The sequence below is a fragment of the Pseudomonas sp. TWR1-1-4 genome, from assembly GCF_049897165.1.
Lineage (GTDB): Bacteria > Pseudomonadota > Gammaproteobacteria > Pseudomonadales > Pseudomonadaceae > Aquipseudomonas > Aquipseudomonas canadensis.
The window spans coordinates 352,009-408,352 of record NZ_JAFCVS010000006.1 but is presented as its reverse complement, the minus strand read 5'-3'; the positions used below and the strand labels follow the sequence as shown (position 1 = coordinate 408,352).

Below are 56,344 nucleotides of genomic sequence, written 5' to 3'. Positions count from 1 at the left end.
GATGGCGTCCTAACGGCCCCCATCGCCGGCAAGCCGGCTCCTACAGGTTCAAGGTTGTGACAATTCTTTTGAGGCCGCCACGTAATCCGCCTGGAATTGCGGAGACTCGATCCACGCCAGTGCTGCGGCTTCATCATCGGTATCTGTAGCCCACTGCCGATACTCGATCAGCGCTGCAAGGATAAAGTCGGTGGCTTCTTCTTCGCCTTCCTGTTCCAGCACCAGTGCCAGCAACGGGTGGGCCAAGAATACGGCGCACAGGGCTTGTTGGCTGGTCTCGCCCGCGGTGCGCATCTCTACGAACAGCTCGGTCAAATCCACTGACTCAAGGTCAATGCGGCTGTCGTCGCCGGCAAACGCATCCGGTTTGGTCGCTACGGCGCGCTGGGTACGGTTCTGCTTGGCCTTGGCCTTTGCCCGGTGGGCACGTTTTTGCTGCTTGTTCGGCGAGGCCATGGGCTCAGCGTCCTAGGTTTCGGCTCGGGATGGGGTATTGAAGCGCAGGTTGAGGGAAATCCCAAGGGTATCTGCAGCCAATTGGCCGTTTTGAAGCCACGCCAATGCAATCGGCCACAGCCGATCCTGATACTCGCTGCGAAAAAATGCGAAATGGCCGACCGTCTTTTCACCAATGTCCTCAGGCGCGATCCGCAGATGAGTGAGCTCACTGCCGTCGAAGTAACCCAATAATCGCTCGATGGCGGCCACGGTCCCGAACGGGTCGTCAGTGATGCTGATGGCCAGTATCTGCGCTTTTACACGACTGAATGGCAGCTCGCCCAAGGCCCGCCCGCTGGGACGTGTTTCGTAGCTGGGCGTCGGTGTACTCCAGTCCCTCACCACGCCCGCAGGTGTGTCTTCCAGCCAGCCCAGGCGCTTGCCGGGGAAGTACCCGTACAGTGCCGTCAGCAACGGCATTGTCACATGCCACTTGGCAAACATCCGCCAGCGCACACTCGCTGCGTAGTCGCGCCAGTACGCAAACTGCGCGCCTACGGTCACGATCCGCCGAATGACCGCGCCCGACGCCCCGAGCCCTGCCGCGCAGCCACCGAAGCTATGGCCGACGACATCAATCGGCTGCCCCGGAAACTCCCGTTGCGCGCGCTTCAGCATTGCCTCGAAATCCAGCGCGCCCCAATCCGACCATGAGGCCTTGAAGCCACGCAACGAGCCGCTGCGGGATTCGCCGATGCCACGGTAGTCGTAGGTGATGACGTCAACGCCGTTGGCGAACAGGTAGTCGGCAAAGCGGGCGTAGTGGCGGCAGCGGACGGAGGTGGCGGCGTTGATGATCACCACGGGCCGCGTTGGATCGGTTCTGATGTGTCGCCAGGTGAAGCCGCTGATGAGGTGACCGTCGGCGGCGGCCTCCTTGAAGGATTCGCGGTGTTCGCGCGCAGGTGAGGCCGAGGGCAATCGCAAAGAGGCGTCGTTCAAATTCATTGGGTTCTCGGCCTTAATAGGTTTCTTATTTTTTTAGTAACAGTTCACCAGTTTGCCAGCAGTTGCACCGCGTCTGGCAGGCATCCATTAAGGAGGTCTCTATGAGCATCCCACTATCTCCCATCGTTTCAGAGTTTGAAACTGAAGAGCAGGCTGCCAGCTATGACCGTTGGTTCCGCTCCACTCGACCTTGCGCCAATAGATACATAGGCTTACACCTTTGCGATCTACCAAGGCGTTTTCATGACCCGCGATACCCTCGAACGCAACCAGATCCCTTTGTACTTCGTAGTCGTGCTGCTGGCTGCCGGTTTCGGTCTGCTCGCCCCCTCATTCGCCCACCACCTCGGCACACTGATCACACCCGCCATCGCAGTGCTGATGTATGCAATGTTCCTGCAAATCCCCTTTCTGGACCTACGTCAAAGCCTGACCAACAAGCGCTTCCTGTCAGCGTTACTGTTCGCCAACTTCATCCTCATTCCGTTACTGGTGTGGGCATTGACCCAAGGCCTCGCAGGACGCCCGGCACTGCTGGTAGGAGCGTTGCTGGTATTGCTGACCCCGTGCATCGACTACGTGGTGGTGTTTACTCATATCGGCAAGGGTGATTCGCGGTTGATGCTGGCGGCGACGCCGGTGCTGTTGTTGCTGCAGTTGGCGCTCTTGCCGATCTACCTGGGCGTGATGCTAGGGGCGCAGTCCGGAGTGGTTGTTGAGGTGCAGCCATTTATCGAGGCATTCCTCTGGTTGATCGTGCTGCCCATGGTTGTGGCAGTTCTCACGGCTTCAGTGGCGCGGCGATCATCACTCGTCAGTGCTTGGAACGGCGGCTGGGCGTGGATACCGGTGCCGGCGATGGCATTGGTGCTGTTTGTGGTGATCGGTTCGCAGATCACGTCGGTGGTGCGGGATATCAACCTGTTGCTGCCGGTGATCCCGGTGTACGTCGGTTTCCTGTTGCTGGCGCCGTTGATGGGCGCGCTGGCGTCGCGGCTGTTTGCACTGCCTGCGGTTACGGCCAGGGCGGTGACGTTCAGCGCATCGACGCGCAATTCGCTGGTGGTACTGCCCTTGGCGCTGGCGCTACCCGAAGATGTGCGTGGCTTGGCGGCGACTGCGGTGATCCTGCAAACCCTGGTCGAGCTCGTTGGTGAGCTGATTTACGTTCGGTTGATCCCGAAATGGGTGTGGCCCGCAGGTCGGTAAACGCGGGAATGTTCAGGTCTGTTCAGGCGCTATTCAGCAGGGCATTCGGCACCATAAGTCGGCGCCCCTAACTGACAGGTCAACCGATGGATCACCGCAACCGTTTTCGCCTGGAATCCCTGGGCATTTTCCTGTTTGCCCTGCTGCTGTTCACCCTGGGGATCTGGGATCAGCAGCCCCAAGGATTTGACGGACGCTGGGCGCTGTTCCTGCAAGAAATGTTTCGCCATGGCGCGAGTCTTTTCCCGACCACCTATGGTCAGCCCTACGCGGATTACCCTGGAACCGCGACCTTTTTCAGCTTTGTGTTTGCCCGACTGTTTGGCGCGCCCAATCATCTGGCCAATGTGCTGCCCACCGCTCTGGCTTCGGCTGGCGTAGTTGCCTTGATCTACCGCTTGCTGGCCCCGTCGAATCGTCAGTGGGCGCTGCTCACTGTGCTGTTGACCTTGCTTACCACCCAGCTGCTCGAAAAATCCCGCTCTGTCTGCCTGGATCAGATGGTGGCGTTGTTGTGTGTAGGAAGTTTTTACCTGTTGCACAGTGGCGGGCGCTGGAGGCGGCTTGCGGTGTTTGCGTTGTTCATCCTGGGCTTTGCGATACGCGGGCCGCTGGGGTTGATCGAAGTCTGTGGTGTGGTCTGTGTGTACTGGGCGTTGGGCAGTCCAGGGGAGCGAGTGAAGCAGGTGCTGATTCACGGCACTGTTGGCCTGGTGCTGCTGGCAATCTGTTGGTGGTTGCTGATGAAGTTGGCGCGCATCAGTGGGGGCGACGCCTTTGCAGACGAGGTGTTCAGGATGCAGGTGGGCGGTCGTCTCGATGAAACTGGAGAACCGTTTTATTTCTACTTCCAGTTGAGCCTCTACCGCTACTTCCCGGTGGTGCCGTTGGCGCTGGCCACCCTGATTGCGCTGCGTCATCGCTGGTCCGAGCGGTTCGAAGGCGACATGCAACTGGTGGTGCGACTCGGCGCCTGCGGCTTGATGATCTTGCTCGGGCTGTCGGTGCCGCACTTCAAGCGCGCCTATTACATCCTGCCGATGGTACCCATGTTTGCGGCTGTCGCGGCCTATGGGCTGCTCCAGGCGCCGAGTTGGCTCTCGGGCGTGCGCCGATGCTACGAAGGGCTGGTCGTGGCGCTACCGGCGTTGTGCGTGGTTGTAGTCTTCGTCTGTCGACATGCGTGGCAAAAGCATGGTTACTGGCCTGACGTTTCGCTGCCGTTGCTGATTGGCGTGTTAGGGGTGTTGCAAGTGGCGGCGCTGATCGCCTGGCGGCGAGCGGGGCGGTTGGTGTGGCTCAGCCTGATCGCATTGCTGGCGCAATGGTTGTTGTTGGTGACGGTGGTGGAGCCGTCCAAGGATATGCAGTTCGATACCCGCAAGTTTGTCGGTCAGGTAGAAGCTCTGCGTGCAGAGACGCCTGGACCGCTGGTGTTTATCAATTTGGGGCGAGACACTTGGGCGGTGCGCTACATGATGAACCTGGACCATGATGAGCAACCGCTGTTTGTCGGCGGTCAACAGCTCGAGGGGCTAGAGGGCTTGCCTCGGCCCGCCTGGGTAATTGTGTCGCGCAAGGAGACCGCACTGCTGCAAGGGACGCCGCTTGAGCGTCAGGCGCCGACCTTTGAGGGGCGGCTGAACGACAATCCACTGATGGTGTTTTTGCTGAAATGACTCAGCAAGTTGCTGTATGTTCGCCAGCTGGGTGACCGATCAGTCATTCAATTGAGCTGTTTTTTGGAATTGCCGTACTGGAAGCCTCATGGATATGACGAAAAAGGACTTTAAGCGGCCTGACTGTGGCCACGTGATCGGCCGTTCGCGAATTGGCTGGTTGAGCATCTGCTTCGACGGCGGCTGCAGCTACCCTGCGATGATCAATGTGCTGAGAGCTGTCTTCAAGCGCTATGGGCGCCTGGTGCGGTTTGGCGAGAAGCTGTCGGCGCAGGGTTGGATTGATCGAGTCGAGGAGCGGGGCTTTCAGATCTCCGATCAGGAGCGGGTGGCGGTGTTTACGTTGATGTGGGATGGAAAGTGAAAGATCTACTGGGGTGATGCTGAATCGCCTCAGGCTAGGCCGATAAATGCCAGGCAACAAAAAACCCGCACTAGGCGGGTTTCTTGTGTGTTTCAGATGACGTTTGCACCACCTGAAACTGAATAGTGGTGCCCAGAGACGGAATCGAACCGCCGACACGGGGATTTTCAATCCCCTGCTCTACCGACTGAGCTATCTGGGCAACGGGGCGCATTAAACGGGTTTTTCAGGGGGTCGTCAAGCAAGTTTTCAAAAAATATTTAATTATTACCGTCGCTTACGTGCAGACCCCGGTTTTTGATCAATTATTGAGCAGGCGGCACGTAGCCGTCAGCCTTGGCGTATTCCTCGCCGGAAAAGAACTTGTCCATCTCGCCTGCCAGGTATTTACGGTCTTCGGCGTTCATCATGTTCAGGCGTTTTTCGTTGATCAGCAGGGTCTGGTGTTTCAGCCAGTCGCCCCAGGCTTTGGCGGAGACGTGCTCGAAAATGTCCTGGCCCTTGGCGCCTGGGTACGGAGGGCGCTCGAGGCCTGGCAATTCTTCTTTGTACTTGCGGCACATGATGGTGCGGGTCATGACGGAACTCCTGCATTCAATACGTCGGCCGCGCGCTTCAGCAGTTTTTTTACCGGGGCGGCAAGGCCCAGGCGCGGCGGGGTGGCGAGGTTATACCAGAGCCAGTCTGCCTCGGCCACGTGATGGGCGGATTCCTCGACCTGGACCAGCCAGGGTTCGATGGCGAGTTGGAAGTGGCTGAAGGTGTGGATCAGCCCTGGCAGCGCCTGTTGCTTGCCCAGCTCCAGCGCGTGCTGGTGGGCCAGGTGTTCCAGGTCTTGCAGGTCGTCCAGCTCCGGCAAACTCCACAGGCCGCCCCACAGGCCTGTAGAGGGACGGCGATAAAGCAGGATCGCGCCCTCTGCATTGGCCAGCAACGGCATCAGCGTGCGCTTCTGCGGGATAGCCTTGCGCGGCTTGGGGATTGGGTAGCGCGTCTCCAGGCCGAGCATGTGGGCTTCACAGCCTTTTTCCAGTGGGCACAGCAGGCAGCTGGGTTTGCTGCGGGTGCAGAGCGTGGCGCCCATGTCCATCATCGCCTGGGTGTAGGCGTCGACCCGATCATGAGGCGTGAAGCGTTCTGCGGTGGCCCATAGCTGCTTGGCCACCTTGGGCTCGCCTGGGTAGCCCTCTTGCGCGGTAAAGCGTGCCAGCACGCGTTTGACGTTGCCGTCGAGGATCGGTGCACGCAGGCCCATGCTCAGGCTGGCGATCGCACCAGCCGTGGACAAACCGATGCCGGGCAGCTCGGTGAGCTTCTCGACATCCTTGGGAAACTCGCCGCCGTACTCGGCCACGACAATCTTCGCGGTCTTTTGCAGATTGCGCGCCCGGGTGTAGTAACCCAGGCCGGTCCACAAGTGCAGCACTTCATCTTCCGGCGCGGCCGCCAAGGCCTCGACCGTTGGCAGCGAAGCCATGAAACGATCGAAATAGTTGAGCACGGTGCTCACCTGGGTCTGCTGCAGCATGATCTCCGAGACCCACACCCGATAAGGCGTGATGCCCTGTTGCCAGGGCAGGTCGTGGCGACCGTGGCGGTCGTACCAGTCCAACACCGCCGCTGAAAACTGCTCGTTTCTCATCGTTTGAACAGGCCTTTCAAAGCGTCTTTGAGTTGTGGATTAACCTTGTCGAGCTTCTCTTCCAGCTTTTCGTTCAGGCGGTTGCCGGCCGCCTTGATGGCGACCTGGCCCAGGCCGTCCTTGTCCAGGCGGCAGGCCTTGGCTCCCAGCTCCAGTGGGCCACGGCAGCGCAGCGGTACTTCGATACCCTGGAAGTTCGAGCCCACCTGACAGGCCGGGTCCGGCGTTGCACGCTGGTCGCCTTCGACAATGATGCCTACGCGGTAATCCATGCCCAGCACACGCAGGTCGATGTCGCCGTTGCCATTGACGGTCAGGCCGGGGATGCGCACTTTCAGGTCAGGGTTGCTGGCTACGCCGTTACGGAAGGTCAGGTTGCCCTTCAACTCCTGGAACGGCGTGTCCTTGCCTTGCGGTGTGCTGCTCAAGGTCTTGCGGTTGAGCAGGGCAATACCGGTGCACAGTTGCTGTTCAAGGTTGGCGTTGAGCAACACGCCGTTGTTGATCACAAAGCTGGCGGTGCCGTTGAGGCTGTCGATCAGGGCTTTCTGGCTATTGCCACGGCCCGTGAGGTTGCTGTCGAAGGTGATCTGGCCCTTCACCGGTGGGTTTTGCCCTTGGGCTTGCAGGATGCGTTCGACCGGCACTTGCTTGATATGGCTTTGCAGCGCCAGCACCGGAATATCCTGGCGCACATCGAGGCTGCCGTTGGCCTGGAAAGTACCGTTGTAGAGGCCACCGCTCAGGGTATCGAGCTTGAGTTGACCATCGACGCCCGACGCCTTGAGCGCCGCATTCTGGATTGGCAGCTTGCTCAAGGTCAGTTGGCCGAAGGCCAGGTCGGCGTTCACATCCAGCGTGCGCAGACGCGCCAGCGGCAGCAGTTTGTCGGTACTCCAGGCACCTTTGGTCGGTGCGTCGGGCAGCGGTGTGGTGCCGCCGGCGGCCATGGCACCGGCTTCGCTGTTCTGTACTTCGGCCTGGCGGGCTGCGGCTGCACCCTTGGCGGATTCAGACTTGGCCGGCAGGTAGTTGTCGGCGTTGAAGGTATCGCCCTTGAGCTGGACGCGCAGGGATTGCTTGGCAAAATCCTCCACGGCGAGGCGGCCGGTGAAGGTGCTGCCGTCGAGTTTCAGGTTCAGGTCTTCCAGGGCCACGCTGCTCGGCGTGCCCTTGAGGCGGCTGACCAGTTCGACCTTGCTCAGGCTGCCCTCGGCCATGGGCGGCAGCGGGTGGCCAACACCGTCGAGAAACTTGGCCAGGTCAAACTGGGCAATGGACAGCGCGCCGCTGAGCTGCGGAGTCTTGTCCAGATCGTTGACCTTCAGCTCGCCCAGTGCGCGCAGTTGATTGGCCGACAACTTCATATTGGTCCATTCGGCGATATTGGCCGCCTGGTCCACCAGCAATTGGCCCTGGGTGGAGAACGTCACGGTCTTGCCTTGCAGCGGCTCGCCCGTGGCTTCACCGCTGATCTTCATGTCTTCAAGCTGATAGCGCTTGAGCGCACGCTGGATGCGCAGGTTGCCGTTGAGTTCGGTCTTGACGCGCATCACCGGCTGGTTGCTGCCGAAGAACGCAGTGAGCTTCACCGGAATGCTGGCGCCTTCGTGCACGGCACCGGCGCTCAGTTGGATGCTTTCAGCGCTGAACTGCTTGCCGGTCTGCTCGTCGTTGTATTCGACGCGAGCGTTGTTGACCGTCAGGCTGTCGATGTCCAGGCGAATGGGCTTCGAGGGTTTTTCCGGTTCGGGTTCGGAGGGTTTCTCGGTCGAGCCTGGGCTGCCGACGGTCGCCTCGGTCACGTTCTTGCCGATGTCTTCCCAGTTGCCGTGGCCTTGCTTGTCACGGTTGAGGCGCAGGTTGAGGCCTTCGACGCGCACATCGCTCATCTGTACTTCGCGGCGCAGCAGCGGCAGCACGCGGACAGAGAGACCGAGCATCTGCAGGTCGGCGAATGGCTGGGTCGGCGCGGTCAGGGTCGCCACGCTGGCTTCGTGCAGTTCCAGGCCTAGCCAGGGGAACAGGCTCCAGCCGATATCGCCATTGAGCGTCAGCTCGATGTGGGCCTTGTCGCGGGCAATCTGGCGAATCTCGTCTTTATAGTCGTTGGGATCGAAGAGATGGGTCAGGGCAAAGCCTAGAGCCACAATGATCAGCAACAGCCCGAGAAGTACCAGACCCAGGATTTTGCCGAACGCTTTCATGGGCGAGTCCTTGTATGTCGATTTCAAAATTTAGCCGCAGAGTATAACGCCCGACGGCCTGCGTCAGTGCCCCGATCGTTACATTGTATCCAGGGACGGGAAACGGGTTTTTGGCGTCAAACAAAACAGATTTCCTTAAAAAGGTGATATCAGTTTGGTTTTTCTGTCATCCACAGGTGCTAATCTGCGCAGGTTCGTCTGCCTTCTGCGACATAGCGTCGCGCTCAAATGGAGCTTTACTCAACAACAACGGCCAACGCTTTGCGTGCAAGGCCGAGGGAGAGAGCGCCTGACGGACACATACTAACAACTGGGGGAAACACCAATGAGCACTAGCACTGTGGCAGGTTCAACTGCCGCACAGCCTGCGTTCCTGTCCAAGGAACGTATCATCGCCAAGCCCGGCTTCAACCGCTGGCTGGTTCCACCGGCCGCCCTGGCCATCCACCTGTGCATCGGCATGGCCTACGGGTTCTCGGTGTTCTGGCTGCCATTGTCCAAGGCACTGGGCATCACCAAGCCGGTCGCCTGCGCGCCGGACATGAGCTTCATCACCCAAGTCTTCTCGTCCCAATGCGACTGGCCCATCTCCATGCTGGGCTGGATCTACACCCTGTTCTTCATCTTCCTGGGCTGCTCGGCAGCGATCTGGGGCGGCTGGCTTGAACACGCCGGGCCACGTAAGGCCGGTGTTGTATCGGCATTGTGCTGGTGCGGTGGTCTGCTGATCTCGGCGTTGGGTATCTATACGCACCAGATCTGGCTGATGTGGATCGGCTCCGGGGTCATTGGCGGTATCGGTCTGGGCCTGGGCTATATCTCGCCCGTGTCGACCCTGATCAAGTGGTTCCCGGACAAGCGCGGCATGGCGACCGGCATGGCGATCATGGGCTTCGGCGGCGGTGCGATGGTCGGCGCTCCGTTGGCAGCAGCCTTGATGGGCCACTTTGCCACGCCCGACAGCGTGGGCGTGTGGCAGAGCTTCCTGGTAATGGCTGCGATCTACTTCGTGTTCATGATCGGCGGCGCCTTGTCCTACCGCGTGCCGCCTACCGGCTGGAAGCCTGAGGGTTGGACCGCGCCGGCGAAAAAGGCCAGCAACGCGATGATCACTCACCGTCACGTGCACGTGAACGTGGCGTGGAAAACCCCGCAATTCCGCTTGGTCTGGCTGGTGCTGTGCCTGAACGTATCCGCCGGTATCGGCATCCTCGGCATGGCTTCGCCACTGCTGCAAGAAGTGTTCGGCGGCAAGCTGCTGGGTGTGGATGTGCCGTTTGGCCAACTGGATGCGGGCCAATTGGCTTCCATCGCAGCCATCGCTGCGGGTTTCACCGGTCTGTTGAGCCTGTTCAACATCGGTGGCCGGTTCTTCTGGGCGTCGTTCTCCGACTACCTGGGCCGTAAAAACACCTACTTCGTGTTCTTCGCGTTGGGCTTTGCCCTGTACGCGCTGATCCCGAACCTGGGTCACCTGGGCAATGTGGCGCTGTTCGTGGCGGCGTTCTGCATCATCCTGTCGATGTACGGCGGTGGTTTTGCGACCGTTCCGGCCTACCTGGCCGACCTGTTCGGCACCCAGATGGTTGGCGCGATCCATGGTCGCCTGCTGACCGCCTGGGCTGCAGCTGGCGTGCTGGGCCCGGTACTGGTGAACTACCTTCGCGAATACCAGCTGAGCATCGGCGTTGAACGCGCCGCGGCCTACGACATCACGTTGTACATCCTCGCCGGCCTGCTGGTGTTGGGTTTCATCTGCAACCTGCTGGTTCGTCCGGTGGCCGACAAGTACTTCATGACCGACGCTGAACTGGCCGCCGAACAGGCGCTGGGCCACGACAAAGGCGCGGACGCGACTACTTCCCTGGAGTGGAAAGCTGCCCCTGGCACCGTGCCTTTGGCGATTGCCGCCTGGCTGGTGGTGGGTATTCCGTTGGCGTGGGGTGTGTGGGTGACCCTGCAGAAGACCGCAGTCCTGTTCCACTGATGCAAACCCTGTAGGGCCTGGCTTTGTGTGGTGAGCGGGCTTGCCCCGCGTTGGGTCGCGAAGCGACCCCAATGAGACCAGCGCGTTTTTTCAGTTAAAACGCGTAGGTAGGTTTTGGGGCTGCTTCGCAGCCCAACGCGGGGCAAGCCCGCTCGCCACATAAGCTGGTGCCCACATGTATGCACATGTCTATCCCCGACATTCCTCGCTTCAACTCGTCAGTCTTATCCCCTTCGATGTTTCTGTTTAGCGCCCGCGCCCCTATAATGGCTGCCTTTTTCGCCCAATGATTTTGCGGAGCTGGTGATGGCCGAACGTAAGGCGTCCGTCGAGCGCGACACTCTGGAAACCCAGATCAAAGCCTCGATCAACCTGGATGGCACCGGAAAGGCCCGATTTGATATCGGTGTACCTTTTCTTGAGCACATGCTGGACCAGATCGCCCGTCACGGGCTGATCGACCTGGATATCGAAGGCAAGGGCGACCTGCACATCGACGACCACCACATGGTGGAAGACGTGGGCATCACCCTCGGCCAGGCATTTGCCAAGGCCATCGGCGACAAAAAAGGCATCCGTCGCTACGGCCACGCCTATGTCCCGCTGGACGAAGCGCTGTCGCGCGTGGTCATCGACTTCTCCGGCCGCCCAGGCTTGCAGATGCATGTGCCGTACACCCGTGCCAATGTGGGCCGCGGCTTTGACGTCGACCTGTTCCAGGAATTCTTCCAGGGTTTCGTCAACCACGCACTCGTCAGCCTGCACATCGACAACCTGCGCGGTACCAACACCCACCACCAGATCGAAACCGTGTTCAAGGCTTTTGGCCGCGCGCTGCGCATGGCCGTTGAGCTGGACGACCGCATGGCCGGGCAAATGCCCTCGACCAAGGGCGTCCTGTAATGCAGACGGTCGCGGTTATCGATTACGGCATGGGTAACCTGCACTCGGTGGCCAAGGCCCTCGAACACGTAGGGGCCGGCAAGGTGCTGATCACCAGCGATGCCAGCGTGATTCGCGAAGCTGACCGGGTGGTGTTTCCCGGTGTCGGTGCGATTCGCGATTGCATGGCCGAAATCCGCCGCCTGGGCTTTGATAGCCTGGTGCGCGAAGTCAGCCAGGATCGTCCGTTTCTCGGCATCTGCGTTGGCATGCAAGCCTTGCTCGACAGCAGTGAAGAGAACGACGGCGTCGACTGCATCGGTCTGTTCCCGGGCCAGGTGAAGTTCTTCGGCAAGGACCTGCATGAAGACGGCGAACACCTGAAAGTCCCGCACATGGGCTGGAACGAAGTCCGCCAGACCGTGGATCACCCGCTGTGGCACGAAGTGCCGGACATGGCGCGCTTCTACTTCGTGCACAGCTACTACATCGCTGCCGGTAAGCCGGGCCAGGTGGTGGGTAGCGGGCACTACGGCGTCGACTTCGCCGCCGCGCTGGCCGAAGGTTCGCGCTTTGCCGTGCAGTTCCACCCGGAGAAGAGCCATACCCATGGCCTGCAATTGCTGCAGAACTTCGCCGCCTGGGACGGGCGCTGGTAAATGGCCAGGAAGCCGAAGCCGCCGATCTTGAACCTCACGCCCGAGCAGGAGAGTGAGGCCACCCTCAAGATCAAGCGCTTCATGGAGGACCGCTTCGAGCTTAAATTGGGCTCGTTCGAGGTCGCCGAGATTCTTGAGCTGTTCACCACCGAAGTGGCTCCGCACTATTACAACAGGGCGATTTTCGATACGCAGACGCTCCTTAAAGAAAGGTTCGAAAGCATCGAAAGCGACCTGTGGTCGCTTGAGAAACCCTGATTTCCCAAGCATTGCTGAATTTCGAATAAGGTTTGCCAGATGCTGATTATCCCCGCTATCGATCTCAAGGACGGCGCCTGCGTCCGTCTGCGCCAAGGCCGCATGGAAGACTCCACCGTGTTCTCCGATGACCCGGTGAGCATGGCTGCCAAATGGGTAGAAGGGGGCTGCCGTCGTCTGCATCTGGTGGACTTGAACGGCGCCTTCGAAGGTCAGCCGGTCAATGGCGAAGTGGTCACGGCCATCGCCAAGCGCTACCCGAGCCTGCCGATCCAGATCGGCGGCGGTATCCGCTCCCTGGAAACCATCGAGCACTACGTCAAGGCCGGCGTGAGCTACGTGATCATCGGCACCAAGGCCGTGAAAGACCCGGCATTCGTCGCCGAAGCTTGCCGCGCGTTCCCTGGCAAAGTGATCGTGGGCCTGGACGCCAAGGATGGCTTCGTCGCCACCGACGGCTGGGCTGAGATCAGCACCGTGCAGGTCATCGACCTGGCCAAGCAGTTCGAAGCTGACGGCGTTTCTGCCATCGTTTATACCGACATCGCCAAAGACGGCATGATGCAGGGCTGCAACGTGCCGTTTACCGCCGCGCTGGCTGCTGCGACCAAGATCCCGGTGATCGCTTCCGGTGGTATCCACAACCTGGGCGACATCAAGTCGCTGCTGGACGCCAAGGCCCCAGGCATCATCGGTGCCATCACCGGCCGCGCGATCTACGAAGGGACCCTGGACGTCGCCCAAGCCCAGGCTTACTGCGATGCCTACAACGGCTGAGGACTGACCATGGCGCTGGCCAAACGCATCATCCCTTGCCTGGACGTCGACAACGGTCGCGTGGTCAAGGGCGTCAAGTTCGAGAACATCCGTGACGCCGGCGACCCGGTGGAAATCGCCCGTCGCTACGATGAGCAAGGTGCCGACGAGATTACCTTTCTCGACATCACCGCCAGCGTCGACGGCCGTGACACCACGCTGCATACCGTCGAGCGCATGGCCAGCCAGGTGTTCATCCCGCTGACCGTGGGCGGTGGCGTGCGTACCGTGCAAGACATCCGCAACCTGCTCAATGCCGGCGCGGACAAGGTCTCGATCAATACCGCCGCCGTGTTCAACCCGGAGTTCGTCGGCGAAGCCGCGCAACACTTCGGTTCGCAATGCATCGTGGTTGCCATCGACGCCAAGAAAGTCTCTGGCCCGGGCGAAACCCCGCGTTGGGAGATCTTCACCCACGGCGGGCGCAAGCCGACCGGCCTGGATGCGGTGGAGTGGGCGATGAAGATGGAAGGCCTGGGCGCGGGTGAAATCCTGCTGACCAGCATGGACCAGGACGGCATGAAAAACGGCTTCGACTTGGGCGTAACCCGCGCTATCAGCGACGCCTTGGGCATCCCAGTGATCGCCTCCGGTGGCGTCGGCAACCTGCAGCATTTGGCCGATGGCGTGATCGAAGGCCACGCCAGTGCGGTGCTGGCGGCGAGTATTTTCCACTTTGGCGAATACACCGTTCCCGAGGCAAAAGCCTACATGGCCGCGCGCGGTATCGTCGTTCGCTGAATGCTGCTGGACACCATGGCAAGTGCGCGGCACTCTTTGCGCTTGCCATGGATTCCGGTCGCCCTTCATGTTCAGACATCTTCTGCTTGCCCTCGCCAGTACGTCCATCCTTTTGGCGGGCCCAGCCCACGCCGAGGAGCTGTCTGACACTTCCCTGGTGTTGCTGACGGAAAACTTCCCGCCGTACAACATGGCGAAAAACGGCAAGAACTTCGCCAAGGAAGACAACATCGAAGGCATCGCCGTGGACATCGTGCGCGAAACCTTCAAGCGCGCCGGCATTTCCTACAACCTCACCCTGCGATTTCCTTGGGAGCGCATCTACAAGCTCGCCCTGGAAAAACCGGGTTATGGCGTGTTCGTGATGGCCCGCCTACCGGACCGCGAAGCCTTGTTCAAATGGGTCGGCCCCATCGGCCCGGACGATTGGGTGCTGCTGGCCAAGGCTGACAGCAAGATCCAGCTCGACGACCTCGAACAGGCGCGCCGCTACAAGATCGGCGCCTACAAAGGCGATGCTATTGCCGAGACCCTTGAAAAACAGGGTCTCAAGCCAATGATGGTTCTGCGCGATCAAGACAACGCGCAAAAACTGCTGGATGGCCAAATCGACCTGTGGGCTACCGGAGATCCCGCGGGCCGCTACCTGGCGCGCCAGGTGGGCGTGACCGGGCTCAAGACCGTGCTGCGCTTCAACAGTGCCGAGCTGTACCTGGCACTGAACAAGAACGTGTCGGATGAACTGGTGGCCAAGCTACAGGCGGCCCTGGATCAGTTACGGGACGAGGGTGTTGTCGCTGACATCATGGGTCGCTACCTCTAAGGTGGTTTCAGCGGCAGGTGGCAAGGCCTCGGGTTCCACAGTCTGGGCGGGCACCTGTTCGGCAGGCTCGTGAAAGTGCAGCTTCACCTCGCTGAAGTAGCCCAGCTCGGGGCCTGACTGGCTACCGTCCTTTCGTAGCAACGTGTAGTTGCTCTTGGTGATGTAGGCGTCGACATATTGGTTGGCGGGCACATAGACGATGACCTCTACGATCGTCATATTTCCCCAGCCGTGAGTCGATGAACCGTGGGTGAACTCGCTGTCGAGCCTGGCAGAGAAATTGAGTGCCGATGCTGGGGTATTCGCGGCCCATTCACCGGATATCTCGATACCGGTCAGGGTCTTGAGTTGCAATGAATAATTGTAGCTTTCCCCCTTCGGACTCTGCCAATTGACGATTTTGCTGCTGTCTGTTTCGTTGCGCTCGCTGGCGAATAAGGCATGCCGGTCGGTCCTCTCCAGCCGGTAGATCGGGGAGCTTTGCAGTTGCTCCACGGGGCTCAGTACAGCGTCCTTTACCGTAAACCATGGCAGTTCATAAGCGCTGGGTGCACTCTCCGGCCCTGGACGCCAGTGTGCCGGTTCCGGCGGTAAGGCGGGATAATGCAGTGTCAGCGCAATACGTAGGGCGTAAGCCGTTGGTTGTAAGCGCGGTTTTGTATAGGAACCTGCCCCGGCAAAGGTGCCGGGGGCAAGCACCGCCTCTCCGGGAGAGGCCAGCGGGGGAGCAACCGTCCAGGCGCTGAAGGATGTGAGAGCGCCACTGCCCTTGTCGTTCCAGATCAAGGCATCAGCCTGGGATTCGACCACGAGATCTGCGCGGATACAGCGCAGGGTGCTGCGCGGCGGCTTGTCATTGCCAACACCGCACACCAGCCCCATCGCCACATACCCATTGGGTGCAATCGGCCGCCAGACCGAGCAGGCAGTCGTTACCCTTGGCCCCGAATGCTTCCAGACCAACTCGAAATCATCGGGCATGCGCAGTGCCGTGCCGTTGTCCTTGTCCACTTCGCTGACTACCGCGACGATTTTGTGCTGGTTGATATTTTGGTAGTCACCCACCGCCACGTCGCCCAGGGAATAAAACGGGGTCAGGTGGTCGGCGCTCGTGCTCGGTCGCCAAAAGGTCACGGCCTGCTTGGCGCGAGTGCCTTTGTCATTCCAAAGTTGGGTGAATTCCGTGGTGAAGCTGATCAGCAGGTCTTTGTACTTAAGCGGTTCCATAGGTTTTCCCGATGCCAAAAGTGCACTGTCGTGACGTGGCGTTCTTGCCACATGTACGCGCACTATTCGGGAACATGGAACTGCGTGAGTGGTAACTATCTAGCGATAGATGCCATCTTTGCCGTGACCGGCCATGGCGCGATTGCTGCGCACGCTGATCATCAACTTGATATCAATCCAGTCGACGCCCTGGGCCTTGAGCTTGGGCAGCTCGCGCTCCAGCACCGCCAGGGTTTGTGGATAAGGGTGGCCGATCATCACCGCTGAACCCTGCTTGTGCGCCAGTTTGATTGCGGTCTGCAATTGCGTAGTGATCGCTGCTTCGGTGCGCTCGTCATCCAGGAACACATCTCGCGAGACGTGGGCCAGGCCGATCTTCTGCGCTTCGGCCGCCGCGACGGTCTGTGCGCTGGTGCGGCTGTCGACAAAGAACTTGTTGCGCCGTTGCAGCTCGGCCATCAGCCAGGCCATGGCAGCCGGTTGTGCGGTCATGCGGCTGCCCATGTGGTTGTTGATGCCGGCGGTGTAGGGCACTGCCTTGAAAGCGGCGTCCAGGCGCTTGCCCAGTTCTTCGATGGTCAACTCGGGGTGCCATGCGAACGGACCGGTGGCTGGGTCCATGGGCATGTGCAGGATCACGATCTTGCCGGCCTTATGAGCTTCGCGGGCAAATTCGGCGGCGTGGGGCGTGTCGGGCATGATCGCCGTCGTGACAGGCCCAGGCAGGGCCAGCACGCGACGGTCCCGGGGCAGGTTTTGCCCGAGGTCGTCGATGATGAGCGTCAGGTAGGCTTTGTGAGGCTCGCCGGCTGAGGTCGCTTGGGCGACCCCGGCCAGGCTGCACAGCACAGCGATGATCAGGGCAAAACGCATATCAACGGCTGCGTGTGATGCTCAGGCCTTTGAGCAGGCTCAACGCCTGGGCCAACTGGTAATCGTCATCCTGCGGCATCGGCTTGGCTTTCTTGCTGCTACCGGTTGGCTGGTCGGCGCCACCGTTGCCATTGCCCAAGTGACCTTGCAGGTCTGCCTCTTTGTAGTACTCGCTGTCGATCTCGTTGGTGATCTTGGCCTTGCGCACCTCGATGTCCGGCACGATGCCCTGGGCCTGGATCGAGCGACCGTTCGGCGTGTAGTACAGCGCGGTGGTGATTTTCAGCGCGCGCTCGTTGTTCAGCGGCAGCACGGTTTGTACCGAGCCCTTGCCGAAGCTGGTGGTGCCCATCAATACACCGCGTTTCTGGTCTTGCAGGGCGCCGGCGACGATCTCCGAGGCCGAGGCGCTGCCGCCGTTGATCAGCACGGCCAATGGCACGTTTTCGCTGAGGTCGTTGCCGGTAGCCGAGAAGCGTAGTTCGGAGTTGGCGATACGGCCCTTGGTGTAGACGATCAGGCCCTTGGTGATGAAATGGTCGACCACTTCCACCGCCGACTGCAGCACGCCGCCTGGGTTGTTACGCAGGTCGAGCACGATGCCGTTGAGCTTCTTGCCGTTGTCCTTGCGCAGCTTGGCCAGGGCCTTGGCCACTTCGTCGCCGGTCTTGACCTGGAACTGGGTGATGCGGATGTAACCGTAGCCCGACTCCAGCAGCTGGCTCTTCACGCTTTTGACTACAATGGTCGCGCGGGTCAGCGTCACGTCGAACGGGTTGCCGCCGTCGCGTACCAGGGTCAGGGTGATTTTCTGGCCGATCTTCCCGCGCATCTTGTCGACGGCTTCGGTCATGGTCTGGCCACGGGTCGGCTGGCCGTTGATCTTCACGATGAAGTCGCCGGCCTGGATACCGGCCTTGGACGCCGGAGTGTCATCAATCGGCGAGACCACCTTGACGTTGCCGTCTTCGGAACCGACTTCAATACCCAGCCCGCCGAACTCACCGCTGGTGCTTTCCTGCAGCTCGGCGAAATCTTCCGGGCCCAAGTAGGCGGAGTGCGGGTCGAGGTTGCTGAGCATGCCCTTGATGGCATTTTCCAGCAGGGTCTTGTCATCTACGGGTTCGACATAGGCGGCTTTGATCCGGTCCATGACCTCGGCAAAGGTGCGCAGCTCGTCCAGCGGCAACGGCGCCTTAGTGGTTGCGGCAGAGGTCGCGGCTGTGGCGGGTGCAGCCTGGTCGGCAAATGCCAGAGGCGCGCCGATCACCAGGGCGATCGTCAGGGCCAGCGAAGTGAGGCGGGACAAATGCAGCATGTCGAACGAACTCCTAATGTAGATGCAGCCCTATCCTTGGGAACGGCACCATTGTGCAGGATCGCTCGGGCGACCCTGCTGACGAATAGCGAAGTACAGCGCCGGCGTGTCCTGGCCACCACTGTTACCGACAGTGGAGATGGATTCACCGGCTTTTACAACGTCACCTGCCGACTTGAGTAAAGTCTGATTGTGGCCGTAAAGGCTCAAATAGCCATTACCGTGGTCAAGAATCACCAACAATCCGGCGCCGCGCAGCCAATCGGCAAACACCACGCGCCCACCGTGGACGGCGTGCACCTGGCTGCCGGCGGAGGCGCTGATCATCACGCCATCCCACTTCGCGCGGGTGTCGTCGCCGCGGGTTTCCCCAAAGCGTGCCAGTAATCGACCATCAACGGGCCATGGAAGTTTGCCGCGAGCTGAAGCAAAAGGGCCGCCGAAGTTCTCACCGGCGCTGGAAACCAGCGGGCCAGGGGCTGCATGTGCCGGTTTACGCGGGGCCGGAGCGTCCGAGCTGGCAGCCAGCTCAGCTTCACGCTGACGCTTTTTTTCGGCTTCCTGCTGGGCGATCAGCGCTTTCTGCCGCGCTTCTTCGGCCTCGCGTGCCTGGCGGGCCAGGGTTTCTTCGATGGTCTTGAGCACTTTGGCCAGGTCGGCCTGGTCCTGCTCGCGGGCCTGCAGCTTGGCGTCACGGGCCTTTACGTCGTCATTGAGTTTGGCCAAGGCCAGTTGGCGTTCCTTGCGGACCTTGTCCAATTCGTTGCGCTGGGTGTCGAGGGCGACTTTCTGGTCTTGCAGCTGGGATTGCTGGTTGCCGATTTCCTGTTCGACGTTGACCAACTGGCGCAGGGTCTCATTGAAGCTTTTCAGTTGCTCCAGGCGGGCCTTGCTCAGGTAGTCGTAGTAGGTCAGGGTGCGCGCGAATTTCTCAGGATTCTGCTGGTTGAGCAGCAGCTTGAGGTATTCCTGGCGGCCGTTCTGGTAGGCGGCACGGGCCTGGATCGCGATCAGGCGTTGCTGTTCAACGCGTGCGCTCTGGAGTTTTTTTTTCTCAGCGTCGAGTCGCTCCAGTTCCGACTCGCTCTTCTTTAATTCTTTTTGCAGCTCCTGGACCTGCTTTTCCAGCTTGCCCATCTCGGTTTCCGTGCCGCGCAGATCTTTCTGCACCCCGGATTTTTCTTCCTGGAGCTTGCCGAGCAGTTTTTTCAGCTCGGTAATGTCCTGACGCGTAGCGTCCAACTGTTGTTGGGTTTGTGCGCGCTCATCGGCAAACGCCGGTTGGAGCAGGCAGACAAGAGCAAGGGTAATCAAGGCGCGAAGCATAGAGGCGGGCGACACCAGGGAAATGGACGGCCTAGTATGCCCGCCAAGCGCAGCAAAAAAAACGCCTCAAAGCCAACTGCTTTGAGGCGTTCGTCATAAAAAGCCGTTTAGGGCGATTTAATCGGTTGGTTTAGAGGTTTAAACCAATATCGAAGTCCCCGTCATCTCCACCGGTTTCTCCAGCCCCATCAGTTTCAGCATGGTCGGCGCCACATCCGCCAGCACGCCGCCATCACGCACCTTGAAGTCACGCTTGCCGACATAGATGAACGGTACCGGTTCGGTGGTGTGAGCGGTGTGAGCCTGGCCGGTGGATTCGTCGGACATCTGCTCGCAGTTGCCGTGGTCTGCAGTGATCAGTGCTTCGCCGCCGACCTTTTCCAGGGCATCGACGATGCGGCCGACGCACAGGTCCAGGCATTCCACGGCCTTGGTTGCGGCTTCCAGGTTGCCGCTGTGGCCGACCATGTCGCCGTTGGCGTAGTTGACCACGATCACGTCGTAACGCTGGTGTTCGATGGCGTCGACGATCTTGTCGGTGACTTCCGGCGCGCTCATTTCCGGCTGCAGGTCGTAGGTGGCGACCTTTGGCGATGGGATCAGGATGCGTTCTTCGCCCGGGAACGGCTCTTCGCGGCCGCCGGAGAAGAAGAAGGTCACGTGGGCATATTTTTCGGTTTCGGCAATGCGCAGCTGGGTCTTGCCGTTTTTTGCCAGGTAGTCGCCCAGCACGTTATCCAAGGTGCCTGCTGCAAAGGCGGCGGGGGCCGGGATGCTGGCGGCGTACTGGGTGAGACCCACGTACTGCACTTTCGGCTGGCGGGCGCGTTCGAACTCCTTGAAACCGTCTTCGACAAACACGCGGCTCAGCTCGCGGGCGCGGTCGGCGCGGAAGTTCATGAACACTACGGCGTCGCCGTCTTCTACCTTCACGGGCTCACCAATGGCGGTGGCTTTGACGAATTCATCGCTTTCGCCACGGGCGTAGGCGGCTTCCAGGCCTTCCTGGGCGGTGGCGGCGTGGAATTCGGCCTGGCCGTCGACGATCAGGTTGTAGGCCTGGGCGACGCGGTCCCAGCGGTTGTCGCGGTCCATGGCGAAGTAACGACCCACCAGGCTGGCGATGCGGCCTTTGCCGAGGGCCGCGAAAGTGGCGTCGAGCAGTTCGATGGACGACTGCGCGCTTTTTGGCGGGGTGTCACGGCCGTCGAGGAAGGCGTGCAGGTAGATTTTGTCGGCGCCGCGCTTGAAGGCCAGTTCGGCCATGGCGACCAAGTGATCCTGGTGGCTATGGACGCCGCCATCGGACAGCAAGCCCATGAAGTGCACGGCCTTGCCAGCGGCTACTGCTTTGTCTACCGCGGCGCAGATGGTCGGGTTCTCGAAGAACTCGCCATCGCGGATCGCTTTGGTCACACGGGTGAAGTCTTGATATACCACTCGTCCGGCGCCGAGGTTCATGTGGCCGACTTCCGAGTTGCCCATCTGGCCGTCCGGCAGGCCTACGTCCATGCCCGAGCCGGAGATCAGGCCGTTGGGTACGGTGGCGGTCAGGCGGTCGAGTACCGGCTTCTTGGCCGCGTATACCGCGTTGTCGTGGTGGCTTTCACTGTGTCCGAAGCCATCGAGAATTATCAGGACCAAAGGTTTAGGCGTAGTAGTCATAGATCCTCTCGCGGCGGTAATAAAGGAAGACAATTGAAAAGGGAGTGGCAGTTTAAAGCGAAGTTCCGACCACGTCACCGCTTTACGGGGGTTGGCCCCCCCTGACGGCTGTGTATACTTACCGCCATTTTAACGCCCTGGAACCTCCTTGATGGTTGATCACCTGATTGCATTTGCCACTGCCCACTATCTGCTTGTGGGTGCCTTCGTCATCCTGCTGGCGCTGCTGATCGCTCACGAATTGAGCCGCGGTGGCCGCAGCCTGAGCACGGCGGAGCTGACCGCGCTGGTCAACAAGGACGAGGCCGTTGTCGTGGACATCCGCCCAGCCAAGGATTTCGCCACCGGCCACATCGTCGGTGCCCTGAACATTCCGCAGGACAAGCTGATCGCGCGCCTGGCCGAGCTGGAAAAGCACAAGGCCAAGACCATCATCCTGGTCGATGCCCAAGGCCAGCACGCCGGCACCCACGCCCGCGAAATGCTCAAGACCGGTTTCACCGCTGCCAAGCTGTCCGGTGGCATCAGCAGCTGGCGCGCCGATAACCTGCCGCTGGTGAAGTGATATGACTCAGGTTGTCGTGTATTCCAGCGATTGGTGCCCTTACTGCATGCGGGCCAAGGCCCTGCTGGAGAAAAAGGGCGTTGCCTTCGAAGAAATCAAGGTCGACGGCAAACCCCAGGTGCGCGCCGAAATGGCCCAGAAGGCGGGGCGTACGTCCGTGCCGCAGATCTGGATCGGCGCCAAGCACATCGGTGGTTGCGACGACCTGTTCGCCCTTGAGCGCGCCGGTAAACTCGATGCGCTGCTGCTCGTCTGACTCCTAAACCCTAAAAGACCCCAAGATCACAAGGATCTGCGATGACTGACCAACAGAACACCGAAGCTGCAGAAGCCCAAGCGCCACAGTTCTCGCTGCAGCGCATCTACGTGCGTGACCTGTCGTTCGAAGCGCCGAAAAGCCCGGCCATCTTCCGCCAGGAATGGACCCCAAGCGTTGCGTTGGACCTGAACACCCGCCAAAAAGCCCTGGAAGGCGACTTCCACGAAGTGGTGCTGACCCTGTCTGTGACGGTCAAGAACGGCGAAGAAGTGGCCTTCATCGCTGAAGTGCAACAGGCCGGTATCTTCCTGATCCAGGGCCTGGACGAAGCGTCCATGAGCCACACCCTGGGCGCGTTCTGCCCGAACATCCTGTTCCCCTATGCCCGTGAGACCCTGGACAGCCTGGTCACCCGTGGCTCGTTCCCTGCGCTGATGCTGGCTCCGGTGAACTTCGATGCCCTGTACGCTCAAGAGCTGCAGCGCATGCAAAGTGAAGGTTCGTCGGCCGTTCAATAAGTCGACGCGGTAAAAAATGTGGGAGCGGGCTTGCTCGCGAATGCGGTACTTCAGTCGATATCTTCAGTGACTGACACACTGCTTTCGCGAGCAAGCCCGCTCCCACATTTGTTTTGCGGTGTTATTTGAAGCCGAGTTGGCGCCAGCCTTCGTAAACGGCGACGGCAACGGTGTTCGACAGGTTCAAGCTGCGGCAGCCCTCGCGCATCGGCAAACGCAGACGATGGCCGTCCGGCAGTGCGTCAAGCACCTCGGCCGGCAGGCCCCGGCTTTCCGGGCCGAACAGGAAGGCGTCGCCTTCGGCAAAGCTGACATCATGGAACGGCTGCGAGCCCTTGGTGGTGAACGCGAACAGCCGCGGGTGCCCCAGGCTTTCCAGGCAGCTGGCCAGGTCGGCGTGGCGCTTGAGCGTGGCGTACTCGTGGTAGTCCAAACCGGCACGGCGCAGGCGCTTGTCGTCCATGTCGAAGCCCAAAGGCTCGATCAAATGCAGGTGGCAGCCACTGTTGGCGCACAGCCTGATAACGTTGCCGGTATTCGGCGGAATTTCTGGTTGAAAAAGGATGACGTGAAACATGCACGGCTCCGAAGGCAAAGATGCGCTGCATTCTACCCCCGAAGAGGACCCAAGGCCGAAGCTTATGCCGCGGGTCATGGGCTCTTTGGCAATTGTTGGCTTGATGGTGGGCCTGATGATCGGCCGACTGACCACCCCGGACCCGGTCGAATTGCAACAGGTCGAGACTGCGGCGGACGGCGTGGTGGTGTGGTTCAACAGCGAGCCCAAGCTGCACGGCGAGCATATCGACGGCACCGTGGCGCTGCTGTTCGACGCGCAAGGCAAGGCAGCCAGTGGGCAACTCAAGGTCAATGAAAAGGATGTGAACTGGCGCGTGCGCAAGACCGACGGCGGCCTGTTGTTAAAACTGGTGGCGGCTCGGCCGTTGCGCGGGGAATGGAAAGGAGAGGAGGCTGACGGCCGCTGGCGGCTGGAGATCCATCTCCAAGAGCAATAAAAGAGGGAATCCCCGGCCTGCCTGTACCAAGGTCCCCAAAACGGGTTGGAGCTATGGGCGCTGTGCCACATAAGCCCCGGGTGTAAAGAAGGGAGTTCCCGGCCTGCCTGTACCAGGGCTCCCAAAACGGGGTGAAGCCTTAAGGGCTTCGGTGTTAAAGAGGGGATTCTCGGCCTGCCTGTACCAAGGTCCCCGAAACTGGGTTGTACAAGGGTTATTGCAGGGCGCGTGCCAGACTCGTCGAGTTGTGCCAAAAAAATTCTTCAAATAGCGCAAAGCCCCGGATTACGGGGCTTTGGTGTTTTTGGCTTTTAGGTTCTTTTCAACGAGGCTGTAGTTTCGGGCTTTGGATTCGTGCCCGATGCCGGTTCATGGTGCATTGAAGCGGTGCACAGTCTTGGGTCCAACACAAAACAACTGTGGGAGCTGGCTTGCCTGCGATGGCGGTGTGTCAGCCATACATCGGGTGACTGACACGGTGCTATCGCGAGCAAGCCCGCTCCCACAGGGGATGTTCAGTGGATCAAGGATGGGTGATCAACCCTCATCACCCTCATCATCATCCCCACCGTCCACCTTCATCCCCAGCTCCTTGATCTTGCGCGTCAAGGTATTACGGCCCCACCCCAGCAACACTGCAGCATCACGCCGGCGGCCGGCAGTGTGCTTGAGTGCCGTCTCGATCATGATCCGCTCGAACGCCGGCACGGCGCTGTCCAGCAGGTTCGACTGACCGCGTGCCAGTGCCTGGTCGGCCCATTGGCGCAAAGCCTGCTCCCAGTTGGTCACAGGGGCGGAGTCCTGCGGCAGGCTCAACAGCTCCGGCGGCAGGTCGCTGATGTGCACTTCGCGCCCGGACGCCATCACCGTGATCCAGCGGCAGGTGTTCTCCAGTTGGCGCACGTTGCCAGGCCACGGCAGGTTCTTCAGGTATTCCTCGGTCTCGCTTTTCAGCAGTTTCGGCTCGACCGCCAGCTCCTGGGCAGCGCGGCTGAGGAAATGGCGGGCCAGGGTCGGAATGTCTTCGCGACGGTCTGACATCCGTGGAATGTGAATGCGGATTACGTTGAGGCGATGGAACAAGTCCTCACGGAATTTACCCGCGTGGACCAAGGTTTCCAGATTCTGGTGGGTCGCCGCGATGATGCGCACATCCACCTTGACCGGCGTGTGCCCGCCCACGCGATAGAACTCACCGTCCGCCAGCACCCGCAGCAAGCGGGTTTGGGTGTCGGCCGGCATGTCGCCGATTTCATCGAGGAACAGCGTGCCGCCGTCCGCCTGTTCAAAGCGGCCGCGGCGCAGGTTGGCTGCGCCAGTGAACGCGCCTTTTTCATGGCCAAACAGCTCGGACTCCATCAGGTCCTTGGGAATCGCCGCCATGTTCAACGCAATGAACGGCGAGGCCGCCCGTGGGCTGTGGCGGTGCAGTGCATGGGCGACCAGTTCTTTACCGGTGCCCGATTCGCCGTTGATCAGCACGGTGATGTTGGAATGGCTCAAGCGCCCGATGGCGCGAAACACTTCCTGCATCGCCGGCGCTTCGCCGATGATTTCCGGGGTACGGGTCAGGGCCGGCGGGGCTTCCTGGTTCTGCTGTTCCTGGGCGTGCTGGTTGGCGCGCTTGACCAGCGCCACCGCCTCGTCCACGTCGAACGGCTTGGGCAGGTATTCAAAGGCACCGCCCTGATAGGACGCGACAGCGCTGTCCAGGTCCGAGTGCGCGGTCATGATGATCACCGGCAGGCGCGGGTGCTGTTCGCGGATGCGCGCCAGCAGGTCCAGGCCACTGGCGCCGGGCATGCGGATGTCGGAGATGATCACGTCGGGCTGCTGGCGCGCCAGGCGGCTCATCACGCCGTCGGCGCTGTCGAAACTCTGGGTGGTCATGCCTTCCTGTTGCAAGGCTTTCTCGAGGACCCAGCGGATAGAACGGTCGTCATCGACGATCCAGACAGTTTCACTACGGCTCATGTCGATGGGGCTCCTTGTTCCAGTGGCAGAAAGATCGAGAAGGTGGTGTGGCCAGGATGGCTCTCACATTCGATCAGGCCCTGATGCTGGCTGATGATGTTCTGGGTAATGGCCAGGCCCAGCCCGGTACCGTCCGGGCGGCCACTGACCATGGGAAAGAAAATGGTTTCCTGGAGTTCCGCAGGAATGCCCGGACCGTTGTCGATGATCTCGACCTTGGTCACCAGGCGATGGCGCACGTGGCCGATGGTGAACTGGCGCAGGGCGCGGGTGCGCAGGCTGATGCGGCCCAGGCGCAGCTCGTTCTGGCTACTGATGGCCTGCATGGCGTTGCGCACGATATTGAGTACCGCCTGGATCATCTGTTCGCGGTCGATCAATACGTCGGGAATGCTTGGGTCGTAGTCGCGCACCAAGGTGATGCAGCCTTGGCTTTCCGCCTCGACCAGTTGGCAGACGCGCTCCAGCACTTCGTGCACGTTGGTCATCGCCAGCGACGGCAGCTTGTTGGAGCCAAGCATGCGGTCCACCAGGTTACGCAGGCGGTCGGCCTCTTCGATGATGACGTTGGTGTAGTCCTTGAGATTCTCGTCCGGCAGCTCGCGGGCCAGCAATTGGGCCGCGCCACGGATGCCGCCGAGTGGGTTCTTGATCTCATGGGCCAGCCCGCGCACCAGCATCTTGCTGGTCTCCTGCTTGGATAGCTGCGCTTCCTCCTTGGTGATGCGCAGCAGGCGGTCGCGGGGGTGCACTTCCAGCAACAGCAGGGTGGCGCCGTTGCTCAGGATCGGGGTCACGGCGTAATCGACGGTCAGCGTCTGGCCTGTAAGCGCCGTGAGCATCGCTTCGCGCTTGGTGAACGGGTGCGCCTGCTCCACCGCCTGGCGCAACGAACTCAAGGCTTCGGCCGACTCGGTGAACAATTCGCTGATGAACTGCCCATGGCTGCGCTGGCCGCTGATGGCCAGGAGCATCTCCGCCGCCGGGTTCATGTACTCAAGACGCAGGTCGTCATTGAGCAGGATGGTCGCGGTGGTCAGGTTGTCGAGTAGCAATCGGTGCAGTGCATCGCTGATGGTCATCAGGACCTCTTTTGGAGCAAGGCGCGGGCTTGAGGCACACGCTGATACAAGGAAAATGCAAAAACCAAACCAAGGCTCCGAAAAGAAGCGTCCAAGCCCTGAAATGGGGGTTTTAGGCGCGAAACTGTGGCGTTCTGCCAGCTCGCTCGGGAAGTTTCGAACCAAAATGGGCTGGACAGGTGGGTAGGGTGCAGCCTATCGCACCAATATAGTGCGGTTTTGTGAAGGTTGTTCAGGAAGTGGTAAGCGGACCGCTTTCAAGGCGGGTGAAAACGGTCCGTGAGGGTCAGTGTTGCTCTGACAGCGACATGCCCGGTGTGCCCGCATAAAACACCAGAAGCTCCACCGGGGTGTCTCCGGTGACGCCGCGATGCTCGGTGCCCACCATCTCGGCCAGGGTTTGGCCTTGCCTCAAGGTGCGCGTAGCCCCACTGCTGCGGGCCTCGACGGTCAGCTCACCTGAAACGATGTAGGCGGCGTTGGGCATGGGGTGGGTGTGCCATGGCAGTTGCGTGCGCGCAGGGATCTTCAGGCGAATCAGCGTGAGCTGCGGCGGGCCGGAGGGGTAGGCTTTGTAGGGTGTGCCATCCCACGACTCGCTGCGTTCAAGCAAAACCTCTTTCTCGATCTGTGCCGCAGCCTTTGCCTGCGTGCCGCAGCCCAGCAACGACAAACCTACCGCAGCAGCGATCAAGCACCTGAAGGTGTCCATGGTTCCATCCTGTTCATTGAGTGAACGCTCAGGCTATGGCTGTCGGCCCAGGTGGCGATGCAGGACGGTTCCTCAAATCAGGTAGGTCGAACGCAGAGCTCGGCCGTGGCTCGGATCATCGCCAGTTGACGCAGCGGATCGTTCAGCGGCTCATGCACGGCTTCGGCCAGCCATTGTGGGCACTGTGGATCGGTGCGCTGCGGGGTGAAGTCGGCCAATTGCTGCAGCAGGCGTTTTTGCAATTCGTCCAACTGCGGGCGGATCTGTTTCACCAGGTCCGGGCGCGGATCGTCAGGTGCCTTGCCCTGGAACTGCCAGTCTGACAGATGGGTGTACTGCACCAGTTTGTTCGCCTCGATCTGCGCCGAGAAAAACTGCTCGACGGCGGCAGGCGCCAATTTGTAGCTCGGTGCCTGGGCGACGACGCTGGCGATCACTTCTTGTTCGCGCTTTTTGTCCTCTACCGGCTTGTGGCTGTCCCATTTGCTCAGGGCTACCTGGTCGGCGATCTCCAGGCGTTCGGCGATGCTGTTGAGCAGCGGGGCGAGCGTGGCGGGCGCCGCAGAGGCGTTGGTGCTGATCAATAGCAGGGCAAAGGCGATTCGGAGGTTCAAGGTCGGTTTCCTTGTCGGGCGGTTGGGCGAGGCCTCAATAGTGAAGGTGCCAGGCTTTTATGTCAGGCAAAAAAAAGACCTCCCGGGGGAGGTCTTTTTCGTCACGCCGCTCTCAAGGAAGCAGCGCTACCGGATCAGCAGCTGTAGTACAGCTCGTATTCCAGTGGGTGTACGAAGGTGCGAACCTTGATCTCTTCTTCGCTTTTCAGGCCGATGTAAGCGTCGATGAAGTCGTCGCTGAACACGCCGCCTTTGGTCAGGAACGCACGGCCCTTGTCCAGCTCTTCCAGGGCTTCTTTCAGGCTGCCGCACACTTGTGGGATCTCTTTGGCCTCTTCAGGCGGCAGGTCGTACAAGTTTTTGTCGGCGGCGTCGCCTGGGTGGATCTTGTTCTGGATACCGTCCAGGCCGGCCATTACCAAGGCAGCGAAGGCCAGGTACGGGTTGGCTGCTGGATCCGGGAAGCGGGCTTCGATACGGCGAGCGCGAGGGCTGGACACGTAAGGAATACGGATCGAAGCAGAACGGTTGCGCGCCGAGTAGGCCAGCATTACCGGTGCTTCGAAACCTGGGACCAGACGCTTGTAGGAGTTGGTCGACGGGTTGGTGAAGCCGTTCAGGGCCTTACCGTGCTTGATGATACCGCCGATGAAGTACAGGGCAGTGTCGGACAGGCCGGCATAACCTTCGCCAGCGAAGGTGTTCTTGCCATCTTTGGCGATGGACAGGTGAACGTGCATACCCGAACCGTTATCGCCGTACAGTGGCTTAGGCATGAAGGTAGCGGTACGGCCGTAAGCGACTGCAGTGTTGTGTACGCAGTACTTCAGGGTCTGTACTTCGTCAGCCTTGGCAACCAGGGTGTTGAACTTCACACCGATTTCGTTCTGGCCGGCAGTGGCCACTTCGTGGTGGTGCACTTCGATGACCAGGCCCATGTCTTCCATGGCGTTGCACATGGAGGTACGGATTTCGTGGTCGTGGTCGAACGGCGGAACTGGGAAGTAGCCACCTTTGATACCTGGACGGTGGCCATGGTTGCCGCCTTCCACGTCTTGGTCGGACATCCAGGAGCCTTGTTCGGAGTAGATCTTGAACATGGAGCCGGAGATGTCGGACTTGAACTTCACTTGGTCGAAGATGAAGAATTCTGGCTCTGGGCCTACGAATACGGTGTCACCGATACCGGTGGACTTCAGGTATTCCTCGGCACGCTTGGCGATCGCACGTGGGTCGCGGTCGTAGCCTTGCATGGTCGAAGGCTCGATCACGTCGCAGACCAGGATCAGGGTCGGCTCTTCGGTGAACGGGTCGAGTACGGCAGTGCTGTCGTCCGGCATCAGGATCATGTCGGAGGCTTCGATGCCTTTCCAGCCAGCGATGGAGGAACCGTCGAACATTTTGCCTTCTTCGAAGAAAGCTTCATCCAGCGCGTCGCGAGCCGGCATGGTCACGTGGTGCTGAGTGCCTTTGGTGTCCGTGAAGCGCAGATCAATCCATTTAACGTCATGATCTTTGATGAGTTGAACCGACTTCGACATAGTGTCCTCCGGGTGGCTTCGGGCTGGGGTAGTGGAGTTAGCCCTTAGAATGTGGGTGATGCCGGCGCGGATAGTCCGCCATGGCAACCTGCCTCACAAGAGAGCAAATTGCATGCCAGTGCGCCAACATGGGTTTTCTACTCCAAAAACGCCCCTATAAAGGTGCATTGCGACAAAAGCCCAAAAATAGCGCACCGCAATGTAGCGCAAAGGCGCACAAATGCACCTCTTTAGTGCGTTGCGCTTGCGATGCATATTAACTGGTTAAACCTTGAGCGATTTCCGCTATAATCCGCGCCCCCCTTTTTCAGCAGGCCCGGCGCGCGCTGTTTCCATGAAATTAATCGTTAAAGTCTTCCCCGAGATCACCATCAAGAGCCGACCGGTACGGACGCGTTTCATCCGTCAGTTGGCCAAGAACATCCGTGCCGTGCTCCGCGATCTGGACCCGGCTGTGGTGGTGAACGGCGTGTGGGACAACCTCGAGCTGGAAACCCGTGTCACCGAGCCCAAAGCCTTGAAGGACATGACCGAGCGCCTGAGCTGCATGCCGGGCATCGCGCATTTCCTGCAGGTGGATGAGTACCCGCTGGGCGACTTCGACGACATCACCGAGAAGTGCAAACAGCACTACGGCAGTGAGCTTGAAGGCAAGATCTTTTCGGTGCGCTGCAAGCGTGCCGGCAAGCACACTTTCAGCTCGATGGATGTCGAGAAATACGTCGGTAGCAAGCTGCGTCGCGAGTGCGGCGCTGCCGGAATTTCCCTGAAAGCGCCGCAAATTGAAGTGCGCATGGAAATTCGCGACCAACGGTTGTTTGTGATCCACAGCCAGCACAACAGTATCGGCGGCTACCCGTTGGGCGCCCTGGAACAGACCCTGGTCTTGATGTCCGGCGGTTTCGATTCCACGGTTGCCGCTTACCAGATCATGCGCCGTGGCCTGATGAGCCACTTCTGCTTCTTTAACTTGGGCGGGCGTGCACATGAATTGGGCGTGATGGAAGTCGCGCACTTTATCTGGAAGAAGTACGGCAGCTCCCAACGCGTGCTATTTGTGAGCGTACCGTTCGAAGAAGTGCTGGGCGAAATTCTCGGCAAAGTCGATAACGGTCATATGGGCGTGGTATTGAAGCGTATGATGTTGCGCGCCGCGTCGCAGATTGCCGACCGCTTGCAGATCGACGCGCTGGTGACCGGCGAGGCGATCTCCCAAGTGTCCAGTCAGACGCTGCCGAACCTGTCGATCATCGACTGTGTCACCGAGAAGCTGGTGTTGCGCCCACTGATCGCCAGCCACAAGCAGGACATCATCGACCTGGCAGAAGAAATCGGCACCGCCGACTTCGCCAAGCACATGCCTGAGTACTGCGGGGTCATCTCGGTGAACCCCAAGACCCACGCCAAGCGTCATCGCGTGGAGCATGAAGAGAAAGAATTCGACATGGCGATTCTGGAGCGTGCGCTCGAGAACGCCAAGCTGGTCCCGATCGATCGTGTTATCGACGAACTGGGCCAGGACATCAAGATCGAAGAAGTCAGCGAAGCCCTCGCCGGCCAGATCGTCATCGACATCCGTCACCCGGATGCCGCTGAGGATGAGCCGCTGGACATCGCCGGCATCGACGTACAAACGCTGCCGTTCTATGCACTGAACGCGCGTTTCAAGGAACTGGATAACAGCCGTCAGTACCTGCTGTATTGCGACAAAGGCGTGATGAGTCGCCTGCATGCCCACCATTTGCTCAGTGAGGGGCATGCCAATGTGCGCGTTTATCGACCGAGCTAAGAGCCCGGGGCTGTTTGCCTGTGGCCTGCGTCACCGGCCCCCCGACTCTGCCGTCAAGCTGTAACGGCAAGGCCTGACTCTACTGTTAATCGCTGCCACGACCTGTCAGCACACCGAATCCTCTGATCGAGATACACAAGTGATCGAAAATCTACGTAACATCGCCATCATTGCTCACGTTGACCATGGTAAAACCACCCTGGTAGACAAACTCCTGCGTCAATCCGGCACCCTGGAGCGCAACGAGCTCAACGACGAGCGCGTGATGGACTCCAACGACCAGGAAAAAGAGCGCGGTATTACCATCCTGGCTAAAAACACCGCTATCAACTGGAACGGCTACCACATCAACATCGTGGATACCCCGGGCCACGCCGACTTCGGCGGCGAAGTAGAACGCGTAATGTCGATGGTTGACTCCGTTCTGCTGCTGGTGGACGCTCAAGACGGCCCTATGCCGCAAACCCGTTTCGTGACCAAGAAGGCTTTCGAAGCCGGCCTGCGTCCGATCGTGTGCATCAACAAGGTTGACCGTCCAGGCGCGCGTCCGGACTGGGTTCTGGACCAGATCTTCGACCTGTTCGACAACCTGGGTGCCACCGAAGAACAGTTGGACTTCAAAGTCGTCTACGCCTCGGCCCTGAACGGCATTGCCGGTCTGGACCACACCGACATGGCTGAAGACATGACCCCGCTGTACCAGTCGATCGTCGACAACGTACCTGCGCCGGCTGTTGACCGTGAAGGTCCTTTCCAGATGCAGATCTCGGCACTGGACTACAACAGCTTCCTGGGTGTTATCGGCGTTGGCCGTATCGCTCGTGGTCGCGTCAAGCCGAACACCCCGGTTGTCGCTATCGGCGCCGACGGCAAGAAGCGCAACGGTCGTATCCTGAAGCTGATGGGTCACCACGGTCTGCACCGTATCGACGTTGAAGAAGCTGCAGCTGGCGACATCGTGTGCATCAGCGGTATGGACTCGCTGTTCATCTCCGACACCCTGTGCCACCCGGACGCGGTAGAAGCGATGAAGCCTCTGACCGTTGACGAGCCAACCGTTTCCATGACCTTCCAGGTAAACGACTCGCCTTTCTGCGGTAAAGAAGGCAAGTTCGTGACTTCCCGTAACATCAAGGAGCGTCTGGACAAAGAGCTGCTGTACAACGTTGCTCTGCGCGTTGAAGAAGGCGACTCGGCTGACAAGTTCAAGGTTTCCGGCCGTGGTGAGCTGCACCTCTCGGTACTGATCGAAACCATGCGTCGCGAAGGCTTCGAAATGGGCGTTGGTCGTCCAGAAGTGATCATCCGTCAGGTTGACGGCGTGAAGCAGGAACCGTTCGAAAACGTCACCATCGACACCCCGGAAGAATCCCAGGGCAAGGTGATGGAAGAGATGGGCCTGCGTAAAGGCGACCTGACCAACATGGTGCCGGATGGCAAAGGCCGTGTGCGTCTGGAATACAACATCCCTGCGCGTGGTCTGATCGGTTTCCGTAACCAGTTCCTGACCCTGACCAACGGTGCTGGCATCCTGACCTCGATCTTCGATCGCTACGACACCATGAAGTCCGGCGACATGTCCGGCCGTCAGAACGGTGTTCTGGTATCGGTAGAAACCGGCAAGGCGCTGACCTACTCCCTGGAAACCCTCCAGGCACGTGGCAAGCTGTTCGTTGAACACGGTCAAGAGATCTACAACGGTCAGATCGTTGGTCTGAACAGCCGTGACAACGACATGGGCGTCAACCCAACCAAAGGCAAGAAGCTCGACAACATGCGTGCTTCGGGCAAAGACGAAACCATCGCTCTGGTTCCACCTGTTCGCTTCACCCTGGAACAGGCCCTGGAATTCATCCAGGACGACGAGCTGTGCGAAGTCACGCCTAAGTCGATCCGCCTGCGTAAGAAGATCCTGGACGAAGGCGAGCGTACCCGCGCTGCCAAGAAAGCCAAGAACTGAGTTAACTCAGGCTGAATGAAAAACGCCCCCGGTCGAAAGGCCGGGGGCGTTTTTTTGTGCCTGGATTTTTCTGGTGAGCCCGCTTGTTGTGGTGAGCGGGCTTGCCCCGCGCTGGGTGGCGAAGCCGCCCCAAAACCAGGCACCTGAGTTTTATCTGGAGAAATGCAGTGGCCGGGTTAGGGCCGCTTCGCAGCCCAGCGCGGGGCAAGCCCGCTTACCACAGGGGTTCGGCTGTCGATTAGAACTTATCGAGGGTCTTGAACTTGGTCTCGCGCACCACTTCCTTCGGCTTGTACGCGCAATACCCTGGCCGTGGCCCGATTTTCGGGTGGTTGCGGCAAGTATCCGGGCGCTTGTCATAAATAGTGCAGAAGCGCGTCTTACGATCCAGGTACAGGCAATCGTTGTTGCTCATGCGCTGCAGGGTAAAAATCTCGGATTTGGAATTGAAGCGCTCGACGATGCCTTCTTTCTGCAGCCGCTTGGCGATGTTCTTCGGCGGGTCGCCGCGCTCGAACTCATCGACGATACCGATGCGGATCAGGTCCTTGATCTTCACTTCGACCGGCAGCGTGCAGCAGCTGGACACGCAACCACCGCACATGTGCGCGGAATATTTCTGCCACGTTTCGAGACGGTCGAGTTCCGCGGCGGCGATCAATTGAGGCTTCATCAGGGTTCCAAAAGGTGGGGCTGTATCCGGGCGCGCGATCATACCGGGATTGGTGATTTTTTGAACAATATTTTGTGGGTTTCGGCCAGAAGGTGCGCGTTTGCCAAAAGCAGGCACGGCCAATGCATCAAAACCCTGCAAAGGTAAATGCGTTAAAAAACTGCCGAACCAGAGCGTCTACCGTCTGTCAGACCGTCTAGGCTCTAGCAACTCCTTCTATCTCGCCCGAGGTCGCAATTGATGTCTCAGGAACCACTTGCACGAGAAGCAGAGGTAGCCGCATTTCGCGATGCCGTCTTGACCAAACTCACCTATGCGGTGGGCAAGGACCCGGATCACGCCTTCGACCACGACTGGTTCGAAGCCATTGCCCTGGCCGCACGCGACCAGATGGTCGATCACTGGATGGACCACACGCGGCGCATCTACCGCAAAGGCCAGAAGCGGGTCTATTACCTTTCCCTGGAGTTCCTCATCGGCCGCTTGCTCTATGACAGCCTGAGCAACCTGGGCGTGCTGGAGATTGCGCGCGAAGCGCTGTCGGAGCTGGGCGTCGACCTGGAGCGCATCCGCCTCCTGGAGCCCGATGCGGCGCTGGGCAACGGTGGTCTGGGCCGCCTGGCGGCGTGCTTTATGGAGAGTATGTCGACGTTGGGCATTGCCGGCCATGGGTATGGCATTCGCTATGAACACGGCCTGTTCCGCCAGGCGATTGTCGATGGTTGGCAGCAGGAGCAGACCGAACACTGGCTGGATTTCGGCAACCCCTGGGAATTCGAACGCCCTGAAGTGGTGTACCCGATCGGCTTTGGTGGCAGTGTTGAAACCCTGGATGACGGCACCGGCAAGATGATTCAGCGGTGGACGCCGAACGAAACTGTGCGCGCCATTGCCTATGACACTCCGGTCGTCGGCTGGCGCGGCGCCAGCGTCAACACCTTGCGCCTGTGGCGTGCTCGCGCAGTCGAAGACTTGCACCTGGAACGTTTCAACGCCGGTGATCACTTGGGCGCCGTCGCCGAAGTAGCACGTGCCGAAAGCATCTCCCGAGTGCTTTACCCGGCCGACAGCACCGAAGCGGGGCAGGAATTGCGCCTGCGCCAGGAATACTTCTTCGTCGCCGCCTCCCTGCAAGACCTGCTGCGTCGCCACAAGAACATGCATGGCTCGGTACTCAGCCTGGGCGAACACGCGGCGATACAACTCAACGATACCCACCCGTCCATCGCCGTGGCCGAGTTGATGCGCCAATTGGTCGACCTGCACGACATTCCGTGGGAAGCCGCGTGGGATGTGACGGTCGAAACCCTGTCGTACACCAACCACACGCTGCTGCCTGAAGCGCTGGAGACCTGGCCGGTCGGCTTGATGGAACGCATGCTGCCCCGGCACATGCAGATCATCTACCTGATCAACGCCCAGCATATCGATTCGCTGCGCGCCAAAGGTATCCACGACTTTGACGTACTACGCGCCGTGTCGCTGATCGAAGAAGACAACGGCCGCCGCGTGCGCATGGGCAACCTGGCGTTCCTTGGCTCCCACAGCGTCAATGGCGTGTCCGGCCTGCACACTCAGTTGATGCGCAGCACAGTGTTCTCCGAGCTGCACAAGCTGTACCCGGAGCGCATCAATAACAAAACCAACGGCATTACCTTCCGTCGCTGGTTGTACCAGGCCAACCCCAAGCTCACGTCCATGCTGGTGGAAGCGCTTGGCCCGGACATTCTCGACAAGCCCGAAGAGCGGCTGGTAGAGCTTGAGCCGTTTGCCGAAAAACAGACGTTCCGCAAGGCTTTTGCCGAGCAACGCTTGCACAGCAAGCGGGCGCTGGCGGACATCATTCATGAGCGCCTGGGCATTGCAGTCAACCCGGCGGCGATGTTCGACGTGCAGGTCAAGCGCATCCACGAATACAAGCGCCAGTTGCTCAACCTTCTGCACACCGTGGCGCTGTACCAGGCGATCCGGGCCGAGCCGGGCACCGATTGGGTGCCGCGTGTGAAAATCTTCTCGGGCAAGGCGGCGGCCAGTTATCACCAGGCCAAGTTGATCATCAAGTTGACCAACGATATCGCCCGCACGGTCAACAACGACCCGACCGTACGCGGCTTGCTCAAGGTGGTGTTCCTGCCCAACTACAATGTCAGCCTGGCGGAAAGCATCATCCCGGCGGCGGACTTGTCGGAACAGATTTCCACCGCCGGCTTTGAAGCCTCGGGCACCAGCAACATGAAGTTCGGCCTCAACGGTGCGCTGACCATCGGCACTATGGACGGCGCCAACGTGGAAATGCATGAGCGTGTGGGCGCCGAGCACATGTTTATCTTCGGCCTCAGCGCGCAGCAGGTGGAAGCGCGCAAACACGCCGGTGAATTCAACGCCGGGCCCGACATTGCAGCGTCCCATCGGTTGAATGATGTGCTGCAAGCGATTCGGGGCGGGGTGTTCTCGCCGGATGATCCGGGCCGGTACGTGGGGCTGATCGATGGGCTGATCGACTACGACCGTTTCCTGGTCTGTGCCGACTTCGATTCGTACTGGGACGCTCAGGCGCGGGTCGAGGCGCATTGGCATGACTCCAAGGCGTGGTGGCGTTCGGCGGTGCTGAATACCGCGCGCATGGGCTGGTTCAGTTCGGACCGGACCATCAGGGAGTACGCGACCGAGATCTGGAAAGCCCTCGACTAAACATCGCTGGCCTGCACATGTGTGCGGGTTTATGTGGGAGCTGGCTTGCCTGCGATAGCATCACCTCGGTGTGACGGATACACCGAGGTGTCTACATCGCGGGCAAGCCCGGCCCCCACATAAGCTTGCTTCCACATGGGGTCTGCGTCGATATACTAGGCGCCAGTTTGCCCGCCTCGGGCTGCTTAGGGATATCGACCATGCAATGGATTTTCATGCTGATTGGCCTGGTGCTCGGCTGGACGCTCGATGAGTCGTTCAGTGACGCGGGCATCGGTGCGCTGTTGGGCTTGGGCATTGGCCAGGCGATTCGCCTGTCAAAGCTGGCGACTCAGGCGGACCAACAGGCGCGTCAGTTGGAAACCACGCAGAAGGCGCTGATTGCGCTGGGTGATCGTCTGCGGCAGCTGGAAGTGCCCACGCCGCCGAGCAATATCGTCGTCGAAGCCCCAATCCCTGAACCCACACCTGTTGCCAAAGCGCCCGAGCTGGTTTGGGAGCTGCCGGCCGAATTGGCGCCGGTTGCCATCGTTGCCGAACCAAGCCAGCCGCTGCCGGCTGATGTATGGGCGCCCGCCCCGATACCAGAACCCAAAGAACCTGCCATCCCCCGTGGCCCCAACTTGATCGAGCGCGCCATCAGTGGCGCGCGCAATTGGTTGTTCGGCGGCAACACCGTGCTGCGTGTCGGCGTGGTGCTGTTGTTCCTCGGTCTGGCGTTCCTGTTGCGCTATGCCACCGAAGGCATGGTGGTGCCAATCGAATTACGTTACGCCGGGGTGGCTGCTGCTGCATTGGGCCTGCTGGGGTTGGGCTGGTGGCTGCGGCTGCGCAACAGCAACTATGGTCTGATGCTGCAAGGCACCGGGATCGCGGTGCTGTACCTCACGGTGTTTGCCGCGATGCGCCTGCACCCGTTGATCGATCCCGGTGCGGCCCTGGGTTTGCTGGTGGCGGTCACAGTGTTTTCGGCGATCCTGGCAATCACCCAGGATGCGCTGGGGCTGGCCTGTGCAGCGGCGCTCGGTGGTTTTGCGGCGCCGATCCTCACGTCCACCGGCGCCGGCAACCATGTGGCGCTGTTCAGTTACTTTGCCTTGCTCAACGCGGGCATTCTGGCCATCGCCTGGTTCAAGGCCTGGCGCCTGCTCAACCTTATCGGGTTTGTCGGCACCTTTGGGATCGGTTTTGCCTGGGGTCTGCGCTCGTATACGCCTGAATTGCTGTGGAGCACCGAACCGTTCCTGATTCTATTTTTTCTGATGTACCTGGCCATCGGCCTGTTGTTCGCACGGCGTAAATTGCTCGAGATGCGCGACGCGCCCGAGGATGACAGCCGTGGTGCACTGCTGCGCTGGTCGGCGGCCAAGGGCGATTATGTCGACGGCAGCATGTTGTTCGGCCCGCCGCTGGTGGGTTTCGGCTTGCAGTTTGCGCTGGTGCAGCACCTGCAGTTTGCCGCAGCGTTCAGCGCCTTGGGCCTGGGCATCGTCTACATGGGCTTGGCCCGGCTGCTGAGCGGCGGGCGCGCCTTGTTGCTGGCGGAAACCTGCCTGGCCTTGGGGGTGATCTTTGCCAGCCTGGCCATCCCCCTGGGCCTCGACGCACGTTGGACGGCTGCGGCCTGGGCGGTGGAAGGCGCCGGCATTTTCTGGCTCGGCTTGCGTCAGCAGCGGCCGTTGGCGCGCGCATTTGGCCTGTTGCTGCAAGTGGGTTCGGCGCTGGCGTTCCTCAGTGAATTGCGTTCCGGAGAGCACACCTTGCTCAGTGGCGCGCCGCTGGGCGCGCTGCTGCTGGGCGCTGCGTTGTTGTTCAGCTTTGACCAGTTGCGCAAGGCATCCGAGGAGCAGTCCTCAGACTGGGAGCGCAAAGGCCTCCCGGTGTTGGCGAGCCTTGGCTTGAGCTTTTTGTACCTGCTCGCGCCCTTGTTGCTGGATACCCAAGGCACCGCTGTGAGTTGGGCAATCGCTGGCCTGGTGACGCTGTTTATAGGCCTGCGCATCGGCTCGCGCACCTTCCTGTTCACCGCATTCGCTGTGCAATTGCTGGGTGGCGCGGTGTTCCTGCTGCGGTTGCAAGGTGGCGACGGCGCAGCGGTGTTCAATGCCGGTTGGAGCGGTTTGCTCACGGCGTCGTTGATTGGCTTGGCCTTGATCGGCGGCATGTTGTTGGCGGCGCGTCACGACATCGTGCGCAGCGATGTTCGACTGCTGCGCGGTTTGTCGGTGGTGCTGTTGGCGGGCCTCGTATTGATCAACCTTGCGGTGCTGTTCGTGCTGCCGTGGGAAAGTGCCAGTGGCGTGTGGGCGGCCAGTGGCCTGTTGGTCATCTGGCTGAGCCTGTACCTGCAACAGCGGGTCAGTTTTGTGTTCGGCTTGCTGCTGCAATTGGTGGGCGGCGGTTCTTTCCTGCTGGCGGTACCGGAGTTGCTCGGGCCACTGACCAGCGAGGGGCTGCGTCCGTTGGCCCACAGCGGTTTCTGGACGCCAATGGTACTGGGCCTGGCTGCGCTGGTAGGCGCCTGGCGCTTGCAGCGCGAACCCCATGCGCCGGTGTTTGCCGTGTTGAAGCTGCAACGCCTTTGCGACTTGCTGTTGGTCTGGGGCGCGGCCTGGTGGACGTTGGCGCTGATCGGCGAAGTGTTGCGGTTTATTCCACAGGAATTGCAGGGGGCATTCCTGCTGGGGTGCGCGGCAATCAGCGTCGCGATCTGGATGCTGCTGGCTGCGCGCCTGAAGTGGGTGTCGCTGGGGGGTTTGTCCACCCTGCTGATGCCAGCGGTGGGCTTGGTGTTGCTGGTGTACGGACATACTTATTACCACCCCGCGGCGGAGTACGGCTGGCTGGCGTGGTCGGCGGTATTTGTGGTGCATTTCATCTCGCTGCGACGCCTGGCGGTGATTGTGCCCGCCAAGGCGTTGAGCGTGGCCCACGTACTCGGCTGCTGGATGCTGATCGGCATATTGGCGCTGGAGTTGCGCTACGGTCTGCTGAGGTTTACTGCCGAGTACAACGCCTGGCGCTGGCTGGGCTGGGCGATCCTGCCAAGTCTCTATCTCGTGCTGGCCGCTTCGCCACGTCGTTGGCCATGGCCGGTGGCGGCGTATCCAAGGGAATATCGGGTGTTGGCGGCCGTGCCATTGGCGGTGCTGATGCTTGGCTGGTTCTGGCTGGCGAACAGCTTCAGCGACGGCACGGCCAAACCGCTGCCCTATGTGCCGCTGGTCAACCCGCTGGACCTGGGCCTGCTCTTTGCGCTGCTGGGTGTGTATTGGTGCGCGCGAAGTGTCGCGCCGCTACGGGGCCCGCGTACCGAGCTTGTCGCCCAAGGTGTCGCGGGTGTTTCGCTGTTTGCCTTCTTTACCGCGTTGGTCATGCGTACTGCCCACCATTGGGGCGGCGTGCCGTTTCAACTGGATGCGTTGCTCGAATCCATGCTGGTACAGGCCGGTCTGTCGATCGTCTGGACCCTGATCGCTCTCGGCCTGATGATCGGCGGCCACCTGCGCCATCGCCGCGAGGTGTGGCTGATCGGTGCAGTGTTGATTGCGGTGGTGGTCGCCAAGTTGTTCTTTGTCGAACTGAGCAACCGCGGCGGTCTGGCGCGGATCGTGTCGTTTATAGGTGTGGGTGGGCTGTTGCTGGTGGTGGGTTACTTCGCACCGCTGCCACCCAAGCGCGTCGAACCGGTGTTGGACACTGAAGGAGCATCCTCTTGATCGGTAAGTTGAGCGTGGCCGTGCTGGGCCTGTGTACGACCTTGTCTGTGTGGGCGCAGGAAACGCCGGCTGACTTCACCTCCCAGGTGCAGCTGAACGTCAGCGGCAGCGGCCCTTGGTATCGCCTGGAGCTGCCGCTGGCGGTGCAATTGAACGCGCGCCAGGCCGATCTTGGCGATGTGCGCGTGTTCAACGCCGCCGGCGAGCCGCAGGCCTATGCGTTGTCGCGTCAGGCCTCGCAGCGCAGCGAAAGTCGCAACGTTACGGCGGTGAAGTGGTTCCCGCTGTACGCCGCCGACACCCAGCAAGCCCTGCCAGACGTGGTAATGAAGGCCACCACTTCCGGCACCCTGGTGGAAATCAAACCGTCCACAGCCCCCAAGCCCGGCAAGCAAGTGCTGCGGGGCTGGGTATTGGACGCCAGTGCAATCAAGGCGCCCCTGCAGCAATTGAGCCTGGACTGGAGTCGCGAGCAGGAGGGCTTCCAGCGTTTCAGCATTGAAGCCAGTGATGATTTGCAGCACTGGAAAGCCTGGGGCGATGGGCAAGTGGCGCGCTTGTCATTTGCCGATGACCGGGTCGAGCAGCATGACGTGAACTTGCCGGGGCAATCGGCGCGTTATTTGCGGCTGGTGTGGCAAGGCCAGGCAGCGCCGTTGTTGACGTCGGCGAAGCTGGAGAGCGCCACTAGCAGCACCTTGCCGATGCCGTTGGTGTGGTCGCAAGCCTTTCCAGGGGAGCGGCTCAAGGCGGGAGAGTACAGCTGGCAATTGCCGACGGGGCTGAATGTCGAGCGCTTGCGGGTCGAGTTGAAGCAGCCCAATACGCTGGCGCCGGTGACGTTGTCGGGGCGAAGTGACGCCAAGCAGACCTGGCAGCCGTTGAGTAATGGCCTGCTGTACCGCCTGACCCAGAACGGCAAGGACGTGGTGCAGGATGAATTGCAGTTGCCGGGCCAGACGGTTGCTCAGTTGAAGTTGCAAGTGGACGAGCGGGGCGGTGGACTGGGCGTCGAAGCCCCCGCCTTACGCGTGGCCGTGCGTGCCACGCAACTGGTGTTTCTGGCGCGGGGTGAGCCGCCCTTCAGCCTGGCGCTGGGGAACGCATCCGTGAAAGCCGCGAGCCTGCCACTCTCGACGCTGATTCCCGATTACAGTCCCGAGCGTTTGAAGGCGCTGGGCCAGGCTACCTTGGTGGGAGAAATCACGGTCAAACCGCCTGCGATTGCCGCCTTGCCCGAAGCCGGCACCGACTGGAAAAAACTCGGCCTGTGGGCCGTGTTGCTGCTCGGCGTGGCGGCACTGGGTGCCATGGCCTACAGTTTGCTGCGCAAGCCGCCGGTGGCAGGTTAAATAAAGTCCATGAACTCTATTGGGTTTAAATCCTCTGATAGGAGGAAATACGCCCCGACTCGCGTTAAACTGCGCGGGTTTTCAGCCCCCCATTCTCCGGAGCCTTACATGTCCCGCGTTACCTTGAGTCGCTATTTGATTGAGCAGACCCGCAGCAACAACACGCCTGCCGATCTGCGCTTCCTTATCGAAGTGGTGGCGCGTGCTTGCAAGGAAATCAGCCACGCCGTGTCCAAAGGCGCACTGGGTGGTGTCCTGGGCAGCATGGGCACCGAAAACGTGCAGGGCGAAGTGCAGAAGAAACTCGACGTGATCTCCAACGAGATTCTGCTCGAAGCCAACGAATGGGGCGGTCACCTGGCCGGCATGGCGTCCGAAGAAATGGACAATGCCTACCAGATCCCCGGTAAATACCCGAAAGGCGCCTACCTGCTGGTGTTCGACCCACTGGATGGTTCCTCCAACATCGACATCAACGCCCCGGTCGGCACCATCTTCTCGGTACTGCGTTGCCCCAACGAATACCTGAGCCAGAACGAAGCCCTGAACGAAAAGGCCTTCCTGCAGCCAGGCACCGAGCAGGTTGCTGCCGGTTACGCCATCTACGGCCCACAGACCATGCTGGTGCTGACCCTGGGCGACGGCGTCAAAGGCTTCACCCTGGATCGCGAGATGGGCAGCTTCGTACTGACCCACGAAGACATCACCATTCCTGCGTCCACCCAGGAATTTGCGATCAACATGTCTAACCAGCGCCACTGGGAAGAACCTGTGACCCGCTACGTGGGCGAGTTGATGGCCGGCGAAGAAGGCCCGTTGAAGAAAAACTTCAACATGCGCTGGGTGGCTGCAATGGTTGCCGACGTGCACCGCATCCTGACCCGTGGTGGCCTGTTCATGTACCCACGCGACAGCCGCGAGCCGTCCAAGCCAGGCAAACTGCGCCTGATGTACGAAGCCAACCCGATGTCCTTCCTGGTTGAGCAAGCGGGCGGCGCATCCACCGACGGCCACCAGCGTATCCTCGACATCCAGCCTGAAGGCCTGCACCAGCGTGTGGCGGTGTTCCTGGGTTCGAAGGAAGAAGTTGAGCGTGTGACGGCGTATCACAAGAAGTAAGTTGATGCGATAAGTGAGCGGCGTTGTTGTGAGCCGGTTCACCCTTGAAGAAGCCCCGAAACGTTTCAGCGTTTTCGGGGCTTTTTTGTTTTCGTTCATCGGGAACCAGACACCTCTTTTCCCTTCTAAGCTTCTGGCAGATACCCACGCTGCTTCGTCCCTCCAGGAGTTTTTCCATGTCGTTACGCCGTCTCGCTTTGCTGGCTTTTTGCGTGTTGTTGGGCGCTTGCAGCAAGGTCAACCAAGAAAATTACGCGAAGTTGTCGGCTGGCATGGCCAAGGCTGAGGTGGAGTCGTTGCTGGGTAAGCCGACCGATTGTTCCGGCGCGCTGGGCATGTCCAGTTGCACCTGGGGCGATAAAACCAGCTTTATCAGCGTTCAATATGCCGGTGACAAAGTTCTGATGTTTTCCGGGCAAGGCCTGAAGTAAACCGGGGCGAGAGCCTGCGGGAGAAGAAGAATGATGCGTTTTGTTTTGTTCCTTTGTGCCAGCCTGTTTTTGGCGGGCTGCGCCAGCCATTCTGGCGATGATCTGCAACCCAAGACAGCGAGCAACGTCAACCTCAAGCGTTACCAGGGCACCTGGTATGAGTTGGCCCGATTGCCGATGTACTTCCAGCGCAACTGCGCGCAGTCCGAAGCCCGCTACACCCTGTTGCCCGATGGTGACATGTCGGTGTTCAACCGCTGCCTGACGACCGAATGGAAGTGGGAAGAAGCCAAGGGCACCGCCACCCCGCAAGTGCCGGGCAAGACCGACAAGCTCTGGGTGGAATTCAATAACTGGTTTACCGCGTTGTTGCCGGGCGTTGCCAAGGGCGATTACTGGGTGTTGTATGTCAGCGATGACTACAAGACCGCAATTGTGGGCAGCCCGAGCCGGCGTTATATGTGGATCCTGTCGCGCACGCCGACGGTCAGTGCGGACACCCGCGAAGACCTGTTGAGCAGGGCGCGGCAGCAGGGGTATGACACCACGCGATTGATCTGGCGTACGTCGGATAAGCAGATGGCAAAGACCTCGCAGTAACCCTGGGCCACCGCCGATCAATACATGTGGGAGCTGGCTTGCCTGCGATAGCATCACCACGGTGTAACTGATACACCTTGGTGCCTGTATCGCAGGCAAGCTAGCTCCCACATTTGTTATGTGTCGCGTGTTAGCCCAGTAGCGCTCTCAAAACTTGCGTGAACGCCCGGCTGCTTTCTTCTTCACCGGCATGATGCCCATCGCGCACCACCCACTTTCCATTCACCAGCACATCCCGCACGTGCCGATCCCCGCCCGCAAACAGCCAGCGATTCAGAATCCCATCCTCTGTTGCCGTCGCCAGGTATGGATCATTGCCATCCAGCACAATCCAATCCGCACGTTTGCCCACTTCCAGCCTACCAATCGGTTGCCCCAACGCTTGGGCACCGCCGTCCAGCGCGGCATCAAACAGCGTACGGCCGACCATCGGCTGATCACTGCGGTACAACCGGTTACGCCGCTGATCGCGCAGGCGCTGGCCATATTCCAACCAACGCAACTCCTCCACCACGCTCAATGACACATGGCTGTCGGACCCGATGCCCATGCGTCCGCCTTGGGCCAGAAAATCCACCGCCGGGAAAATCCCATCACCCAGATTAGCCTCGGTGGTCAGGCACAAGCCGGCAATCGCGCGGCTCTTGGCCATGCGTGCGACTTCATCCGCATCGGCATGAGTGGCATGCACCAGGCACCAGCGCTCATCCACTTCAACGTTGTCATACAGCCATTGCAGCGGGCGTTTGCCGCTCCAGGCCAGGCAGTCTTCAACTTCCTTCTGCTGTTCGGCGATGTGGATATGCACCGGGCACGCCTTGTCGCTGGCGGCCAGCACGTCATTGATTTGCTGTGGCGTCACCGCGCGCAACGAGTGGAAACACAGCCCCAACTGCTGCGCCGTTTGTGCGGCGAGGATGGGTTTGAGCTGCGCCTGCAGGTCCAGGTATTGCTCGGTGCTGTTGATAAACCGCCGCTGGCCTTCATTCGGGGCTTGGCCGCCAAAACCGGAGTGGGTGTAAAGCACAGGCAGCAGTGTCAGGCCAATCCCGCTGCTGGCCGCCGCCTGGCTGATCTGCCGTGACAGTTCCGTGCGATCGGCATACGGCTGGCCGCTGACGTCGTGATGCACATAGTGAAATTCTGCCACCGAGGTGTAGCCGGCCTTGAGCATCTCGATATACAGCTGTTGCGCGATCACCTGCAATTGTTCCGGGCTGATCTTGCCGACCATGCGGTACATCAGGTCGCGCCACGTCCAGAAGCTGTCATTCGGATTGCCCGCCACTTCGGCCAAACCGGCCATGGCGCGCTGGAATGCATGGGAGTGCAGGTTCGGCATGCCCGCCAATACCGGGCCTCTCAGCCGTTCGGCACCCTCTGCGCTGGCATTGGCCTCAACCTTTGTCAGCAGGCCCTCAGCGCTGACTTCAAGACGTACATCATTGGCCCATCCATTAGGCAGCAGCGCGCGTTCGGCAAAGAAAGCGGACATGATCAAGGCACCCCGGTCGTGTGTTTATTTGTATATACATATACAGACGTTTGCCTGCTCGGTAAACTCCGGCAATCTATGCATCTTTTCCCCCTGCAAGGATTCCCTGTGCCGACTCCGCCTGCCAAGTCTTCGCTGGCTGCCCACATGGACGAAAGTCCGGCGCCCTTGTATGCCCGCGTCAAACAGATGATCAGCCAGCAGATTCTCAACGGCAACTGGCCACCCCATTACCGCGTGCCGTCCGAGAGCGAACTGGTCAGCCAGCTGGGTTTCAGTCGCATGACCATCAACCGTGCGTTGCGCGAGCTCACCGCTGAAGGTTTGCTGGTGCGCATGCAAGGTGTCGGCACCTTTGTCGCCGAGCCCAAGAGCCAGTCGGCCCTGTTCGAAGTGCACAACATTGCCGATGAGATCGCCTCGCGCGGTCATCGACATACCTGCCAGGTCATCCACCTGGGCGAAGAGGCCGCCGGTTCCGAGCGCGCTGTCGCCTTGGAGATGCGTGAAGGCGGGCGTGTTTTCCATTCGTTGATCGTGCACTTTGAAAACGATATTCCCGTGCAAATCGAAGACCGCTTCGTCAATGCCCTGGTCGCGCCGGAATACCTGCAACAGGATTTCACCCAGCAAACGCCGTATGCCTACCTGAACCAGGTGGCACCGCTGACCGAAGGCGAGCACGTGGTCGAAGCCATTCTTGCCGACGCTGCCGAGTGCAAGCTGCTGCAGATCGAACCTACCGAGCCGTGCTTGTTGATTCGCCGACGCACCTGGTCGGGCCGCCAGCCGGTGACCGCTGCGCGTCTGATCCACCCCGGTTCTCGTCACAGCCTGGAAGGACGTTTCAGTAAATGAGTGCAGTGAAAGTCTGGCGCGCCACCGATTACGTGCGCATGCCTTGGAAAAACGGCGGTGGCAGCACCGAAGAAATCACCCGTGATGCCGGTACCGGCCTGGATGGTTTTGGCTGGCGACTTTCGATTGCCGATATTGCCGAGTCGGGCGGGTTTTCGACTTTCGCCGGCTACCAGCGCGTGATCACCGTGATCAAGGGCGCGGGCATGGTCCTGACCGTGGACGGTGAGGAGCAGCGCGGTTTGTTACCGCTCCAACCCTTCGCGTTCAAGGGTGACAGTCAAGTGTCATGTCGCCTGATCACCGGGCCGATCCGCGACTTCAACCTGATCTATTCGCCACAGCGTTACCACGCACGGTTGCAATGGATCGATGGCGAGCAACGTTTCTTCAGCACCGCGCAGACAGTGCTGGTGTTCAGCGTGGCGGATGAAGTGAAGGTGCTGGACCACAAGCTGGGGCATCACGACTGCCTGCAAGTGGACGGTAATACTGGCCTGCTGGATATCTCTGTCAGTGGCCGCAGCTGCATTATCGAACTGACTGCTCGCAATTAAAAACTGTGGGAGCGGGCTTGCCCGCGAATGCGGTGTATCAGTACCAGAGAGGCTGGCTGACCCACTGCATTCGCGGGCAAGCCTGCTCCCACATTTGTTTTTTGGTGAGCAACAGAACTGTTTCCAACGCCCGCACCAATTTGTTACCGAATGCCCCAGCGTGGCGCAAAACCACGCCATCGCGCCAAACCTCCCTTGCTGTAAAAATCCTCCGTAAGAAATTTCATTAAGTCTCCAAGCCTTAATTTCCAAGGCTTGCGCCCACTTTCGAAAAAAATCTCAACAGCACCCTCAGCAAGTTGGCCGCTTGATTGCATATGCTTGTATGTACAAGTAAAGATGTGTGCGTAAGACTCTCCTTCGCACCATCCATGTTCGCGCATCGATCGCCGAGGAGTTCTTGTTGTGACCAAGCCTACAAAATACCGTGACGTCGAAATCCGTGCCGCCCACGGTAACAAGCTCACTGCCAAAAGCTGGCTGACTGAAGCGCCGTTGCGCATGCTGATGAACAACCTCGACCCGCAAGTGGCCGAGAACCCGAAAGAATTGGTGGTGTACGGCGGTATCGGCCGTGCGGCGCGCAACTGGGAGTGCTACGACCAGATCGTCGAGAGCCTCACTAACCTGAATGACGACGAAACCCTGTTGGTGCAATCCGGCAAGCCGGTCGGCGTATTCAAGACCCACAGCAACGCCCCACGTGTACTGATCGCCAACTCCAACCTGGTGCCGCACTGGGCCAGCTGGGAACACTTCAACGAACTGGATGCCAAGGGCCTGGCCATGTACGGCCAGATGACCGCCGGCAGCTGGATCTACATCGGCAGCCAGGGCATCGTCCAAGGCACCTACGAAACCTTCGTCGAAGCGGGTCGCCAGCATTACAACAGCGACCTGACTGGCCGTTGGGTGCTCACCGCCGGTCTCGGCGGCATGGGCGGCGCGCAACCTTTGGCCGCAACGCTGGCCGGCGCGTGCTCGCTGAACATTGAATGCCAACAAGTCAGCATCGACTTCCGCCTGAACAGCCGTTATGTCGACGAACAAGCCACCGACCTCGACGACGCACTGGCGCGCATCGCCAAGTACACCAAGGAAGGCAAGGCTATCTCCATTGCCCTGTTGGGTAACGCGGCGGAAATCCTGCCGGAACTGGTCAAGCGCGGCGTGCGCCCAGACATGGTCACCGACCAGACCAGCGCCCACGACCCACTCAACGGCTACCTGCCGGCCGGTTGGACCTGGGACGAATACCGCGCCCGCGCCAAGACCGAGCCGGCGGCCGTGATCAAGGCGGCCAAGCAGTCGATGGCCGTGCACGTCAACGCCATGCTGGAATTCCAGAAACAAGGCATCCCGACCTTCGACTACGGCAACAACATCCGCCAGATGGCCCAGGAAGAAGGCGTGGAAAACGCCTTCGACTTCCCGGGTTTCGTACCGGCCTACATCCGCCCGCTGTTCTGCCGTGGCATTGGCCCGTTCCGCTGGGCGGCCCTGTCGGGCGACCCGCAAGACATCTACAAGACCGACGCCAAAGTCAAAGAGCTGATCCCGGACGACGCCCACCTGCACAACTGGCTGGACATGGCGCGCGAGCGCATCAGCTTCCAGGGCCTGCCGGCGCGTATCTGCTGGGTGGGCCTGGGCCAGCGCGCCAAGCTCGGCCTGGCATTCAACGAAATGGTACGCAGCGGTGAGCTGTCGGCGCCGGTGGTGATCGGCCGTGACCATCTGGACTCCGGCTCGGTATCCAGCCCGAACCGCGAAACCGAAGCCATGCAGGACGGTTCCGACGCCGTGTCCGACTGGCCACTGCTCAACGCCTTGCTCAACACCGCCAGCGGCGCGACCTGGGTGTCGCTGCATCACGGTGGTGGTGTGGGCATGGGCTTCTCGCAGCACTCCGGCATGGTGATCGTCTGCGACGGCACCGACGAAGCGGCTGAGCGAATTGCCCGTGTACTGCACAACGACCCGGCCACCGGGGTAATGCGTCACGCAGACGCCGGTTACCAGATCGCGATCGACTGCGCCAAAGAGCAGGGCCTCAATCTCCCGATGATCAAATAACCCATGTGGGAGCTGGCTTGCCTGCGATGGCATCCCCTCGGTTCTACTGATAGACCGAGTCGCCCGCATCGCAGGCAAGCCAGCTCCCACAGAAAAGCGGTTTTACACAGGCTTTATGAACAATCCATCAGAGGTTGAACCGACATGGCTGCAAATGACACCACCCCGTTGATCGAAAGGCGTTCGATCGACTACATCCCGGAAGCGGAAAGACACGGTCGTCTATTGAGCCAGTTCACCCTGTGGATGGGTGCCAACCTGCAGATCACCGCGATTGTCACCGGGGCCCTGGCCGTGGTGCTGGGCGGTGATGTGTTCTGGTCGTTGATCGGCCTGTTTATCGGCCAACTGTTGGGCGGCGGCGTCATGGCGTTGCATGCGGCGCAAGGGCCTAAGCTCGGCTTGCCGCAGATGATCTCCAGCCGGGTGCAGTTCGGGGTGTATGGCGCGGCCATTCCTATCGTGCTGGTGTGCCTGATGTACCTCGGCTTCACCGCCACCGGCACGGTATTGTCCGGTCAGGCGCTGGGCCAGTTGTTCGGGGTCAGCGACAGCGTCGGCATCCTGATCTTCGCCAGTGTCATCGTGCTGGTGACGGTGCTCGGTTATCGGGTGATCCACTTCATCGGTCGTGTCGCCAGCGTCATTGGCGTGATCGCCTTTGTCTACCTGTTCAGCCGCCTGATGAGCCAGACCGACGTTGGCGCACTCCTGCAGATCCGCCACTTCAGCTGGAGCAGCTTCCTGCTGGCGGTGTCGCTCGCGGCCTCTTGGCAGATCGCTTTCGGCCCGTACGTGGCGGACTACTCACGCTACTTGCCGAGCAATACCTCGTCGGTGAAAACCTTCCTCGCCGCTGGCGCAGGTTCGGTGATTGGCGCCCAGGTGGCGATGGTCCTCGGCGTGTTTGCTGCGGCCATGTCCAACGGGCAATTCGCCGGTCACGAAGTGGCCTACATCGTGGGCTTGAGTGGCACGGGGGCCACCGCTGCGCTGCTGTACTTCAGCATCGCGTTCGGCAAGGTCACCATCTCTACGCTCAACTCCTACGGCAGCTTCATGTGCATCGCGACCATCATCAGCGGCTTCCGTGGCCGCCTGGAGGTCACGCGCTTGCAACGCCTGGTGTTCGTGCTGGTGATTGTCGGCACCGCGACTTTGATCGCCTTGCTCGGCCAGCATTCGTTCCTCGGCGCGTTCAAGTCTTTCATCCTGTTCCTGCTGGCGTTCTTCACGCCCTGGAGCGCGATCAACCTGGTGGACTACTACTGCATCACCCGCGACCGCTATGACGTGCCGGCGCTGGCTGATCCGAACGGTCGCTACGGTCGCTGGAACCTGCTGGGGATCAGCGTGTACGTCTTCGGCGTGTTGGTGCAATTGCCGTTCATCTCCACCAAGTTCTACACCGGCCCTTTGGTAGCTGCGCTGGGTGATGTCGATATTTCCTGGATCATCGGTCTGGTCCTGCCGGCAGCGCTGTACTACCTGTGTGCGAAAAAATGGCACGGCACGGTGCCCGATCGACTGATCCTGCCGACAGAGCAGGGCGCTATACCAAGAACAAACGGGCTGGCTGCACAAGCCTGATGGGACGTGGACAGGGCAGGATGCCTACTGACTGCCGTAATCCATTTCAAGATTGGGAGCGTCACAACAATGAAAATGCATAAGACCCTGATGGCCACCCTGCTCTCGGCAGGTTTGCTGGCAAGCGCTGGCGCCCAGGCGGCTGGCTGGTGCGAATCCGGCAAGCCGGTGAAATTCGCAGGCCTGAACTGGGAAAGCGGCATGCTGCTCACCGACATCCTGCAAACCGTGCTGGAAAAAGGCTACGACTGCAAAACCGACAGCCTGCCGGGCAACTCCATCACCATGGAAAACGCCCTGAGCAGCAACGACATCCAAGTGTTTGCCGAAGAGTGGGTAGGCCGCAGTGAAGTCTGGAACAAGGCCGAGAAGGCCGGCAAAGTCGTCGGCGTCGGCGCCCCGGTTGTCGGCGCTATCGAAGGCTGGTACGTGCCGCGCTACGTGATCGAAGGCGACGCCAAACGCAAGCTGGAAGCCAAGGCACCCGACCTGAAAAACATCGCTGACCTGGCCAAGTACGCCGCGGTGTTCAAGGACCAGGAAGAGCCCTCCAAGGGCCGTTTCTACAACTGCCCGGCCGGTTGGACCTGCGAGCTGGACAACAGCGAAATGCTGAAAAGCTACGGCCTGGAAAATGCCTACACCAACTTCCGTCCAGGCACCGGCCCGGCGCTGGATGCGGCGGTGCTGTCGAGCTACAAGCGTGGCGAGCCGATCCTGTTCTACTACTGGTCGCCAACCCCGCTGATGGGCCAGGTCGACCTGGTCAAGCTGGAGGAAAAACCCGGTGTGGATAAGAGCGTGAGCATCAAGGTCGGCCTGTCCAAGACCTTCCACGAACAAGCCCCGGAACTGGTGGCCGTGCTGGAAAAGGTCAACCTGCCAATCGACCTGCTGAACCAGAACCTGGGTCGCATGGCCAAGGAGCGAATTGAGTCGCCAAAACTGGCGAAAATCTTCCTCAAGGAACATCCTGAAGTCTGGCACGCATGGGTGAGCGACGACGCAGCCAAGAAAATCGACGCGGCCTTGTAGGTTGAGCGTTTCCGGTTGCCTTCACCGGCAACCGGACGCCCAGCCACAACCCACTGGATCGAGAGCACGATATGTTTCCTGAGAGTTTTACGTTTTCCATCGCCGACTGGGTCAACGGTTGGGTGGATTCACTGGTCACCAACTACGGTGATGTGTTCCGACACATTTCCGACACCCTGCTATGGGCCATCGTCAACCTGGAAGGGTTGCTGCGCGCAGCGCCCTGGTGGCTGATGCTGGCTATCGTCGGCGGTGTCGCCTGGCACGCTACCCGCAAGGTGGTGACCACGGCGGTGATCGTCGGTTTGCTGTTCCTGGTCGGCGCGGTTGGCCTGTGGGACAAGCTCATGCAGACCCTGGCCTTGATGATGGTCGCCACGGTGATCTCGGTGCTGATCGGTATTCCGCTGGGCATTCTGTCCGCACGCAGCAATCGCCTGCGTTCGGTGCTGATGCCGCTGCTCGACATCATGCAGACCATGCCGAGCTTCGTGTACCTGATTCCGGTGCTGATGCTGTTCGGCCTGGGCAAGGTCCCGGCGATTTTCGCCACGGTGATCTACGCCGCGCCACCGCTGATCCGTCTCACTGACCTGGGTATTCGCCAGGTCGACGGCGAAGTCATGGAAGCCATCAACGCCTTCGGCGCCAACCGTTGGCAGCAACTGTTCGGTGTGCAACTGCCGCTGGCGTTGCCAAGCATCATGGCCGGTATCAACCAGACCACCATGATGGCGCTGTCGATGGTGGTGATCGCCTCGATGATCGGCGCCCGTGGCTTGGGTGAGGACGTACTCGTCGGCATCCAGACCCTCAACGTTGGCCGAGGCCTCGAAGCCGGGCTGGCGATCGTGATTCTCGCAGTGGTCATCGACCGCATTACCCAGGCCTATGGTCGTCCACGGCATGAGGCGAGCAAATGACTACTGTCAGTAAAATCGAAGTTAAAAACGTCTTCAAGATCTTCGGCGCGCGCTCCAAGGATGCGCTGGCCATGGTCGGGCAGGGCAAGACCAAGGACCAGGTCCTGGCCGAGACCGGCTGCGTGGTCGGCGTGAACGACTTGTCCCTGAGCATCGGCACGGGTGAGATCTTCGTGATCATGGGCCTGTCGGGTTCCGGCAAGTCCACGTTGGTGCGTCACTTCAACCGCCTGATCGACCCCACCAGCGGCGCGATCCTGGTGGACGGCGAAGACATCCTGCAACTGGACATGGAAGCCCTGCGCCAATTCCGGCGACACAAGATCAGCATGGTGTTCCAGAGCTTCGGCCTGCTGCCCCACAAGAGCGTGCTCGACAACGTTGCCTACGGCCTGAAGGTACGTGGCGAAACCAAGCAGGTCTGCGCCGAACGCGCCCTGCACTGGATCGAAACCGTGGGCCTCAAGGGTTACGAAAACAAATACCCGCACCAGCTCTCCGGCGGCATGCGCCAGCGCGTCGGCCTGGCCCGTGCCTTGGCGGCCGACACCGACATCATCCTGATGGACGAGGCTTTCAGCGCCCTCGACCCGCTGATCCGCGCCGAGATGCAGGACCAGTTGCTGGAGCTGCAAAAGACCCTGCACAAAACCATCGTGTTCATCACCCACGACCTCGACGAGGCCGTGCGCATCGGCAACCGCATTGCGATCCTCAAGGACGGCAAGCTGATCCAGGTCGGCACCCCTCGGGAGATCCTGCATTCGCCGGCGGATGAATATGTGGATCGGTTTGTTCAGCGGCGGGCGGCGGTGGTCTGAGCTGAAAGGTGTAATGAGGCTGCTGGCGCCATCGCTGGCAAGCCAGCTCCTACATGGAGCGCGCAATCCTCTGTAGGAGCCCGGCTTGCCGGCGATGAGGCCAGTGAAGCCACACAAGAATTCAAGAAGGTATGAAGATGTCCCAGGCAACAAAAATCACCATCGCCGATACGCCACTGCGCTGGCAGGACGTCGTCGCCGTGGCCCGCCACGGCGCGGTGCTCGAACTCTCGGGCCAGGCCTGGGCGCGCATCGACAATGCCCAGGCCATCGTACAGCGCATCGTCACCAGCGGTGAGCGCGCCTATGGCGTGAACACCGGCCTGGGTGCGCTGTGCAATGTGTCGCTCAAGGGCGAACAACTCAGCCAACTGTCGCGCAACACCTTGCTGAGCCATGCCTGCGGCGTCGGCCCGGCGCTGAGTGACGAGCAGACCCGCGCGATCATCTGCGCGGCGATCATCAACTACAGCCACGGCAAATCCGGCCTGCATCCACAGGTGGTGCACTCGTTGCTGGCGCTGCTCAACCATGGCATCACACCGCAGGTGCCGTCCCAGGGTTCGGTGGGTTACCTGACCCATATGGCCCATGTGGGCGTGGCCTTGTTGGGCGTGGGTAATGTGAGTTACCGAGGTCGAATCGTCCCGGCTCAAGACGCCTTAAGTGCAGAGGGTTTGCATCCGGTAGTGCTCGGCGCCAAGGACGGCCTGTGCCTGGTCAACGGTACGCCGTGCATGACCGGCCTGAGCTGCTTGGCCCTGGCTGACGCCCATCACTTGCTGCAATGGGCCGACGTAATCGGCGCCATGAGCTTCGAGGCACAGCGCGGCCAGATCGACGCGTTTGACGAAGAGATCATCGCCCTCAAACCGCACCCCGGCATGCAGCAAGTGGGTATCAACCTGCGCGCCCTGCTTGATGGCAGCGAAGTGATCGCCAGCAGCAAGGGCATTCGCACACAGGATGCGTTAAGCATTCGCTCGATCCCGCAGATCCATGGCGCGGCTCGCGACCAGGTAGAGCACGCCACCCGCCAGATCGAGACCGAACTCAACAGCGCCACCGACAACCCGCTGGTACTCGGTACGCCAGACAATTACCGCGTGGTGTCCCAGGCCAACCCCCACGGACAATCCGTGGCATTGGCGGCGGACATGCTCGCGATTGCCATGGCCGAAATCGGCTCGGTGGCCGAACGGCGCCTGGACCGCCTGATCAACCCGCACGTCAGCGGCTTGCCGGCGTTCCTGGTGAGCAACCCTGGGGTCAACTCCGGGATGATGATCGTGCAGTACGTCGCCGCCTCGCTGTGTGGGCAGAACCGCCAGTTGGCGCAACCGGCGGTGCTCGACAATTTCGTCACCTCGGGCCTGCAGGAAGACCACCTGAGCATGGGCACCAATGCCGCGCTCAAGCTGCACCAGGTGTTGGCCAACGTGACGCAGATCCTCGCCATCGAGTACTTGCTGGCAGCCCAGGCGTTCGAGTTTCTCAAAGAACAACGCTTTGGCGCCGGCACCGGCCGCGCCTGGCGCTTGCTGCGTGAAGTAGTGCCGGCCTACGAGCAGGATCGCTGGCTGGCGCCGGACATTGCGGCCACCGCCCAGCTGCTCAAAGACACCGACTTGCCGAATTTCCACTGAAGACTTATTCAAAAGAACAATTCAAAAGGAGTATGAATGTGACTGCGCTAAACCTGATTCCAGGCCAACTGAGCCTTGCCCAACTGCGAGCCATCTACCAGCAGCCGGTAACCCTCAGTCTGGATGACAGCGCCACGGCGCAGATCGAAGCCAGTGTCGCCTGCGTGGAGCAGATTCTCGCCGAGAACCGCACCGCCTATGGCATCAACACCGGTTTCGGCCTGCTGGCCTCGACCCGCATCGCCAGCGAAGACCTGGAAAACCTCCAGCGTTCGCTGGTGCTGTCCCACGCCGCTGGCGTCGGTGAGCCGATCAGCGATGCGCTGGTGCGGCTGGTCATGGTGCTCAAGGTCAACAGCCTCAGCCGTGGGTTCTCCGGGATCCGCCGCCAGGTGATCGACGCGCTGATCGCGCTGATCAACGCCGAGGTGTACCCGCATATTCCGTTGAAGGGCTCGGTCGGTGCCTCCGGCGACCTGGCGCCCTTGGCGCACATGTCTTTGGTGCTGCTGGGCGAAGGCAAGGCACGCTACAAGGGCGAATGGCTGGAAGCCACCGAAGCGCTGAAGGTTGCCGGCCTCACGCCGCTGACCCTCGCCGCCAAAGAAGGCCTGGCGCTGCTCAACGGCACCCAGGTGTCCACCGCGTACGCCCTGCGTGGCCTGTTCGAAGGTGAAGACCTGTTCGCCGGCGCCCTGGCGTGTGGCGCACTTACCGTGGAAGCGGTGCTGGGTTCGCGCTCACCCTTCGACGCACGCATTCATGACGCACGCGGCCAGCGTGGGCAGATCGATTCGGCAGCGGCCTATCGTCACCTGCTGGGCGAAAGCAGTCAGGTGTCCCAGTCGCACCAGAACTGCGACAAGGTGCAGGACCCGTACTCGCTGCGTTGCCAGCCGCAAGTCATGGGCGCGTGCCTGACCCAGTTCCGCCAGGCCGCCGAGGTGCTGGTGGTAGAGGCCAACGCCGTGTCGGATAACCCGCTGGTCTTTGCCGCCGAAGGTGACGTGATTTCCGGTGGTAACTTCCACGCCGAACCGGTGGCCATGGCCGCCGACAACATGGCGCTGGCCATCGCTGAAATCGGTTCCCTCAGCGAGCGCCGTATCTCGCTGATGATGGACAAGCACATGTCGCAACTACCGCCGTTCCTGGTGGGCAATGGTGGCGTGAACTCCGGCTTCATGATCGCCCAAGTGACCGCCGCCGCGCTCGCCAGCGAAAACAAGGCGTTGGCCCATCCCCATAGCGTCGACAGCCTGCCGACCTCGGCCAACCAGGAAGACCATGTGTCCATGGCCCCGGCTGCGGGCAAGCGCCTGTGGGAAATGGCTGAAAACACCCGTGGCGTTCTCGCCGTGGAATGGCTGGCCGCGTGCCAGGGCCTGGACCTGCGCGAAGGCCTGAAAACTTCGCCTGCGCTTGAAAAGGCACGTGGGATTCTGCGTGACAAAGTGGCGTTCTATGAGAAGGACCGTTTCTTCGCACCGGACATCAACGCCGCCAGCGAGCTGTTGGCCAGCCGCTGCCTGAATGAGCTGGTGCCGGCCAAGTTGCTGCCGAGCCTGTAGCCCATTCGCAGGGGTGCATGCCTCCTGTGGTGAGC

The 56,344-nt window shown here is 60.5% G+C and carries 49 protein-coding genes and 1 tRNA gene; 31 read left to right on the top strand and 19 right to left on the bottom strand.

The window, feature by feature from the left end; all coding sequences use genetic code 11:
- Nucleotides 1-48: 48 nt before the first annotated feature.
- Nucleotides 49-456, bottom strand: coding sequence for a hypothetical protein (locus tag ACP7C6_RS21080; protein ID WP_028615356.1), 408 nt, complete (start codon nucleotides 454-456; stop codon nucleotides 49-51).
- A gap of 12 nt (nucleotides 457-468) precedes the next feature.
- On the bottom strand, nucleotides 469-1,446 hold the full coding sequence (locus ACP7C6_RS21075) for an alpha/beta fold hydrolase (protein ID WP_426109192.1): 978 nt from the start codon (nucleotides 1,444-1,446) through the stop codon (nucleotides 469-471).
- 243 nt (nucleotides 1,447-1,689) lie between these two features.
- Between ACP7C6_RS21075 and ACP7C6_RS21070 the strand changes: the two genes are divergently transcribed.
- The 3 genes from ACP7C6_RS21070 to ACP7C6_RS21060 all read left to right on the top strand — a co-directional run bounded on the left by ACP7C6_RS21070 (nucleotide 1,690) and on the right by ACP7C6_RS21060 (nucleotide 4,698).
- Nucleotides 1,690-2,655 (top strand): arsenic resistance protein, encoded by a 966-nt coding sequence (locus tag ACP7C6_RS21070; RefSeq protein WP_305383407.1) that lies wholly within the window; start codon nucleotides 1,690-1,692, stop codon nucleotides 2,653-2,655.
- A gap of 86 nt (nucleotides 2,656-2,741) precedes the next feature.
- Entirely contained in the window at nucleotides 2,742-4,334 is a 1,593-nt protein-coding gene (locus ACP7C6_RS21065; RefSeq protein ID WP_068933775.1) for an ArnT family glycosyltransferase, read from the top strand.
- Nucleotides 4,335-4,422: 88 nt separating this feature from the next.
- The gene (locus ACP7C6_RS21060) at nucleotides 4,423-4,698 is read left to right on the top strand and encodes a hypothetical protein (protein ID WP_028615360.1); all 276 of its coding nucleotides are present in this window, start codon (nucleotides 4,423-4,425) and stop codon (nucleotides 4,696-4,698) included.
- 126 nt (nucleotides 4,699-4,824) lie between these two features.
- On the opposite strand, the gene ACP7C6_RS21055 is transcribed toward ACP7C6_RS21060, so the two are convergent.
- From ACP7C6_RS21055 to ACP7C6_RS21040, 4 genes are all read right to left on the bottom strand, one after another.
- Nucleotides 4,825-4,900 (bottom strand) — tRNA-Phe (locus ACP7C6_RS21055).
- A gap of 103 nt (nucleotides 4,901-5,003) precedes the next feature.
- The gene (locus ACP7C6_RS21050) at nucleotides 5,004-5,276 is read right to left on the bottom strand and encodes an oxidative damage protection protein (protein ID WP_028615361.1); all 273 of its coding nucleotides are present in this window, start codon (nucleotides 5,274-5,276) and stop codon (nucleotides 5,004-5,006) included.
- On the bottom strand, nucleotides 5,273-6,340 hold the full coding sequence (gene mutY / locus ACP7C6_RS21045; RefSeq protein WP_426109191.1) for an A/G-specific adenine glycosylase: 1,068 nt from the start codon (nucleotides 6,338-6,340) through the stop codon (nucleotides 5,273-5,275). Before mutY ends, ACP7C6_RS21050 begins: the two co-directional genes overlap by 4 nt.
- Nucleotides 6,337-8,547, bottom strand: a complete 2,211-nt coding sequence (locus ACP7C6_RS21040; RefSeq protein WP_426109190.1) for an AsmA family protein — start codon at nucleotides 8,545-8,547, stop codon at nucleotides 6,337-6,339. The genes mutY and ACP7C6_RS21040 overlap by 4 nt, the downstream gene beginning before the upstream one ends.
- Nucleotides 8,548-8,872: 325 nt before the next feature.
- Between ACP7C6_RS21040 and ACP7C6_RS21035 the strand changes: the two genes are divergently transcribed.
- From ACP7C6_RS21035 to ACP7C6_RS21005, 7 genes are all read left to right on the top strand, one after another.
- Nucleotides 8,873-10,534 carry an OFA family MFS transporter gene (locus tag ACP7C6_RS21035; RefSeq protein WP_028615364.1) on the top strand — a complete coding sequence of 554 codons (1,662 nt, stop codon included), beginning with the start codon at nucleotides 8,873-8,875 and terminating at the stop codon, nucleotides 10,532-10,534.
- A 306-nt stretch (nucleotides 10,535-10,840) separates the two neighbouring features.
- Nucleotides 10,841-11,437 carry an imidazoleglycerol-phosphate dehydratase HisB gene (hisB, locus tag ACP7C6_RS21030; RefSeq protein ID WP_028615365.1) on the top strand — a complete coding sequence of 199 codons (597 nt, stop codon included), beginning with the start codon at nucleotides 10,841-10,843 and terminating at the stop codon, nucleotides 11,435-11,437.
- Nucleotides 11,437-12,075: an imidazole glycerol phosphate synthase subunit HisH gene (gene hisH / locus ACP7C6_RS21025; protein ID WP_426109189.1), complete on the top strand. Its 639-nt coding sequence runs from the start codon at nucleotides 11,437-11,439 to the stop codon at nucleotides 12,073-12,075. The genes hisB and hisH overlap by 1 nt, the downstream gene beginning before the upstream one ends.
- Nucleotides 12,076-12,333: a DUF2164 domain-containing protein gene (locus ACP7C6_RS21020; RefSeq protein WP_028615366.1), complete on the top strand. Its 258-nt coding sequence runs from the start codon at nucleotides 12,076-12,078 to the stop codon at nucleotides 12,331-12,333.
- Nucleotides 12,334-12,372: 39 nt separating this feature from the next.
- Nucleotides 12,373-13,110, top strand: coding sequence for a 1-(5-phosphoribosyl)-5-[(5-phosphoribosylamino)methylideneamino]imidazole-4-carboxamide isomerase (gene hisA / locus ACP7C6_RS21015; RefSeq protein ID WP_426109188.1), 738 nt, complete (start codon nucleotides 12,373-12,375; stop codon nucleotides 13,108-13,110).
- A gap of 9 nt (nucleotides 13,111-13,119) precedes the next feature.
- Nucleotides 13,120-13,890 (top strand): imidazole glycerol phosphate synthase subunit HisF, encoded by a 771-nt coding sequence (hisF, locus tag ACP7C6_RS21010; RefSeq protein WP_003171107.1) that lies wholly within the window; start codon nucleotides 13,120-13,122, stop codon nucleotides 13,888-13,890.
- A 67-nt stretch (nucleotides 13,891-13,957) separates the two neighbouring features.
- Nucleotides 13,958-14,713 (top strand): substrate-binding periplasmic protein, encoded by a 756-nt coding sequence (locus ACP7C6_RS21005; protein ID WP_068935628.1) that lies wholly within the window; start codon nucleotides 13,958-13,960, stop codon nucleotides 14,711-14,713.
- On the opposite strand, the gene ACP7C6_RS21000 is transcribed toward ACP7C6_RS21005, so the two are convergent.
- The 5 genes from ACP7C6_RS21000 to gpmI form a co-directional block, all read right to left on the bottom strand.
- Entirely contained in the window at nucleotides 14,666-15,940 is a 1,275-nt protein-coding gene (locus ACP7C6_RS21000; RefSeq protein ID WP_305383410.1) for a Vps62-related protein, read from the bottom strand. The genes ACP7C6_RS21005 and ACP7C6_RS21000 overlap by 48 nt on opposite strands.
- A 99-nt stretch (nucleotides 15,941-16,039) precedes the next feature.
- Nucleotides 16,040-16,813 carry a divergent polysaccharide deacetylase family protein gene (locus tag ACP7C6_RS20995; RefSeq protein WP_068935632.1) on the bottom strand — a complete coding sequence of 258 codons (774 nt, stop codon included), beginning with the start codon at nucleotides 16,811-16,813 and terminating at the stop codon, nucleotides 16,040-16,042.
- A 1-nt stretch (nucleotide 16,814) separates the two neighbouring features.
- Nucleotides 16,815-18,131 carry a S41 family peptidase gene (locus ACP7C6_RS20990; protein ID WP_028615370.1) on the bottom strand — a complete coding sequence of 439 codons (1,317 nt, stop codon included), beginning with the start codon at nucleotides 18,129-18,131 and terminating at the stop codon, nucleotides 16,815-16,817.
- A 30-nt stretch (nucleotides 18,132-18,161) separates the two neighbouring features.
- On the bottom strand, nucleotides 18,162-19,457 hold the full coding sequence (locus tag ACP7C6_RS20985; protein WP_122554718.1) for a murein hydrolase activator EnvC family protein: 1,296 nt from the start codon (nucleotides 19,455-19,457) through the stop codon (nucleotides 18,162-18,164).
- Nucleotides 19,458-19,595: 138 nt separating this feature from the next.
- Complete coding sequence (gene gpmI, locus ACP7C6_RS20980) at nucleotides 19,596-21,122, bottom strand: 2,3-bisphosphoglycerate-independent phosphoglycerate mutase (RefSeq protein WP_068936358.1); 1,527 nt, start codon at nucleotides 21,120-21,122, stop codon at nucleotides 19,596-19,598.
- Nucleotides 21,123-21,273: 151 nt separating this feature from the next.
- On the opposite strand from gpmI, the gene ACP7C6_RS20975 reads away from it, so the two are divergent.
- The 3 genes from ACP7C6_RS20975 to secB are packed head-to-tail and all read left to right on the top strand — an operon-like array spanning nucleotide 21,274 to nucleotide 22,464.
- Nucleotides 21,274-21,687, top strand: coding sequence for a rhodanese-like domain-containing protein (locus ACP7C6_RS20975; protein ID WP_010213877.1), 414 nt, complete (start codon nucleotides 21,274-21,276; stop codon nucleotides 21,685-21,687).
- 1 nt (nucleotide 21,688) lies between these two features.
- On the top strand, nucleotides 21,689-21,943 hold the full coding sequence (gene grxC / locus ACP7C6_RS20970) for a glutaredoxin 3 (RefSeq protein WP_016979125.1): 255 nt from the start codon (nucleotides 21,689-21,691) through the stop codon (nucleotides 21,941-21,943).
- A gap of 41 nt (nucleotides 21,944-21,984) precedes the next feature.
- Entirely contained in the window at nucleotides 21,985-22,464 is a 480-nt protein-coding gene (gene secB, locus ACP7C6_RS20965) for a protein-export chaperone SecB (RefSeq protein ID WP_426109187.1), read from the top strand.
- A 121-nt stretch (nucleotides 22,465-22,585) separates the two neighbouring features.
- Here the strand turns inward: secB and ACP7C6_RS20960 are convergent, their stop codons facing one another.
- Nucleotides 22,586-23,041 (bottom strand): tRNA (cytidine(34)-2'-O)-methyltransferase, encoded by a 456-nt coding sequence (locus ACP7C6_RS20960; RefSeq protein ID WP_010213874.1) that lies wholly within the window; start codon nucleotides 23,039-23,041, stop codon nucleotides 22,586-22,588.
- Between ACP7C6_RS20960 and ACP7C6_RS20955 the strand changes: the two genes are divergently transcribed.
- Complete coding sequence (locus tag ACP7C6_RS20955) at nucleotides 23,040-23,480, top strand: hypothetical protein (RefSeq protein WP_426109186.1); 441 nt, start codon at nucleotides 23,040-23,042, stop codon at nucleotides 23,478-23,480. The genes ACP7C6_RS20960 and ACP7C6_RS20955 overlap by 2 nt on opposite strands.
- Before the next feature lie 537 nt (nucleotides 23,481-24,017).
- On the opposite strand, the gene ntrC is transcribed toward ACP7C6_RS20955, so the two are convergent.
- The 5 genes from ntrC to glnA all read right to left on the bottom strand — a co-directional run bounded on the left by ntrC (nucleotide 24,018) and on the right by glnA (nucleotide 29,403).
- Entirely contained in the window at nucleotides 24,018-25,454 is a 1,437-nt protein-coding gene (gene ntrC, locus ACP7C6_RS20950) for a nitrogen regulation protein NR(I) (protein WP_003218003.1), read from the bottom strand.
- Nucleotides 25,451-26,536 (bottom strand): nitrogen regulation protein NR(II), encoded by a 1,086-nt coding sequence (gene glnL / locus ACP7C6_RS20945; RefSeq protein WP_016979130.1) that lies wholly within the window; start codon nucleotides 26,534-26,536, stop codon nucleotides 25,451-25,453. Before glnL ends, ntrC begins: the two co-directional genes overlap by 4 nt.
- A gap of 286 nt (nucleotides 26,537-26,822) precedes the next feature.
- Nucleotides 26,823-27,248 (bottom strand): cupin domain-containing protein, encoded by a 426-nt coding sequence (locus tag ACP7C6_RS20940; protein WP_068936361.1) that lies wholly within the window; start codon nucleotides 27,246-27,248, stop codon nucleotides 26,823-26,825.
- 77 nt (nucleotides 27,249-27,325) lie between these two features.
- Nucleotides 27,326-27,862 (bottom strand): chorismate mutase, encoded by a 537-nt coding sequence (locus tag ACP7C6_RS20935; RefSeq protein ID WP_068936362.1) that lies wholly within the window; start codon nucleotides 27,860-27,862, stop codon nucleotides 27,326-27,328.
- 134 nt (nucleotides 27,863-27,996) lie between these two features.
- A complete protein-coding gene (glnA, locus tag ACP7C6_RS20930; protein ID WP_016979133.1) occupies nucleotides 27,997-29,403 on the bottom strand; it encodes a type I glutamate--ammonia ligase in 1,407 nt (468 codons plus the stop codon).
- Between the two features lie 334 nt (nucleotides 29,404-29,737).
- Here glnA and thiI point away from each other — a divergent pair, with 334 nt between their 5' ends.
- Together thiI and typA are read left to right on the top strand one after the other, a co-directional pair.
- A complete protein-coding gene (thiI, locus tag ACP7C6_RS20925) occupies nucleotides 29,738-31,192 on the top strand; it encodes a tRNA uracil 4-sulfurtransferase ThiI (RefSeq protein WP_028615376.1) in 1,455 nt (484 codons plus the stop codon).
- Nucleotides 31,193-31,331: 139 nt separating this feature from the next.
- Nucleotides 31,332-33,152 (top strand): translational GTPase TypA, encoded by a 1,821-nt coding sequence (gene typA, locus ACP7C6_RS20920; protein ID WP_025859468.1) that lies wholly within the window; start codon nucleotides 31,332-31,334, stop codon nucleotides 33,150-33,152.
- Nucleotides 33,153-33,390: 238 nt separating this feature from the next.
- On the opposite strand, the gene ACP7C6_RS20915 is transcribed toward typA, so the two are convergent.
- Nucleotides 33,391-33,825 carry a YkgJ family cysteine cluster protein gene (locus ACP7C6_RS20915; RefSeq protein ID WP_017529542.1) on the bottom strand — a complete coding sequence of 145 codons (435 nt, stop codon included), beginning with the start codon at nucleotides 33,823-33,825 and terminating at the stop codon, nucleotides 33,391-33,393.
- Between the two features lie 240 nt (nucleotides 33,826-34,065).
- Between ACP7C6_RS20915 and ACP7C6_RS20910 the strand changes: the two genes are divergently transcribed.
- From ACP7C6_RS20910 to ACP7C6_RS20885, 6 genes are all read left to right on the top strand, one after another.
- Nucleotides 34,066-36,516 (top strand): glycogen/starch/alpha-glucan phosphorylase, encoded by a 2,451-nt coding sequence (locus ACP7C6_RS20910; RefSeq protein ID WP_028615377.1) that lies wholly within the window; start codon nucleotides 34,066-34,068, stop codon nucleotides 36,514-36,516.
- Nucleotides 36,517-36,716: 200 nt separating this feature from the next.
- A complete protein-coding gene (locus tag ACP7C6_RS20905) occupies nucleotides 36,717-40,235 on the top strand; it encodes a DUF2339 domain-containing protein (RefSeq protein WP_426109185.1) in 3,519 nt (1,172 codons plus the stop codon).
- A complete protein-coding gene (locus tag ACP7C6_RS20900; RefSeq protein ID WP_323990615.1) occupies nucleotides 40,235-41,587 on the top strand; it encodes a DUF3999 domain-containing protein in 1,353 nt (450 codons plus the stop codon). Before ACP7C6_RS20905 ends, ACP7C6_RS20900 begins: the two co-directional genes overlap by 1 nt.
- 108 nt (nucleotides 41,588-41,695) lie before the next feature.
- Nucleotides 41,696-42,706, top strand: a complete 1,011-nt coding sequence (locus ACP7C6_RS20895; protein WP_003237460.1) for a class 1 fructose-bisphosphatase — start codon at nucleotides 41,696-41,698, stop codon at nucleotides 42,704-42,706.
- 176 nt (nucleotides 42,707-42,882) lie between these two features.
- Nucleotides 42,883-43,137, top strand: a complete 255-nt coding sequence (locus ACP7C6_RS20890; RefSeq protein WP_010213853.1) for a hypothetical protein — start codon at nucleotides 42,883-42,885, stop codon at nucleotides 43,135-43,137.
- Nucleotides 43,138-43,167: 30 nt separating this feature from the next.
- On the top strand, nucleotides 43,168-43,737 hold the full coding sequence (locus ACP7C6_RS20885) for a lipocalin family protein (RefSeq protein WP_028615380.1): 570 nt from the start codon (nucleotides 43,168-43,170) through the stop codon (nucleotides 43,735-43,737).
- A gap of 130 nt (nucleotides 43,738-43,867) precedes the next feature.
- Here the strand turns inward: ACP7C6_RS20885 and ACP7C6_RS20880 are convergent, their stop codons facing one another.
- Nucleotides 43,868-45,232, bottom strand: coding sequence for a formimidoylglutamate deiminase (locus tag ACP7C6_RS20880; protein ID WP_068933860.1), 1,365 nt, complete (start codon nucleotides 45,230-45,232; stop codon nucleotides 43,868-43,870).
- A gap of 147 nt (nucleotides 45,233-45,379) precedes the next feature.
- Here ACP7C6_RS20880 and hutC point away from each other — a divergent pair, with 147 nt between their 5' ends.
- The 9 genes from hutC (at nucleotide 45,380) to hutH (ACP7C6_RS20835) (ending at nucleotide 56,309) form a co-directional block, all read left to right on the top strand.
- Nucleotides 45,380-46,090: a histidine utilization repressor gene (hutC, locus tag ACP7C6_RS20875; protein ID WP_232920667.1), complete on the top strand. Its 711-nt coding sequence runs from the start codon at nucleotides 45,380-45,382 to the stop codon at nucleotides 46,088-46,090.
- Nucleotides 46,087-46,647 (top strand): HutD/Ves family protein, encoded by a 561-nt coding sequence (locus ACP7C6_RS20870; protein WP_068933862.1) that lies wholly within the window; start codon nucleotides 46,087-46,089, stop codon nucleotides 46,645-46,647. The genes hutC and ACP7C6_RS20870 overlap by 4 nt, the downstream gene beginning before the upstream one ends.
- A gap of 405 nt (nucleotides 46,648-47,052) precedes the next feature.
- Entirely contained in the window at nucleotides 47,053-48,723 is a 1,671-nt protein-coding gene (gene hutU / locus ACP7C6_RS20865) for a urocanate hydratase (RefSeq protein ID WP_028615383.1), read from the top strand.
- A 144-nt stretch (nucleotides 48,724-48,867) separates the two neighbouring features.
- The gene (locus tag ACP7C6_RS20860; protein ID WP_068933863.1) at nucleotides 48,868-50,313 is read left to right on the top strand and encodes a purine-cytosine permease family protein; all 1,446 of its coding nucleotides are present in this window, start codon (nucleotides 48,868-48,870) and stop codon (nucleotides 50,311-50,313) included.
- Nucleotides 50,314-50,382: 69 nt separating this feature from the next.
- Nucleotides 50,383-51,348 (top strand): ABC transporter substrate-binding protein, encoded by a 966-nt coding sequence (locus tag ACP7C6_RS20855; protein WP_028615385.1) that lies wholly within the window; start codon nucleotides 50,383-50,385, stop codon nucleotides 51,346-51,348.
- A 71-nt stretch (nucleotides 51,349-51,419) separates the two neighbouring features.
- Nucleotides 51,420-52,271, top strand: coding sequence for an ABC transporter permease (locus tag ACP7C6_RS20850; RefSeq protein ID WP_028615386.1), 852 nt, complete (start codon nucleotides 51,420-51,422; stop codon nucleotides 52,269-52,271).
- Nucleotides 52,268-53,092 (top strand): quaternary amine ABC transporter ATP-binding protein, encoded by an 825-nt coding sequence (locus tag ACP7C6_RS20845; protein WP_005783958.1) that lies wholly within the window; start codon nucleotides 52,268-52,270, stop codon nucleotides 53,090-53,092. Before ACP7C6_RS20850 ends, ACP7C6_RS20845 begins: the two co-directional genes overlap by 4 nt.
- Nucleotides 53,093-53,229: 137 nt before the next feature.
- Entirely contained in the window at nucleotides 53,230-54,738 is a 1,509-nt protein-coding gene (gene hutH, locus ACP7C6_RS20840; protein ID WP_028615387.1) for a histidine ammonia-lyase, read from the top strand.
- A 32-nt stretch (nucleotides 54,739-54,770) separates the two neighbouring features.
- Nucleotides 54,771-56,309 carry a histidine ammonia-lyase gene (gene hutH, locus ACP7C6_RS20835; protein ID WP_152537898.1) on the top strand — a complete coding sequence of 513 codons (1,539 nt, stop codon included), beginning with the start codon at nucleotides 54,771-54,773 and terminating at the stop codon, nucleotides 56,307-56,309.
- Nucleotides 56,310-56,344 lie beyond the last annotated feature (35 nt).

What these genes read in the sequence shown, in the direction of transcription:
- ACP7C6_RS21080 (WP_028615356.1), bottom strand. Translation starts at nt 456, where the DNA reads ATGGCCTCGCCGAACAAGCAGCAAAAACGTGCCCACCGGGCAAAGGCC.
- ACP7C6_RS21075 (WP_426109192.1), bottom strand. Translation starts at nt 1,446, where the DNA reads ATGAATTTGAACGACGCCTCTTTGCGATTGCCCTCGGCCTCACCTGCG.
- ACP7C6_RS21070 (WP_305383407.1), top strand. Translation starts at nt 1,690, where the DNA reads ATGACCCGCGATACCCTCGAACGCAACCAGATCCCTTTGTACTTCGTA.
- ACP7C6_RS21065 (WP_068933775.1), top strand. Translation starts at nt 2,742, where the DNA reads ATGGATCACCGCAACCGTTTTCGCCTGGAATCCCTGGGCATTTTCCTG.
- ACP7C6_RS21060 (WP_028615360.1), top strand. Translation starts at nt 4,423, where the DNA reads ATGGATATGACGAAAAAGGACTTTAAGCGGCCTGACTGTGGCCACGTG.
- ACP7C6_RS21050 (WP_028615361.1), bottom strand. Translation starts at nt 5,276, where the DNA reads ATGACCCGCACCATCATGTGCCGCAAGTACAAAGAAGAATTGCCAGGC.
- mutY (WP_426109191.1), bottom strand. Translation starts at nt 6,340, where the DNA reads ATGAGAAACGAGCAGTTTTCAGCGGCGGTGTTGGACTGGTACGACCGC.
- ACP7C6_RS21040 (WP_426109190.1), bottom strand. Translation starts at nt 8,547, where the DNA reads ATGAAAGCGTTCGGCAAAATCCTGGGTCTGGTACTTCTCGGGCTGTTG.
- ACP7C6_RS21035 (WP_028615364.1), top strand. Translation starts at nt 8,873, where the DNA reads ATGAGCACTAGCACTGTGGCAGGTTCAACTGCCGCACAGCCTGCGTTC.
- hisB (WP_028615365.1), top strand. Translation starts at nt 10,841, where the DNA reads ATGGCCGAACGTAAGGCGTCCGTCGAGCGCGACACTCTGGAAACCCAG.
- hisH (WP_426109189.1), top strand. Translation starts at nt 11,437, where the DNA reads ATGCAGACGGTCGCGGTTATCGATTACGGCATGGGTAACCTGCACTCG.
- ACP7C6_RS21020 (WP_028615366.1), top strand. Translation starts at nt 12,076, where the DNA reads ATGGCCAGGAAGCCGAAGCCGCCGATCTTGAACCTCACGCCCGAGCAG.
- hisA (WP_426109188.1), top strand. Translation starts at nt 12,373, where the DNA reads ATGCTGATTATCCCCGCTATCGATCTCAAGGACGGCGCCTGCGTCCGT.
- hisF (WP_003171107.1), top strand. Translation starts at nt 13,120, where the DNA reads ATGGCGCTGGCCAAACGCATCATCCCTTGCCTGGACGTCGACAACGGT.
- ACP7C6_RS21005 (WP_068935628.1), top strand. Translation starts at nt 13,958, where the DNA reads ATGTTCAGACATCTTCTGCTTGCCCTCGCCAGTACGTCCATCCTTTTG.
- ACP7C6_RS21000 (WP_305383410.1), bottom strand. Translation starts at nt 15,940, where the DNA reads ATGGAACCGCTTAAGTACAAAGACCTGCTGATCAGCTTCACCACGGAA.
- ACP7C6_RS20995 (WP_068935632.1), bottom strand. Translation starts at nt 16,813, where the DNA reads ATGCGTTTTGCCCTGATCATCGCTGTGCTGTGCAGCCTGGCCGGGGTC.
- ACP7C6_RS20990 (WP_028615370.1), bottom strand. Translation starts at nt 18,131, where the DNA reads ATGCTGCATTTGTCCCGCCTCACTTCGCTGGCCCTGACGATCGCCCTG.
- ACP7C6_RS20985 (WP_122554718.1), bottom strand. Translation starts at nt 19,457, where the DNA reads ATGCTTCGCGCCTTGATTACCCTTGCTCTTGTCTGCCTGCTCCAACCG.
- gpmI (WP_068936358.1), bottom strand. Translation starts at nt 21,122, where the DNA reads ATGACTACTACGCCTAAACCTTTGGTCCTGATAATTCTCGATGGCTTC.
- ACP7C6_RS20975 (WP_010213877.1), top strand. Translation starts at nt 21,274, where the DNA reads ATGGTTGATCACCTGATTGCATTTGCCACTGCCCACTATCTGCTTGTG.
- grxC (WP_016979125.1), top strand. Translation starts at nt 21,689, where the DNA reads ATGACTCAGGTTGTCGTGTATTCCAGCGATTGGTGCCCTTACTGCATG.
- secB (WP_426109187.1), top strand. Translation starts at nt 21,985, where the DNA reads ATGACTGACCAACAGAACACCGAAGCTGCAGAAGCCCAAGCGCCACAG.
- ACP7C6_RS20955 (WP_426109186.1), top strand. Translation starts at nt 23,040, where the DNA reads ATGCACGGCTCCGAAGGCAAAGATGCGCTGCATTCTACCCCCGAAGAG.
- ACP7C6_RS20960 (WP_010213874.1), bottom strand. Translation starts at nt 23,041, where the DNA reads ATGTTTCACGTCATCCTTTTTCAACCAGAAATTCCGCCGAATACCGGC.
- ntrC (WP_003218003.1), bottom strand. Translation starts at nt 25,454, where the DNA reads ATGAGCCGTAGTGAAACTGTCTGGATCGTCGATGACGACCGTTCTATC.
- glnL (WP_016979130.1), bottom strand. Translation starts at nt 26,536, where the DNA reads ATGACCATCAGCGATGCACTGCACCGATTGCTACTCGACAACCTGACC.
- ACP7C6_RS20940 (WP_068936361.1), bottom strand. Translation starts at nt 27,248, where the DNA reads ATGGACACCTTCAGGTGCTTGATCGCTGCTGCGGTAGGTTTGTCGTTG.
- glnA (WP_016979133.1), bottom strand. Translation starts at nt 29,403, where the DNA reads ATGTCGAAGTCGGTTCAACTCATCAAAGATCATGACGTTAAATGGATT.
- thiI (WP_028615376.1), top strand. Translation starts at nt 29,738, where the DNA reads ATGAAATTAATCGTTAAAGTCTTCCCCGAGATCACCATCAAGAGCCGA.
- ACP7C6_RS20915 (WP_017529542.1), bottom strand. Translation starts at nt 33,825, where the DNA reads ATGAAGCCTCAATTGATCGCCGCCGCGGAACTCGACCGTCTCGAAACG.
- ACP7C6_RS20910 (WP_028615377.1), top strand. Translation starts at nt 34,066, where the DNA reads ATGTCTCAGGAACCACTTGCACGAGAAGCAGAGGTAGCCGCATTTCGC.
- ACP7C6_RS20905 (WP_426109185.1), top strand. Translation starts at nt 36,717, where the DNA reads ATGCAATGGATTTTCATGCTGATTGGCCTGGTGCTCGGCTGGACGCTC.
- ACP7C6_RS20895 (WP_003237460.1), top strand. Translation starts at nt 41,696, where the DNA reads ATGTCCCGCGTTACCTTGAGTCGCTATTTGATTGAGCAGACCCGCAGC.
- ACP7C6_RS20890 (WP_010213853.1), top strand. Translation starts at nt 42,883, where the DNA reads ATGTCGTTACGCCGTCTCGCTTTGCTGGCTTTTTGCGTGTTGTTGGGC.
- ACP7C6_RS20885 (WP_028615380.1), top strand. Translation starts at nt 43,168, where the DNA reads ATGATGCGTTTTGTTTTGTTCCTTTGTGCCAGCCTGTTTTTGGCGGGC.
- ACP7C6_RS20880 (WP_068933860.1), bottom strand. Translation starts at nt 45,232, where the DNA reads ATGTCCGCTTTCTTTGCCGAACGCGCGCTGCTGCCTAATGGATGGGCC.
- hutC (WP_232920667.1), top strand. Translation starts at nt 45,380, where the DNA reads ATGGACGAAAGTCCGGCGCCCTTGTATGCCCGCGTCAAACAGATGATC.
- ACP7C6_RS20870 (WP_068933862.1), top strand. Translation starts at nt 46,087, where the DNA reads ATGAGTGCAGTGAAAGTCTGGCGCGCCACCGATTACGTGCGCATGCCT.
- ACP7C6_RS20860 (WP_068933863.1), top strand. Translation starts at nt 48,868, where the DNA reads ATGGCTGCAAATGACACCACCCCGTTGATCGAAAGGCGTTCGATCGAC.
- ACP7C6_RS20855 (WP_028615385.1), top strand. Translation starts at nt 50,383, where the DNA reads ATGAAAATGCATAAGACCCTGATGGCCACCCTGCTCTCGGCAGGTTTG.
- ACP7C6_RS20850 (WP_028615386.1), top strand. Translation starts at nt 51,420, where the DNA reads ATGTTTCCTGAGAGTTTTACGTTTTCCATCGCCGACTGGGTCAACGGT.
- ACP7C6_RS20845 (WP_005783958.1), top strand. Translation starts at nt 52,268, where the DNA reads ATGACTACTGTCAGTAAAATCGAAGTTAAAAACGTCTTCAAGATCTTC.
- hutH (WP_028615387.1), top strand. Translation starts at nt 53,230, where the DNA reads ATGTCCCAGGCAACAAAAATCACCATCGCCGATACGCCACTGCGCTGG.
- hutH (WP_152537898.1), top strand. Translation starts at nt 54,771, where the DNA reads ATGAATGTGACTGCGCTAAACCTGATTCCAGGCCAACTGAGCCTTGCC.